Source organism: Halorubrum xinjiangense (genome assembly GCF_900102375.1).
GTDB lineage: Archaea > Halobacteriota > Halobacteria > Halobacteriales > Haloferacaceae > Halorubrum > Halorubrum xinjiangense.
The window spans coordinates 1-51,592 of the sequence record NZ_FNBO01000017.1; the positions used below are offsets into that span (position 1 = coordinate 1).

The 51,592-nt window shown below is 70.5% G+C and carries 48 protein-coding genes and 3 pseudogenes; 24 read left to right on the forward strand and 27 right to left on the reverse strand.

Annotated elements, in window-relative coordinates:
- Positions 1-91 precede the first annotated feature (91 nt).
- The gene (locus F3H13_RS14660; RefSeq protein WP_149799742.1) at positions 92-505 is read right to left on the reverse strand and encodes a helix-turn-helix domain-containing protein; all 414 of its coding nucleotides are present in this window, start codon (positions 503-505) and stop codon (positions 92-94) included.
- A gap of 334 nt (positions 506-839) precedes the next feature.
- On the opposite strand from F3H13_RS14660, the pseudogene F3H13_RS14670 reads away from it, so the two are divergent.
- Both F3H13_RS14670 and F3H13_RS16560 read left to right on the forward strand, forming a co-directional pair.
- Positions 840-3,053: pseudogene (locus tag F3H13_RS14670) on the forward strand (nucleotide sugar dehydrogenase); the annotation flags it as partial.
- 3 nt (positions 3,054-3,056) lie between these two features.
- Positions 3,057-3,551: pseudogene (locus F3H13_RS16560) on the forward strand (UDP binding domain-containing protein); the annotation flags it as partial.
- Between the two features lie 137 nt (positions 3,552-3,688).
- Here F3H13_RS16560 and F3H13_RS14675 read toward each other — a convergent pair.
- Entirely contained in the window at positions 3,689-4,780 is a 1,092-nt protein-coding gene (locus F3H13_RS14675) for a PspA/IM30 family protein (protein WP_149799744.1), read from the reverse strand.
- 311 nt (positions 4,781-5,091) lie between these two features.
- Between F3H13_RS14675 and F3H13_RS14680 the strand changes: the two genes are divergently transcribed.
- Positions 5,092-5,982: a hypothetical protein gene (locus F3H13_RS14680; protein WP_149799745.1), complete on the forward strand. Its 891-nt coding sequence runs from the start codon at positions 5,092-5,094 to the stop codon at positions 5,980-5,982.
- 63 nt (positions 5,983-6,045) lie between these two features.
- On the opposite strand, the gene F3H13_RS14685 is transcribed toward F3H13_RS14680, so the two are convergent.
- Positions 6,046-6,489 (reverse strand): VanZ family protein, encoded by a 444-nt coding sequence (locus tag F3H13_RS14685; RefSeq protein ID WP_149799746.1) that lies wholly within the window; start codon positions 6,487-6,489, stop codon positions 6,046-6,048.
- A 127-nt stretch (positions 6,490-6,616) separates the two neighbouring features.
- Here F3H13_RS14685 and F3H13_RS14690 point away from each other — a divergent pair, with 127 nt between their 5' ends.
- The 3 genes from F3H13_RS14690 to F3H13_RS14700 all read left to right on the forward strand — a co-directional run bounded on the left by F3H13_RS14690 (position 6,617) and on the right by F3H13_RS14700 (position 9,298).
- A complete protein-coding gene (locus F3H13_RS14690; RefSeq protein WP_149799747.1) occupies positions 6,617-7,717 on the forward strand; it encodes a DUF4330 domain-containing protein in 1,101 nt (366 codons plus the stop codon).
- A gap of 61 nt (positions 7,718-7,778) precedes the next feature.
- Positions 7,779-8,423 carry a hypothetical protein gene (locus F3H13_RS14695; protein WP_149799748.1) on the forward strand — a complete coding sequence of 215 codons (645 nt, stop codon included), beginning with the start codon at positions 7,779-7,781 and terminating at the stop codon, positions 8,421-8,423.
- A gap of 47 nt (positions 8,424-8,470) precedes the next feature.
- Positions 8,471-9,298: an undecaprenyl-diphosphate phosphatase gene (locus F3H13_RS14700; protein ID WP_149799749.1), complete on the forward strand. Its 828-nt coding sequence runs from the start codon at positions 8,471-8,473 to the stop codon at positions 9,296-9,298.
- Positions 9,299-9,366: 68 nt separating this feature from the next.
- Here the strand turns inward: F3H13_RS14700 and F3H13_RS14705 are convergent, their stop codons facing one another.
- Together F3H13_RS14705 and F3H13_RS16565 are read right to left on the reverse strand one after the other, a co-directional pair.
- Positions 9,367-10,101, reverse strand: a complete 735-nt coding sequence (locus tag F3H13_RS14705; protein ID WP_149799750.1) for a G protein-coupled receptor family protein — start codon at positions 10,099-10,101, stop codon at positions 9,367-9,369.
- Positions 10,094-11,689 carry a methyl-accepting chemotaxis protein gene (locus F3H13_RS16565; protein ID WP_149799751.1) on the reverse strand — a complete coding sequence of 532 codons (1,596 nt, stop codon included), beginning with the start codon at positions 11,687-11,689 and terminating at the stop codon, positions 10,094-10,096. Before F3H13_RS16565 ends, F3H13_RS14705 begins: the two co-directional genes overlap by 8 nt.
- A gap of 158 nt (positions 11,690-11,847) precedes the next feature.
- Between F3H13_RS16565 and F3H13_RS14715 the strand changes: the two genes are divergently transcribed.
- The gene (locus F3H13_RS14715) at positions 11,848-12,297 is read left to right on the forward strand and encodes an acyl-CoA thioesterase (protein WP_149799752.1); all 450 of its coding nucleotides are present in this window, start codon (positions 11,848-11,850) and stop codon (positions 12,295-12,297) included.
- A 70-nt stretch (positions 12,298-12,367) separates the two neighbouring features.
- Complete coding sequence (locus F3H13_RS14720; protein WP_149799753.1) at positions 12,368-12,547, forward strand: hypothetical protein; 180 nt, start codon at positions 12,368-12,370, stop codon at positions 12,545-12,547.
- A gap of 86 nt (positions 12,548-12,633) precedes the next feature.
- On the opposite strand, the gene F3H13_RS14725 is transcribed toward F3H13_RS14720, so the two are convergent.
- Together F3H13_RS14725 and F3H13_RS14730 are read right to left on the reverse strand one after the other, a co-directional pair.
- Positions 12,634-13,431, reverse strand: a complete 798-nt coding sequence (locus F3H13_RS14725) for an ABC transporter permease (RefSeq protein WP_149799754.1) — start codon at positions 13,429-13,431, stop codon at positions 12,634-12,636.
- The gene (locus F3H13_RS14730; protein WP_149799755.1) at positions 13,428-14,513 is read right to left on the reverse strand and encodes an ABC transporter ATP-binding protein; all 1,086 of its coding nucleotides are present in this window, start codon (positions 14,511-14,513) and stop codon (positions 13,428-13,430) included. Before F3H13_RS14730 ends, F3H13_RS14725 begins: the two co-directional genes overlap by 4 nt.
- Before the next feature lie 56 nt (positions 14,514-14,569).
- Between F3H13_RS14730 and F3H13_RS14735 the strand changes: the two genes are divergently transcribed.
- On the forward strand, positions 14,570-15,028 hold the full coding sequence (locus tag F3H13_RS14735) for a hypothetical protein (RefSeq protein WP_149799756.1): 459 nt from the start codon (positions 14,570-14,572) through the stop codon (positions 15,026-15,028).
- Positions 15,029-15,046: 18 nt separating this feature from the next.
- On the opposite strand, the gene F3H13_RS14740 is transcribed toward F3H13_RS14735, so the two are convergent.
- From F3H13_RS14740 to F3H13_RS14750, 3 genes are read right to left on the reverse strand one after another with little or no spacing between them, the layout of a single operon-like run.
- Complete coding sequence (locus tag F3H13_RS14740) at positions 15,047-15,991, reverse strand: ABC transporter substrate-binding protein (RefSeq protein ID WP_149799757.1); 945 nt, start codon at positions 15,989-15,991, stop codon at positions 15,047-15,049.
- A 24-nt stretch (positions 15,992-16,015) separates the two neighbouring features.
- Entirely contained in the window at positions 16,016-16,297 is a 282-nt protein-coding gene (locus F3H13_RS14745; protein ID WP_149799758.1) for a hypothetical protein, read from the reverse strand.
- On the reverse strand, positions 16,294-16,944 hold the full coding sequence (locus tag F3H13_RS14750; protein ID WP_149799759.1) for a class I SAM-dependent methyltransferase: 651 nt from the start codon (positions 16,942-16,944) through the stop codon (positions 16,294-16,296). Before F3H13_RS14750 ends, F3H13_RS14745 begins: the two co-directional genes overlap by 4 nt.
- A gap of 100 nt (positions 16,945-17,044) precedes the next feature.
- On the opposite strand from F3H13_RS14750, the gene F3H13_RS14755 reads away from it, so the two are divergent.
- Positions 17,045-17,407, forward strand: a complete 363-nt coding sequence (locus F3H13_RS14755) for a VOC family protein (RefSeq protein ID WP_149799760.1) — start codon at positions 17,045-17,047, stop codon at positions 17,405-17,407.
- A gap of 87 nt (positions 17,408-17,494) precedes the next feature.
- Here F3H13_RS14755 and F3H13_RS16315 read toward each other — a convergent pair whose 3' ends face one another.
- From F3H13_RS16315 to F3H13_RS14770, 4 genes are all read right to left on the reverse strand, one after another.
- Positions 17,495-17,671 carry a hypothetical protein gene (locus tag F3H13_RS16315; protein ID WP_188128085.1) on the reverse strand — a complete coding sequence of 59 codons (177 nt, stop codon included), beginning with the start codon at positions 17,669-17,671 and terminating at the stop codon, positions 17,495-17,497.
- 599 nt (positions 17,672-18,270) lie between these two features.
- Positions 18,271-19,323, reverse strand: a complete 1,053-nt coding sequence (locus F3H13_RS14760; RefSeq protein WP_149799761.1) for a zinc-dependent alcohol dehydrogenase family protein — start codon at positions 19,321-19,323, stop codon at positions 18,271-18,273.
- Between the two features lie 82 nt (positions 19,324-19,405).
- Positions 19,406-20,410: an alcohol dehydrogenase gene (locus tag F3H13_RS14765; protein WP_149799789.1), complete on the reverse strand. Its 1,005-nt coding sequence runs from the start codon at positions 20,408-20,410 to the stop codon at positions 19,406-19,408.
- Between the two features lie 76 nt (positions 20,411-20,486).
- The gene (locus F3H13_RS14770; RefSeq protein WP_149799762.1) at positions 20,487-21,431 is read right to left on the reverse strand and encodes a glycosyltransferase; all 945 of its coding nucleotides are present in this window, start codon (positions 21,429-21,431) and stop codon (positions 20,487-20,489) included.
- 327 nt (positions 21,432-21,758) lie between these two features.
- Here F3H13_RS14770 and F3H13_RS14775 point away from each other — a divergent pair, with 327 nt between their 5' ends.
- The 4 genes from F3H13_RS14775 (at position 21,759) to F3H13_RS14790 (ending at position 28,146) form a co-directional block, all read left to right on the forward strand.
- A complete protein-coding gene (locus F3H13_RS14775) occupies positions 21,759-24,191 on the forward strand; it encodes a type II/IV secretion system ATPase subunit (RefSeq protein WP_149799763.1) in 2,433 nt (810 codons plus the stop codon).
- Positions 24,188-26,257: a type II secretion system F family protein gene (locus F3H13_RS14780; protein WP_188128086.1), complete on the forward strand. Its 2,070-nt coding sequence runs from the start codon at positions 24,188-24,190 to the stop codon at positions 26,255-26,257. The genes F3H13_RS14775 and F3H13_RS14780 overlap by 4 nt, the downstream gene beginning before the upstream one ends.
- Positions 26,258-26,371: 114 nt before the next feature.
- On the forward strand, positions 26,372-27,076 hold the full coding sequence (locus F3H13_RS14785; RefSeq protein ID WP_149799764.1) for a hypothetical protein: 705 nt from the start codon (positions 26,372-26,374) through the stop codon (positions 27,074-27,076).
- A 374-nt stretch (positions 27,077-27,450) separates the two neighbouring features.
- Positions 27,451-28,146 carry a CRISPR-associated protein Cas4 gene (locus F3H13_RS14790; RefSeq protein ID WP_149799765.1) on the forward strand — a complete coding sequence of 232 codons (696 nt, stop codon included), beginning with the start codon at positions 27,451-27,453 and terminating at the stop codon, positions 28,144-28,146.
- Between the two features lie 49 nt (positions 28,147-28,195).
- Here F3H13_RS14790 and F3H13_RS14795 read toward each other — a convergent pair whose 3' ends face one another.
- Positions 28,196-28,684 (reverse strand): cupin domain-containing protein, encoded by a 489-nt coding sequence (locus tag F3H13_RS14795; protein ID WP_149799766.1) that lies wholly within the window; start codon positions 28,682-28,684, stop codon positions 28,196-28,198.
- A 325-nt stretch (positions 28,685-29,009) separates the two neighbouring features.
- Between F3H13_RS14795 and F3H13_RS14800 the strand changes: the two genes are divergently transcribed.
- Both F3H13_RS14800 and F3H13_RS14805 read left to right on the forward strand, forming a co-directional pair.
- Positions 29,010-30,587, forward strand: a complete 1,578-nt coding sequence (locus F3H13_RS14800; RefSeq protein ID WP_149799767.1) for an alpha-isopropylmalate synthase regulatory domain-containing protein — start codon at positions 29,010-29,012, stop codon at positions 30,585-30,587.
- Between the two features lie 62 nt (positions 30,588-30,649).
- Positions 30,650-30,961 carry a hypothetical protein gene (locus tag F3H13_RS14805; RefSeq protein WP_149799768.1) on the forward strand — a complete coding sequence of 104 codons (312 nt, stop codon included), beginning with the start codon at positions 30,650-30,652 and terminating at the stop codon, positions 30,959-30,961.
- Positions 30,962-31,013: 52 nt separating this feature from the next.
- On the opposite strand, the gene F3H13_RS14810 is transcribed toward F3H13_RS14805, so the two are convergent.
- Complete coding sequence (locus F3H13_RS14810; protein ID WP_149799769.1) at positions 31,014-32,459, reverse strand: MATE family efflux transporter; 1,446 nt, start codon at positions 32,457-32,459, stop codon at positions 31,014-31,016.
- Between the two features lie 143 nt (positions 32,460-32,602).
- Between F3H13_RS14810 and F3H13_RS14815 the strand changes: the two genes are divergently transcribed.
- From F3H13_RS14815 to F3H13_RS14825, 3 genes are all read left to right on the forward strand, one after another.
- Positions 32,603-33,010 (forward strand): gamma-glutamylcyclotransferase family protein, encoded by a 408-nt coding sequence (locus F3H13_RS14815; protein ID WP_149799770.1) that lies wholly within the window; start codon positions 32,603-32,605, stop codon positions 33,008-33,010.
- A 278-nt stretch (positions 33,011-33,288) separates the two neighbouring features.
- Positions 33,289-34,500, forward strand: a complete 1,212-nt coding sequence (ilvA, locus tag F3H13_RS14820) for a threonine ammonia-lyase (protein ID WP_149799771.1) — start codon at positions 33,289-33,291, stop codon at positions 34,498-34,500.
- Between the two features lie 238 nt (positions 34,501-34,738).
- The gene (locus F3H13_RS14825) at positions 34,739-35,458 is read left to right on the forward strand and encodes a DUF2270 domain-containing protein (RefSeq protein ID WP_149799772.1); all 720 of its coding nucleotides are present in this window, start codon (positions 34,739-34,741) and stop codon (positions 35,456-35,458) included.
- A 531-nt stretch (positions 35,459-35,989) separates the two neighbouring features.
- Here F3H13_RS14825 and F3H13_RS14830 read toward each other — a convergent pair.
- The 4 genes from F3H13_RS14830 to folP all read right to left on the reverse strand — a co-directional run bounded on the left by F3H13_RS14830 (position 35,990) and on the right by folP (position 42,231).
- A complete protein-coding gene (locus tag F3H13_RS14830; RefSeq protein ID WP_149799773.1) occupies positions 35,990-37,060 on the reverse strand; it encodes an NAD(P)/FAD-dependent oxidoreductase in 1,071 nt (356 codons plus the stop codon).
- Between the two features lie 117 nt (positions 37,061-37,177).
- Positions 37,178-37,921 carry a class I SAM-dependent methyltransferase gene (locus tag F3H13_RS14835; protein WP_149799774.1) on the reverse strand — a complete coding sequence of 248 codons (744 nt, stop codon included), beginning with the start codon at positions 37,919-37,921 and terminating at the stop codon, positions 37,178-37,180.
- A 100-nt stretch (positions 37,922-38,021) separates the two neighbouring features.
- Positions 38,022-39,533: a DHH family phosphoesterase gene (locus F3H13_RS14840; RefSeq protein ID WP_149799775.1), complete on the reverse strand. Its 1,512-nt coding sequence runs from the start codon at positions 39,531-39,533 to the stop codon at positions 38,022-38,024.
- 76 nt (positions 39,534-39,609) lie between these two features.
- Complete coding sequence (gene folP, locus F3H13_RS14845; RefSeq protein ID WP_149799776.1) at positions 39,610-42,231, reverse strand: dihydropteroate synthase; 2,622 nt, start codon at positions 42,229-42,231, stop codon at positions 39,610-39,612.
- 531 nt (positions 42,232-42,762) lie between these two features.
- On the opposite strand from folP, the gene F3H13_RS14850 reads away from it, so the two are divergent.
- The 4 genes from F3H13_RS14850 to F3H13_RS14865 all read left to right on the forward strand — a co-directional run bounded on the left by F3H13_RS14850 (position 42,763) and on the right by F3H13_RS14865 (position 45,974).
- A complete protein-coding gene (locus F3H13_RS14850; RefSeq protein ID WP_149799777.1) occupies positions 42,763-43,908 on the forward strand; it encodes an ABC transporter ATP-binding protein in 1,146 nt (381 codons plus the stop codon).
- Entirely contained in the window at positions 43,905-44,660 is a 756-nt protein-coding gene (locus tag F3H13_RS14855) for an ABC transporter permease (protein WP_149799778.1), read from the forward strand. Before F3H13_RS14850 ends, F3H13_RS14855 begins: the two co-directional genes overlap by 4 nt.
- 77 nt (positions 44,661-44,737) lie before the next feature.
- The gene (locus F3H13_RS14860; protein WP_149799779.1) at positions 44,738-44,881 is read left to right on the forward strand and encodes a DUF7560 family zinc ribbon protein; all 144 of its coding nucleotides are present in this window, start codon (positions 44,738-44,740) and stop codon (positions 44,879-44,881) included.
- 79 nt (positions 44,882-44,960) lie between these two features.
- Entirely contained in the window at positions 44,961-45,974 is a 1,014-nt protein-coding gene (locus tag F3H13_RS14865) for an aldo/keto reductase (protein WP_149799780.1), read from the forward strand.
- A gap of 48 nt (positions 45,975-46,022) precedes the next feature.
- On the opposite strand, the gene hisH is transcribed toward F3H13_RS14865, so the two are convergent.
- The 7 genes from hisH to F3H13_RS14900 form a co-directional block, all read right to left on the reverse strand.
- Positions 46,023-46,682 (reverse strand): imidazole glycerol phosphate synthase subunit HisH, encoded by a 660-nt coding sequence (gene hisH / locus F3H13_RS14870; protein ID WP_149799781.1) that lies wholly within the window; start codon positions 46,680-46,682, stop codon positions 46,023-46,025.
- Positions 46,683-46,771: 89 nt separating this feature from the next.
- The gene (phnE, locus tag F3H13_RS14875; protein WP_149799782.1) at positions 46,772-47,740 is read right to left on the reverse strand and encodes a phosphonate ABC transporter, permease protein PhnE; all 969 of its coding nucleotides are present in this window, start codon (positions 47,738-47,740) and stop codon (positions 46,772-46,774) included.
- The gene (gene phnC, locus F3H13_RS14880) at positions 47,737-48,564 is read right to left on the reverse strand and encodes a phosphonate ABC transporter ATP-binding protein (protein WP_149799783.1); all 828 of its coding nucleotides are present in this window, start codon (positions 48,562-48,564) and stop codon (positions 47,737-47,739) included. The genes phnE and phnC overlap by 4 nt, the downstream gene beginning before the upstream one ends.
- 27 nt (positions 48,565-48,591) lie before the next feature.
- Positions 48,592-49,647 carry a PhnD/SsuA/transferrin family substrate-binding protein gene (locus tag F3H13_RS14885; protein ID WP_149799784.1) on the reverse strand — a complete coding sequence of 352 codons (1,056 nt, stop codon included), beginning with the start codon at positions 49,645-49,647 and terminating at the stop codon, positions 48,592-48,594.
- 96 nt (positions 49,648-49,743) lie between these two features.
- Positions 49,744-50,376: a uracil-DNA glycosylase gene (locus tag F3H13_RS14890; RefSeq protein ID WP_149799785.1), complete on the reverse strand. Its 633-nt coding sequence runs from the start codon at positions 50,374-50,376 to the stop codon at positions 49,744-49,746.
- Between the two features lie 61 nt (positions 50,377-50,437).
- On the reverse strand, positions 50,438-51,025 hold the full coding sequence (locus F3H13_RS14895) for an endonuclease dU (RefSeq protein WP_149799786.1): 588 nt from the start codon (positions 51,023-51,025) through the stop codon (positions 50,438-50,440).
- Positions 51,026-51,208, reverse strand: coding sequence for a DUF5786 family protein (locus tag F3H13_RS14900; RefSeq protein WP_149799787.1), 183 nt, complete (start codon positions 51,206-51,208; stop codon positions 51,026-51,028).
- 97 nt (positions 51,209-51,305) lie between these two features.
- Between F3H13_RS14900 and F3H13_RS14905 the strand changes: the two are divergent.
- A pseudogene (locus tag F3H13_RS14905) lies at positions 51,306-51,592 on the forward strand (IS6 family transposase); the annotation flags it as partial.

Here is a 51,592-nt window from a genome sequence, read left to right on the forward strand (position 1 = left end):
ACCTCAAGAACGGGTCACGTCGTAAACCACAATATCCCAACCCAGCGGCACGGTGCCGTGGGAATCCTCGCGCTTCAGCGCGGGGAGGATGTCAATCATCCGATCCGTCCGCCTCGTTCTCTAGCGCTTCCAGCTCCGCATCGAGCTCCTCGTCAGTCCGCCCGTCACCGATCCGCTTCTCTGGTGTCTCGGGAGTCGCCTCCTCGTCACGGTGGTGGCCGAACATTCGATGGGTTTGATCGAGACTGGAGACGTAGCGCCGGACGTCTTCGCGATCGCTGAGGGCATAGTAGTAGCCGTCGTCGGTTTTGCCCACATAGCTGTCGTCGTACAAGCGTTTGAGCGTGGTTGTTGCGGTTCCCCGAGGGACTTCGAGGGCTTCTGTGATGTCTTTCGGAGAGTACCCCCACTCGGAGTGTTGATAAAGGAATTCAACGATGGCTGACTTCGTGGTCCCCGGTCGAAGGGCGAGTTCTGGATCGTGGTCTTCGAGGAGGATCGGCATAATGTAATCAAGTGTAGCCAGTTGTGTCACAAATCTGTTTCGGTCAGAGTACGCACGTCGGTACGACGAGACCGACGCCGGCCACTCGCTTACGAGCATCGCATCGGGGCAAAACGCACGGTGAACGCCTGATCACCGGGGCTCAGCATCCAGTCGGGGCGCAGCATCGGCCTCGACGGCTGGCGAATCGACGTCGACTACCCCGAGAAGCGCGACAAAGCCGAATGGAGCCTCGCCGGCGACGAGACCGCAGAATCCGACACCAGCATCGAGGACGACGCCGAGCCCGACCCGGTGCCAAACCCTAAAGCGCCCGTCCCCGAACTCCTACCTAATGCGTGTGAGTATCGTCGGCAGCGGCTACGTGGGAACGACCGTCGCGGCCTGCTTCGCCGACATGGGCCACGAGGTGGTGAACGTCGACATCGACGAAGAAATAGTCGCCGCGATCAACGACGGCCGCGCGCCGATCCACGAGCCCGGCCTCGATGAGCTTCTCGAAGAACACGGCGGCGACGCCCTCACGGCGACGACCGACTACGCCGCCGTCCGCGACACCGATCTCACGTTCCTCGCGCTCCCGACGCCCGCGAACGACGACGGGAGCATCGACACGTCAATCATCGAGGCGGGCGCCGAGACGCTCGGCGAGGCCCTCGAAACGAAAGACGGCGACCACGTCGTCGTGACGAAAAGCACCGTCGTCCCGACGACCACCGAGGAGACGCTCGCGCCGATCCTCGCCGAGGCCGCCGGCAAGACGCTCGGCGAGGACCTCCACGTCGCGATGAACCCCGAGTTCCTCCGCGAGGGAACGGCGGTCGAGGACTTTCAGTCACCCGATAAGGTCGTGTTCGGCACACAAGACGACGACGCGGTCGCGCTCGACGCCCTCCGCGGGGTATTCGAACCGCTCCTCGACGCGACCGAGGCCGCGGTCGTCGAGACGGGGATCGCCGAGGCGGAGATGATCAAGTACGCCAACAACGCGTTCCTCGCGAGCAAGGTCAGCCTCATCAACGACATCGGAAACATCTGTAAGCAGTTCGGCGTCGACGCTTACGAGGTGGCCGACGCGATCGGCCTCGACGACCGCATCGGCGAGCAGTTCCTCCGCTCCGGCTTGGGGTGGGGTGGGAGTTGTCTGACAGTCGATCAACGCGTTCTAGCGAAAGACGAGGCGGGTACGAGACATCTCACGCTCGGCGAGTTCTTCGACGAATACGTCTCCGACGGGACCGTCGACGATGTTTCGGTACTCAGTCGGTCAGAGCAGGGTGAATTCGCGTTCAAGTCCGTCGAGGTGGCGACGCGCCGCCGATACGACGGTCCGTTACACACGATCCGGACGAAGATGAACAAACGGGTGACCGTCACGCACGATCATCCGATGCTGACGCTCGAGGGGAACGATACCGCGGTCAAGCCGGCTGCGGAGCTCGAAGAGGGAGATTCCGTACCGGTGTTGGCCGATCTCCCGAGCGATCCCGTTTCGGAGTTTGACCTCATCGAGATCGTTGACGAGTCGCCGGACTTCGAAAACGATCGGGTGTATCTGAAGCCGTCGACGCCGTTGGAGGCGAACAAAGACGAGGTGTACGAGGTGCTTCGCGCGTATAACCGTCAGTTCGATTATCACAAGCTCTCCGATCTCGTCCGAGATAACTACCTGCCGCTCGACGCGTTCCTCACCTACGAGGAGGAGTTGCCGGTCGAAAGGGAGGAACTGTCCCTCTACACGACGCGGGGCGGTGGGCAGACGTACGTGCCAGCCATACTCCGCGCGGACGAGCGGTTCTGGCGGTTCATCGGGTACTATCTCAGCGAGGGTCACGTCAACGACGACACCTCTGGACACGGCTCGACTACCCGAAGACGGATTCAGTTGAGTTTCCATCCGAGCGAGGAGCCCGAGTACGTCGGCGATGTCGAGTCGTACTACGAGGATCTGGGAATTCGGTACCAGACTCGACAACAGGAGACCACGACGGAAATCTGCGTCTCCAGCCGGGTCTTCGCCGCGTTCCTCGAGTGGCTCGGCTGTGGTACCGGGTCCTACTCCGCGGCGATCCCCGACGACGCGTTCCAAGCGACGGCCGACGAACGCGTGGCGTTGCTTTCTGGACTGTTCCGTGGTGACGGGCATATCGAGTACACTAATCACTCGAACGCCGTTGTCTACGATTACGGCTCCGTCAGCGAGGAGCTGATCGACGGGATGACGCTGCTGCTCCACAGTCTCGGCATCGTCCCGAGCTACAAGACCTCGCAGTCGGCGAAGTCGACGCGACCGGCCCACTTCTTGCGCGTGAGTTCGAAACGGCAGATCGCGGCGCTGAAGGAGCTGTTCCTGCCCGAAGAGCAAGACCGGATCAACGACCGGCTTGACGCGTACGAGCGGGACATCGCGCCGACGGGGCACACGGCGGACGGCGGATTTACCTCAGTTCCGGTTCGCGATGTCACCGTCGAAGAGACGACGACTGATGTGTACTCGCTGGAGGTCGCCGAAGACCACACGTTCGTGACGACCGACGGACTGGTCGTTCACAACTGCTTCCCGAAGGACACGAATGCGATTATCGCCGCGGCGAAGGAGACCGACTACGACCCCGAGCTGCTCGAGGCCGCCGTGCGCGTGAACGACGGGCAGCCGGAACGGCTGCTCTCGCTGCTCGACGAGCACGTCGACGTGAGCGGCGAGCGCGTCGCCGTCCTCGGGCTTTCATTTAAACCGGGCACCGACGACGTCCGGAACTCCCGGGCCATCCCCGTCATCGAGGGGCTTCAGGCGCGCGGCGCGACCGTGGTCGCGTACGACCCGGTGGCGACGGAGAACATGCGCGCGCACTTCCCGGGCGTGGAGTACGCCGACGCGGCGGCGGCCGCGCTCGACGACGCGAGCGCGTGCGTCGTCTGTACCGACTGGGACGAGTTCGCCGCGCTCGACATGGAGTTCGACGCGATGGCGACGCCGGTCGTCGTCGACGGTCGCCGCGTCGTCGAGCGACGAGACGGACTCATCTACGAGGGGCTCACCTGGTAGTCACTCGGAGCGACGACGCCACAGTTCGCTCGCGACGACGCGACCGTCGCCGTCGCCGACATCCCTCGTTTCGGCGGCGATGAGTGCCGATCTCCGAGGGGGCGCGGCGCTCCGATCGGTCCCGCCCAGTACAGCGATCAAACCGTGGCGTCGTACCCGAAAGTGGTTTGATCGATGCGTCGTTGGACGTCGCTCCGGGCCGTAAACGAGATCGCCCCCGTCCGCTGGCAAGAGAGCGCCACGAGAATCGGGACGTCGGCCTGATCGATCGCCGTCGACTCGAAGCGGTCCCGGACAGGAGGGGTTGGCTCGGAGCCGTCAGTGTCGACAGCCTTCGGACCCGCCGCTTGACCGTGGAGATCCCCGACAGTGGCGATCTCCTTGTCGGAAAGGGCGTCAGTGGTGGCGGCCGACAACCGCGAGAATTCGGCAAGCGGTCCGGAGACGGCGAGGGCGTCAGCGTCAGACGAAACCTGGATCGGCTTCTCGAAGACGGGGAGATCGCCGTCGATCAGCTCAAGCGCCTCCTCGAACCCGTCGCGAGCCTGCCGGTACCGGATCTTAGCGACGGTCTGTTCTCCGTTTACGTGTGCTCGCACCGCCGTTTGGAAGCTGTTCTCGGCGGCTGTGAGACGGGTTTTAACCGTTTCGCGGCGTTCTTGTAGTTCCGTGATTTGTCGTTGAGCAGCCTGAATATCGGTCAGGGCCGCTTCGATTGCGTCGTGGCGGTCATCACCGGCCGGGAGTCGCTCGAGGACCGTCTGGTACCCGGTGCTCGCGGTCTCGTACTGCTCGGTCGCCTCGTCAAACGATCCATCGCTGCGGGCACTCGCGGCGGCTTCGACGACGTCCTCGCAGTTCTGAATAGCGTGATCGATGTCAGTCGGGTGAGTTGGGTCAGTGAGTTCCGGGTCCGGAACCGCCGCAACCGCTGTCTGGAGGGTATCGATGAATTCCCCGTCGGGGTCGTGTAGTTCATATGTGAACGAGTCGTCGACGGTTTCGAGTGTAATCTCCCGACGGCGCTCGCCCGGGAGATCGACGCGATCGGCTTCAATCGACGTAACGGACGTTAGCGGCACGGAGACCAGCGTGGCATCGATCAGCTTCGACACGATGATAAAGAGGTTATCGGAGGTGACGGCCAGCCACACGGTTTGCGTCAGTCCGCCGGTCGTTGTTTTAACGGCGGCACGGAACGTCTCGGCCTCGGTGATCGCATCGACCACATATCCTCGGATAGCGTCCGGAAGCTCGTTTTGTTGTGTACAGTACTGAGTCATCTAGATGACATGTTCGTTGGTGACGAACTTGGATGTACCGGCGGGATACCGCTACACACACTACCGGCAGGATGCCGTTAAACACGCACACAAAGACTACCCTTCGTGGGATTCGATATCGACGAGTATCCCGAGCGGACCCGCTACGCGACGTTCTCTCACGGTTGACGCCGTGGACGCACTCCTTGATCAGCTGTAGCGGGCACTAGTGTTAGCAGTTCAATAGTTTCATACGTCGCGCCTGCGGACCGCGGACCATGCTCCAGAGCTCGTATACCTTGTGGATCGGCGGAATCGTCGTTGGGATGCTCATATTCGCTCTCGCACTGCTCTGGCTGATAGGGATTGCCGGAGCGAGCGGCGAAGAGACCCCCGCTGAGCGCGCCCCACACGAGACGGATTACACCACCGACGCCACGTCGGTCGATGAACTTCGATCTGAGGCCGAAGCGTTCCGCGAAACGGCTGCCGATGCCAGAGCGGACAACGACTTCGACGAGGCGATCGACGCCTACGGCGCGGCAGTCGCCCGATATCAAGCGATTCTTGACGAGCTCGACACCGGAGCCGCGGAGTCACATGAAGAGATTGAACAGTCTATCGACGCGACGCGTGAAGAGCTAGAGACGGTTCGAACGCTCAACGATCACCGACAGGAGCTTCTGGAGACACTGAAAACGGCCGAGCAGAGCTTTCAGGTGGCTATCGTCGCCTACACTGAGGGGAGCCAAACGCTCGCTCGGATACGGTTCCGGCAGGCACGAGATTCGTTTGAGAGTGCACTCGACCTCGTTGAGGGGGCCAACGAGGAGCTGCTTTCCCCGCCCGTGGAGGTGAGTGTCGAACCGGATCGGACACTGCCATCGACGATGTTGGATGAGCTTCCAGCGGTCCCGGAGCCAGCGACGGCGTCGCTAGCCGACGCCGGAGTTGAGACTGTTACAGAGCTTGAGAGCAGCGAAGAACCGCCGTCGCCGCCTGCTGTCGTCGAAACGCTGGTGGCCGAAGAGGACCTCGACGATGAAGCGGCAACGACACTCACACTGCTTTCGTGGGTTGACGGCGCCGACACCCACGAGTTCGGTGCCACGACAGCCGTTTCGCAACGACATGAACAGGCCGTTTACGGGTTCACGCAGAGTTCGTAGTCGAGGCGAGGCACGGGGCACGAATCGTCGTCGAAGAATCTCGCACCGTCTGGACTGTGGGTGTTAGAGTGGCATCTCGACTTCTTCCACTCGTCGAACCCGATAGAACCGGACCCACCGCGTCAGCGCGCGCCAGCACACAGTGGCGACGGCGGCCCCGACAGCGTTCACGAGCAGGTCGCCGAAGTCGGCGGTGCGCGCGTCCAGCGTCGACTGGAGCAGTTCGATGCTCCCGCCGTAGCCGACGGCAAGCAGGAACACGACCACCAACACGGAGCGGTCGCGCCACGGCGAGTCCTGAAACGCGTATGCGAGCGTCACTGCGAGTCCGGCGTACGCCAGCGCGTGGAGCCACGTGCTGTAGGGGAGCACACCGAGGGGCCCGGTCCGGATCGCGCCGCTGCCGGGGGGTGTGAACACGGAGTAGTAGAGGATTGTCGACGCGACCGCGACCACGCCGCCGAGGCGGAGCCACCGCGGAACGAGCGGGAGTCGGAGCCGACTCATCGTACCAGTCACCTCCGACAGCGCGGGCAAAAGGCTACGGATCCGCTCCCCGAGCGCGGGGCGAACGAATACGCTTTTTACCCGCGCCCCGGTGGTCGTTGATAATGCCGCGCTCGGAGGGACCTCCATGGAACTGATCGACGACGAGGGACGACTGTTCGGTCAAGTCAACGTCATCGACGCGCTCGTCGTCCTGCTGATCGCCGCCGTCGTCGTTGCGGGCGCCGCGTTCGTCCTCACGGACGACCCGGAGCCGGCACCGGAAACGGACACCACCTACGCGACGCTCGATGTCGGCACCGTCTCACCATATATTGTCGACGCAATCGAAGAAGGCGACACCCACAGCCCGAACGACGCCTCGACGCTCCGGATCACGGACGTTCACCTGACGCCACAGGGCGCGAACACCCGTGTGGTACTCCGGGTCGCACTTGAGGGTGAACTCAACGACCAGGACAGCCTCATCTACGAGGGCGCCCCGCCGCGACTCGGCCGCACGCTCGGTATCGCCACCGACCGGTACCAGATCAACGGCCAGATCCGCGACGTGGGCGACAGCGACTCGCTCACGACCGAACAGCAGCGCGTGCTGCTCTCGAGTCGGGTCGACGCGGGCACCGCAGAAGACGTGACGCCCGGCGACGAGATCCGCCTGAGCGACCGCACCGTGGCCCGGGTCGAGAACGTCACGACGTACACGACCAACCGACCGACGCGCCGCCAACTCCTCGTCGAGGCGACGCTCACCGGCCACCGCCAGCAGGATCGACTCCGGTTCGGCGGCAGTCCGGTCAGACGGGGTCAGTCAGTCACGCTCTCGACAAGCGAGTACACGTTTAACGGCCGGATCGAGCAGGTCGGCGGCGACATCAGTCTGGGAGAGACCACGACCCGGACCGTCACCCTCCGGATGGAAGACGTCCGCGAGGACTTCGCGGACGCCATCGAGCCGGGCATGGTCGAACGCACCGGTGACACCACCGTCGCACGGGTCACCGGCGTGGAGACGGAGCCCTCGCTCATCATCGCGACGGGCGAGGACGGCAGCGTCAACGTCGTCGACCATCCGGTCAACCGCGAGGTGACGATCACCGCGGAACTCCAACTCCGGGAGACGTCGAGCGGGCTCGCGTTCAAGGGCGACCAGATCCGCCAGGGGTCGACCGTCACGCTCGATCTCGGCACGGCCACCGTGGAGGCGACGGCCGTCTCCGTGGAGCGGTGACCGCACCACCGGCTTGCCCCAGTCGCAACACACATGAGCGTCAACCCGAAGATCCACTCAGATGAGTGACGAGACGGAGGCGGGCGCGCCGCCTGAGGGCCTCCGGCGGGCAGCCCACCGCTCGCGTCTCGGAAAGCTGTGGCGCCGGACGGCCGCGGCCGTGCGCAGCTCGTACCTCTACCGGTGGCTCACCGCGGAGCCGGACCCGGAAGTGATCGTGATCGACCTCCGGGAGACGTGGACGGTCGGCCCGTTCATTCGCCTCCTCGACGCGATCCTCGACCGACTGCTTCCCGCGCTCGACGACTCCCGCCTCGCGGCCGCGGCCCGCACCGTCGTGCGGCGCACGCTGGCGGCGCCGGCGGTCGTCACCGGGGTGGCGCTCCTCGCAGCGGGCCTCGGCCTCGGACTGGTGAGCGTCGCGGCCGGAACGCTCGGGACGACTCGGCTCGGCGTCGCGGTCGCTCTCGCCGTCGCCGGCGTCGTCGCCACTCGCGAACGACGGAGCTGGGCGGAGCTGCGCGAGACGCGGCCGGTCGAACTCCTCGTCGCCGCGCTTGAACCCCCGGAGCCGCCGGATCGATCGGGATCGGACGGCGAATCGACCGACCCGGCGCCCGAAACGGTCTCATCGGACAGCACAGCCGACGCCGCAGCCCCTGAACAGGCGGCGGAGACTGACGAGCAGTCTCGCGCCGACCGGTAGCCCGCAACCGGGGCTTTTTAGCTTCCATCCGACTTCCGTTTCCGATAGTGACTACGACGGAGCTGCTCGTTGCGATACTCGCCGGAATCGTTCAGGGCGTCGTCGAGTGGCTCCCGGTGTCGAGTCAGGGGAATCTCTCGCTCGTGCTCACGCTCGTCGGCACCGACCCGGCGGTCGCCGTCCAGCTCGCCTTATTCCTCCAGCTGGGCACGACGCTGTCGGCCGCGACCTACTACCGCGCGGAGATCGCGACCGTCCTCAAGGCGCTGCCCGGCTGGCGCCCCGCGACGGCGTACGACGCCGACCACGCGATCGCGACGTACATCGTCGTAGCGTCGCTTTTCACCGGGCTCGTCGGAATCCCGCTGTACGTCCTCGCGGTCGACCTCGTGAGCGATCTGACGGGCGGCGTCTTCATCGCCGTCATCGGGGTCCTCCTCGTGATCACCGGCCTCCTCCAGCGGGCCTCGGACAGCGTCAGCATGGGTGGCCGGGAGACGCCCTCGCTCGTCGATTCGATCCTCGTCGGCAGCGCCCAGGGGTTCGCCATCCTCCCCGGGATCTCTCGGTCGGGAGTGACCGCGAGCACGCTGTTGTTCCGGAGCTACGACCCGCCGACAGCGTTTCGGCTCTCCTTTCTGCTGTCGATCCCCGCGAGCGTCGGCGCGGCCGCGCTCACCGTCGCGGGCGCGGGCGGCCTCCCCGGAATCGCGCCGGTGCCCGCGGCGGTCGCGCTCGGCGTGAGCGGCGTCGTCGGCTACCTGACGATCGACGCGCTCATGCGCGTCGTCGAGCGCGTCCCGTTCGCGACGGTGTGTTTCGCGCTCGGGGCGCTCGCGATCGTCGGCGGGGGCGGGATCGCGCTGCTCGTGTGAACTGAATCACGCGACGTTAACCCGTCTACGGAATCAATCGGCTGCGCAAAAGATCCGATTCCGCCGCCTCAGTCCGCGCTCGACACCGACACCGTCGCGGCCGTGCCCGGGTCACCACCCTCCTCGCCAACTCCGGCCTCGGCTTCGGCCGCGAGCGTCTCCACGTTCGCGAACACGAAGCCGGCGAACCCGACCCGGAGGAGGAGGTCGAGGTACTCTAAGGTCACCGTCGCGGTGAACTGATCGAACAGCCCGGCAATCTGGAGCATCGCCCACGCGATCAACACGCCGAAGGCGAACAGCGCGAGGTTCCGCGTCTTCTTGTAGAACAGTTCGCGCTCGGGCGGCTGCCGCGCCGCCGCGCTCGCCACCGGTCCGAAGAACAGCCCGAGCAGCGTCGCGTACCCGACGAGGATCCCGAGGGTGCCCGCCGTCGCGAGCGCGCCTTCGAACACCTCCGCGAAGTCGTAGCCGAGCCGCATCGCGACGGTGATCGCGACGACCCCCGCGACGTACCGCCGACTCGCGCCCGCGACGAACGCCGCGAACCCGAACAGGAACGGGTACGCCACGTAGTCGGTGAGCAGCTGGCCGCCCTCCAGCGTGCCGCTCGCGACCGAGAACGCCCCGATCCCGGCGCCCCAGAGTCCCACGCCGATTCCCGCGAACGCGACGACGGCGGCGAAGGGGTAGCAGTACCGACGGAGTTCGGGGGGCTTGCGCCGCGCCAGCGCGAGCAGCACCACCGCGGAGACCGCGTAGATCGCCGCCGAGGCGAACCGCACCGCCGACGGCTCAATCATCGGCGCTCACCTCCGCGTCGCCGGCGGCGCCCGCCGGGGGCTCCGTCCCCGTCGCGGTCGTCGCGGCCGCGACGTCGGCCGCGTCTCCGCGCGTCTCGAACTGGGCGAGCCGCTCGGTGAGCGACGCGGTGCGCTCGGCGAGCGCCGTCGCCGTCTCCGCAAGGTCGCCGACGGTCTCGGCCGTCTCGTCGGCGGTCTCCGCGAGCGACCGCGCGCGGTCGGCGGCGTCGGTGGCGGAGCCGTGGACGGCCTCGACGCGCGCCGCGACCGACTCGATCCCCTCGGCACCCTCGTCGGTCGCCCGCGCGATGTCGCCCATCGCGACGTCGACGTCCTCGACGGTGCCGGTGAGCTCCTCTATCGCGTCGCCCGCGGCCTCGACCGCCGCGGTCGTCTCGTCGAGCTCGGTCATCGTCCGGTCCATCTCGCCGGCGACCGCCGACACGTCCTCCGTCACCTCGCCGATCGTCGCCTCGATCTCCGTCGTCGAGGCGCGCGTCTCCTCGGCGAGCTCTTTCACCTCGTCGGCGACGACCGCGAACCCGTCGCCGTCGCCGCCCGCCCGCGACGCCTCGATCGAGGCGTTCAGCGCGAGGATGTTGGTCTGCTCGGCGATGTCCGCGATCACGTCGGTCGTCTCCGCGACGCCGTCCATCCGGTCGTCGAGCCCGGCCACGAGCTCGTCGAGCTCCGTCAGCAGGTCGCCGATCGCGGCGATCGCCTCGACCGCCTCGGTCGCCCGCCGCTCGCCCGCCGCGCCGAGCTCCGCCGCGGCGCTCGCGTCGCCCGCCACCTCGTCGGTGGTGGAGGCGATCTCCTCGACGGTCGCGGAGAAGTCGTCGGTGTCGGCGGCCGTCTCGCGCAGCCGGTCGGTCTGCTCGTCCAGCTCGTCGGCCAGCTCGCGCATCTCGTCGGCGACCTCCTCGTTCATCGCGGCGACCTGGTCGGCCTCCGACGCCATCTCCTCGCTCGTCGCCTCCACGTCGCCCGCGAACGACTGGATGTCCTCGACGGTCGCCGAGAGGCCGCCGGTCATCTCGTTGTACGCCGCCGTGATGCGCTCGATCGCGTCGACGTCGCTGTCCGCGTCGAGCCGTCGCGTGAGGTCGCCCTCGGCGGCATCTTCCATGGCGCCGCCGATCTCCTCGGCGCGCTCTAAGAGGGTGTCCGACAGCGCCTCGGCCTCCTCACGGGCTGACTCCGCCTCAGACTGCGCCCGCTCGGACTCCGCGACGGCGTCCCGGAGCGACCGCCGGGTCTCGTCGAAGGCGTCGAACAGCCGCCCGATCTCGTCGCCGCGATCGGAGCTCGCGCTCGCGTCGAACTCGCCGCGCCCGACCGCCTCGGCCGTCTCCGTCAGCCGCCGGAGTTCGACCGCGACGTTGCCGACCAACACGATGCCAAGGAGTCCGAGGTTCAGCGTGACGACGACGCCCACCGATGTCAGCGCCGCCGTCGCGGCCGCCGACGTTCCGACCGTCGCCACGTGCCCCGCAAAGAGGGCGACGAAGCCGAGCGTCACGCCAAGCGTCACGAGCACGGCCGCTCCGACCCGCCGCCCGTACCGCGCGGTGATCGCGTTCAACATCTGTTGTTCGACCGAAGCGAACTGCCCTATTTATGAGTGAAGGCCGAGTTACAGAGTCTGATAAATAGCGGGCGAGCCGGAGGGAACTGACACCGGGCTCCCCCGGGGGCGAGACGGTCGAGGGCGGTGTTTTTCCCGCAGCCGCGCCACCGACGAGTATGCCCAGCGTCAGCGACACGTACATCGAGAACCGCCAGCGCGTCCAGCCGACCCACACGAACAACTACGAGTCGGCCCACGGGGGCAACGTCGTCAAGTGGATGGACGAGATCGGCGCGATGTCCGCGATGCGCGCCGCCGGCGAGACCTGCGTCACGGCCAAGATCAACGGGCTCGACTTCAAGCGGCCGGTCCCGCAGGGCGACACCTGTGTCATCGAGTCGTACGTGTACGCGGTCGGGCGCACGAGCCTCCGGACACGGATCCGCGCGTACCGCGAGTCGCCGCGCACCGGCGAGCGCGACCTCACCACGGAATCGTACTTCGTGTTCGTCGCCGTCGACGCCGACGGGAGCCCGACGCCCGTCCCGGAACTGGAGGTCGCGGGCGAGCGCTGCCGCGAGCTCCGCGACGAGGCGCTGGCCGCAGAGCCGGACGAGGACCGGTAGGCGAAGCAGGGCCTCGCTCCGCGGGGCCGGAAGCGACACGCCCATGTGACCCTGGAGTCGTCGATCAGATATGCGGAGAGCCGTCGAAGTCCTCCTCGCGGGCGCCGCGGCGGCCGGCGTCGCGGTCGGGCTGTTGGTCACGGTCGGTGCGTCGACGGCGCTGATCCCGACCGGCGCGCTCGGCGCGGCGATCCCGGTCGCGCTGATCTACGTCGTGGTGACGGCGAACGGCAGCGACGGGTCCGGGTAGCTGCCCCTCGGCGGCGTCTCACCGGCTCCGTCACCCGCGTCCTGACGGCCCGTCGCGCGCGACGAGCCCCCGTGCGACCCGCGAGGTCAGTAGTCACCGAGCACGCCGAGCCGCCGCGCCCGCCCCGTCGCCAGCTGGAAGACGAGGTAGCCGCCGAACAGGTAGCCGACCGCGACCGCGACGAGCAGCGCCAAGTCGGCGAGCGGGAACTCCCACAGTCGGATCCCGTCGACCATCGCGCGCTGGAGCATGGCGCTGCCGTGCGCCAAGGGGAGCACGCGCGTCCACGGGAGGTCGAAGACGGGCGCCGAGATCAGCGCGACGAAGCCGAACTGGAGGAGGTTGAGCCAGTTGCCGATCCGCTTGTACAACACCGTCACCCCGCCGGCGGCGAAGCCGAGCCCGAGGACGGAGACGATCGACAGCCCCGCAACGGTGACCACCGTCACGGGCGCAAGGCTGAGCCGCGTCCCGGTCGCGAGGAGCATCACCGCGAGGATCACCGCGCTCGTGAGGAACGTCCGCACCACCTTCGCGACCCCCTTCAGCAGCGCGACAGGCGCGAAGCCGAACGGCGTGGTGATGTGGCGTTCTAAGGTCCCCCACTGTACCTCGCTGCCGATGTCGTTCGACACCGACGAGTACGCGCCCACCGACAGCGTCCAGAGGAAGTAGCCGACGACGATCCCCTCGATCGAGTCCGCCAGGGCCTGCCCCGCGAGCAGTTGCCCGCCGAGGAACAGCGCGGCGAAGAAGAACAGCGAGACGACGATTCCCCCGATCGCGTTGGCCGGGTACCGCACGAAGATAAGAAACTCGCGGTACAGCACCGCCCGCGCCAGGTGGTAGTACGTGGCCGGGCGGGGCTCCTCGTCGCCGCTCACGAGGACTCACCCCCGAACGCGGCACCGGCGTCGCCGACCGCACCGGGCGCCGTGCCGGTGCGTTCGAGGAACACCTCCTCGAGGTCGGGCTGGACCGTCCGAATGTCCGAAACGGTGACTCCGGCCGAACGGAGCGCGTCGGTCAGATCGTACAGCCGGTCGCCGCCCGCCGCGACCGTCACCGCGGGCGGGCGCGCGTCACGGTCGACGCCGACGACCTCGACCGCCTCGCGGAGGTCGGCGACCGTCTCCGCGTCGAGGTCGGGGCTCGCCACGCGGACGACGTCGCTCGCGGCCGCGCCGAGCAGCGCGTCGACGGTGTCGTCCGCGACGATCCGACCGTTCGATAACATGACGACGCGGTCACACACCGCCTCGATCGTCGTCATGTCGTGGCTGCTGACGACGATGGTGAGCCCCTCCTCGGCCGCGAGCCGGCGCAGCTCCGCCCGGAGCGTCCGCGCGCTCTCGACATCGAGCCCGAGCGTCGGCTCGTCTAAGAAGACCAGCTCGGCGCCGCCCGCCAGCACGCTCGCGAGCGACACCTTCTGTTTCATGCCCCGGGAGAGGTCGCGGACCGGCGTGTCCGCCTTGTCCGCGAGGTCGAGCCGGTCGAGCAGCCGGTCGTGGCGCGCCGCCACGGAGTCGGGGTCGACCCCGCTGATCGTCGCGAAGTAGCGCAGGTTCTCTCTGACCGTGAGCCGCCAGTAGTCGTTTCGCGCGCCCTCCAACATCGCGTCCACGTCGGCGTAGGCCGCCCGCCGGCCGTCGCGCACGTCGTTGCCGAACACCCGCACCGAGCCCGCGTCGGGGATGACGATGCCGAGCGCGCACTTTATCAGCGTCGTCTTGCCGGCGCCGTTCGGCCCGAGCAGGCCGACGACCGAGCCCCGCTCGACGGTGAGGCTCACGTCGTCGACGGCGACCACCGCGTCGTCGCCGTCGCCGAACCGCTTCGTGAGCCCCTCGACCGCGAGGGCCGGGGGGCCGGACCGGTCGGCGACCGACTCCTCGTCCCGTGCCGCGGCCGTCTCGTCGCGCTCGCGGGGACCGCCGCGCGCGCTCGTCGCGCTCCGTGCCATCGCTTCCCGGTACGCGCCGGCGGCGGATATATCCGCGCTCGCCGGCGACTCGAAACGTGGACCTCGACCGATTCGCCGCGGACGCCCCGGCGGACGACGCGCCCGGCGACGCCCGCGTCTGCGTCGTCGCGACCCAACCCGAGACCTTCGAGCGCTGCCGCGCCGGGTTCTACCCCGCGCCGCGCTCGTACGACCGCACTCGAGCGGCGTTCGGCTACATGGCTTTCTACCGCACCGCGCCGGTGTCCGCGATAACCCACTACGCGCGCGTCGTCGACCGGGCCGAGCAGACGCGCGGCGAGCCGGGCCCGATGGACGAGACCGACTGGGCGGCGCTCATCGACCCGTTCTCCGCAGAGCGCGTGGTCGTGGTCTTCGAGCTCGACGACCTCGTCCCGCTGGAGCGCCCCGTCGAGAACGACCTGAACGGCGTGCGCGGCGCGTGGTACTGTACGATCGACGAGCTCCGCGCCGCGGGGACGCTGTCGGGACTGCGCAAGCGGGCGGACGCCTGACGCGGCGGCCGGGAGCGCTCACCCGCCGTCGGCTCGGACGGACCGCGTCGTCGCGCGCTCGACCCGCGCGATCCGGTCGTGCGCGGCCGGGGGTGTCGCGGCGTGGTCGGGATGGAGACAGGCAAACAGCGCCTCCAGCGAGTCGACGAGCCGGTGGCTCGGCCGGTTGAACAGGCCGTTGCCGTCGACCGCGTAGGCGCGGTCGTCCGCGACCGCGCGCAGGTCGTCGAAGCCGGGCCGTTCCGCGAGGTCACCGACCGCGTCGGCGGCGCGGTCGCGGTCGAACCCGCAGGGGGCGACGACGAGCGCCTCGGGGTCGGCGTCGACGACGCCGTCCCACGCGACCGGCTCGGAGGGGCCGTCCGGCTGGAACGACGGGTCGCCGCCCGCGAGCTCGACCATGTCGCGCACCCAGTGGCCCGCCCGAATCGGCGGGTCGGTCCAGTCGAGGACGGCGGTCCGGGGCCGCCCCTCGTCGGCGACCGCCTGCTTAGCGCGCTCGCGGACGGCGTCGACGCGCTCGCGGAGATCGGCGCGGAGCGCGGTCGCGGCCGCCTCCTCGCCGACCGCCTCGCCGATCCGCACGACGTCGTCGAGGGCGTCCGCGAAGGAGTGCGGGTCACAGGCGAGCACGTCGGGCGCGGGGTCGAGCCGCGCGGCGGCCGCGCGGACCTCGCTCGCGTCGACCGCGCAGACGTCGCAGGTGGCCTGCGTGACGAGTAGGCCGGGCGCCAGGGCCGCGAGCCGCTCCTCGTCAAGGTCGTAGACCGCGCCGTCGACGTCGCGCATCTGCTCGTCGATGTCGGCGGCCGAGCGGTCCGCGTGGTCGACGACCGTGCTCGTCAGCGTCGGCAGGTCGCGGGCGGCCGGCGGGTGGTCGCAGCTGTGGGAGACGCCGACCGGTTCGACGCCGAGAGCGAACAGCGTTTCCGTGGCGGAGGGGAGCAGGGAGGCGACGCGCATAGGCGGAGATAGGCGCTCGGCGGCCTAAAGTGAGGGGTCCGACCCGGCGACGGCGTCCGCGGTCGCCGTCGCGTACGCGGCCGCGAGGTCGCCGTTCGGCAGCGCGTCGAGCGCGGCCGCGCAGCCCCACCGAACGCGGTCGCGGCGCTCGCCGGTCGGGAGCTTGTTCGTCGCCACCGTCTCGGCCGTGTCGAGGGCCGCCCGCGCGGTGGGCTCGTCGCCCTCGGCCGCCGCGTCGGCCGCCGCCGCGAGCAGCTGTTCGAGGCTCGCGCGCACGTCGTGGGGCACCTCGTCGGGGGCGGTCACGGCCGCGACGGGGAATCGTCGGCTCGGTCGCCCGTCAGCGTCGCGAACGCGAACTCGGTGCTGCTGCCCAGCGGGTCGCTCGCGGTCGTCGTCTCGACGTCGGCGAATCCCGCCGCGCGGAGCTGGTCGAGCGTGCGCTCGCGGCCGGGCGCGGAGAAGAACATCCGGCCGCCCATCCAGCCGCGCCGGACCGTCTCGAACCGGCCGCTCGGCAGCGTCAACAGGAGTCGACCGCCGGGGCGGAGGACGCGCGCGAACTCCTCGTAGACGGCGGGGTGGCGCTCGCGCTCGACGTGAAACACCGCATGGTATGCCGTTATCGCGTCGAAGCGATCGGCCGTGAACGGGAGCGCCGACATCTCGCCGTGGACGAGTCGCGCGTCCGGCACCGTCTCCGCCGCGAGGTCGAGCCCGCGCCGGGAGACGTCGAGCCCGACGCTGCCCGGCGGGAGGTTTGCGAGGGTCCGCGCGCCGTCGCCGCAGCCGGCGTCGAGGACGAGGGGGTCGCCGTCGCCGCCTCGTGGGTCGCCCGCCAGCGAGTCGAGCAGGTCGTCGATCAGCGCCGCGTCCGAGCCGTCGGGGTCGCGGCGGGCGGCGTACGTCTCGGCGACCTCGTCCCACGCGCGACGCACCGCGTTGCGGTCCATACGGTACGTACGAGCGCGACCGCCATGATTGCTCGGGGGAGCCGGTACCGCGCCGCGCCTGCGATCGGGAATTTATTACGGCGGGGCGCGACGCCGACGCATGGAGATACTCCACACCTGCCTGAACGTCGCGGACGCCGACCGGACCGCCGACTGGTACGTCGACGAACTCGGGTTCGAACGGTCGTGGGAGTTTACCATCGACGACACCCGCAACGTGTACGTCGCCGACGACAGCGGCGTCGAGTTCCAGCTGTCGGACACGGCCGGCGAGGAGCCGAGCGCGGACGGCGACCGCTACGACCACGTCGCCGTCGGCGTCGACGACGTGGACGCGGCGTTCGAGGCCCTCGACCACCACGGCGTCGTCGAGGCGCCGACCGACCACCCGGAGGCCGGCGCGCGGGTCGCCTTCGTGAAGGATCCCGACGGCCACGTCGTCGAACTGATCGAACCGCTCTGAGGCGGCTGCGAGGGCGGCGCCGTCGCTATGCGGCACGACGCGCGCGATAGAAAATCGGGGTTCGAGGCGGGGTCGTTCCCGACCGCGTCAGTCGTCGGCCGGGGCGCGCGGCTCCGCCGGGGGCTCGGACTCCTCCGTCTCGCGCGCCGGCTCGTCGACCGCGTCAACGTCGGGGATCTCGTCGGCTTGCTCGTCCGCCTCCTCGGACCGGTGACGCGCCTGAATCTCCGTCCACGTGCGCGCCTCGTCGTAATGATGGCACATGACAACAGGTAACAAGGACTTGAGCGTACTAAAGGTTACGCCGATACCGCCGAAATCGAACGTTTAAGCGGTTCTCCCATCGGTGCGTCCGAGTGCTTATAAACGGAAGCTGGCCCAGCGAAGTCTTCTGGATCCACGGCCGCTCACTTATAAATAGTCAAATCCGGATCGACAGAGAACACCACCAAAGCCCCAGCCGGGAGGCGGGCGTACGCTCGCGGTCGTTCGAAAGGCGCGAAGCGCCTTTCGTGATGACGAGACGCCTCCGGCGTCTCGAACCACGCTCCTCGCTCAGTCGCTACCGCTCCTTCGCTGCGGTGCTTCCGTCGTCATCAGAACGCTTCGCGTTCTGATTGGCTCACGAGAGCTCTGCTCTCGTGAACGCCTGCGCCCGCCTCCCGGCTGCCCCTTTGATTCCCGCCCCCCACAGCGACCGCACCTCTCGCCTCCCCAACCTCGCCGCTCACGCCCTCCGGGCGTTCGCGGCATCCCTCGCGCGTGCTGACTCGCGGCCGCCGGGGGCGGCCGCTCGCAGGCACGCGCCAATATTTAAAAATCGGTTTAGTGGAGTCAGCGCGGAGGGCGGGGCTCGCGGCCGATTACGCGTCCCCGTGCGGCTTCACCAGCACCTTGATCGCCTCGCGCTCGTCCATCATGCGGTACCCCTCGGCGACGTCGTCGAGGCCGACCGACTCGGTGAAGATGGGCGCGGGGTCGAGCGTCCCCTGAAGCACGTCGTCCATCAGTTCCTCGGCGTACGCGCGGACGGGGGCGACCCCGCCCGCGAGCGTCACGTTGTCGCCGAACATCCCGAACACGTCGAGCCCCTCGTCTTCGACGCCGTAGGGGACGCCGACGTAGCCGATCGTGCCGCCGGGCCGGACCGCGTCGATGGCGGTGTTCATCGCGCTCGCGGCACCGACGCACTCCATCACGTGGTTCGGCCCGCCGTAGGTGAGTTCCTGGATCCGCTCGACCGCGGCCTCGCCGCGCTCGGAGACGGTCTCCGTGGCGCCGAACTCCTCGGCGAGTTCGAGACGGTCCTCATGGTGGCCGACGGCGATGATTCGCTCGGCGCCGAGCCGGCGGGCCGCGAGCACGCCACAGAGCCCGACCGCGCCGTCGCCAATGACGGCCACGGTCGAGCCCTCCTCGACGCCCGCGCTGACGGCCGCGTGATGCCCGGTTCCCATCACGTCGGTGAGCGGGAGGAGCGAGCGGAGGGTGTCCTCGTCGTCGGCGTACCGGTCGGGGACGCGGACGAGGGTACCGTCGGCGTGGGTCGACCGGACGTACTCCCCCTGGCCGCCGCCGTTGTCGCCGCCCCACGAGTCGCCGTTCGCACAGGAGGTGTGGAGCCCCTTCCGACAGAACTCGCACTCGCCACAGGAGATCGCGAAGGGGGCGAGCACGCGGTCGCCGGGGGCGACACTCGTGACGTCGTCGCCGACCGCCTCGACGATCCCCATCGGCTCGTGGCCGACCGGCGAGCCCGCGTCGCGGTCGCTGTCGCCGCGGTAGAACCAGAGGTCCGAGCCGCAGACCGCGGTGTGGGTCACGCGGACGATCGCGTCGGTTGGTGCCTCGATCTCGGGCCGAGGTCGCTCTTCCACGTCGATCTCGCCGGGGCCGTTGAAGACGGCTGCGCGCATACCGCGGCTGCGAGCGGCTCGCACAAAAGCACGGCGGGTCCGGCGATCCGCGGGGACGGGAGCGACCGCTCCGAGGCGTCGTCTACGGCTCCAAGACGACCCGGAAGCGCGCCTCGTTGTCGGCCATCCGGTCGTACGCGTCGGTGACCTCGTCGAGCGCGAACGTCTCGACCTCGGGCGTGATGTCGCGGAGGGCGCTGAACTCCAGGGTATCCTGCGAGTCGCGAGCGTGACCCGACCCCCATCCCTCGACCGCGCCGCGGGCCCCGACCAGCTGCTGGGCGTCGACCGACACCGGCTCGCCGGGGATGCCGGCGATTATCACGGAGCCGTCGACCCCGAGCCCGCCCACGACGGACTCGATGGCGTCGCTCGCGGGCGCGGTCGTGAGGACGACGCTCGCGCCGCCGAGTTCCTGGAGCCGTTTGGCCGGGTCCGCCTCGGCGGCGTTCACGAAGTGGTCGGCCCCGAGATCCCTCGCGAGCGACTCCTTGTCGGGGCTTCGCGAGACGGCGACCGTCTCGTAGCCGGCGGCGTGGGCGTACTGGACCGCGAGGTGGCCGAGGCCGCCGACGCCGACGACCGCGACGAGGTCGCCGGCGCGCGCGTCGGAGTTGCGCAGTGCGTTGTAGGTGGTGATCCCGGCGCAGAGCAGCGGCGCGGCGTCGACCGCGTCGAGGTCGTCGGGGATCGCCGCCAGCGCCTCCGCGGGGACCGTCGTATACTCGGCGTACCCGCCGTCGAAGCTCAGGCCGGTGATCTCTGCGTTCTCGCACTGGAGGAACTGCCCGCGACGGCACGGCTCGCAGGTGAAGCAGTGCCCCCCGTGCCAGCCCGCGCCGACGCGCTCGCCCGCCTCCCACGCGTCGACGTCGTCGCCGACCGCGTCGACCGTCCCGGCGATCTCGTGGCCGGGGACGCGCGGGTAGCTCACGCCGGGGTACGACCCATCTACGACGAACTCGTCGCTGCGACAGATCCCGCACGCGTCGACGGCGACACGGACCTCGCCGGGGCTTGGCTCGGGGATCTCCCGTTCGACGAGTTCGAACTCGGCACCGGGCTCGGGTACGACCGCGGCTCGCATGGTGTCCGTCATCGGTGTACGGTCCGGGAGAGACGGGAAAGAACCTGACGCCGTCGGCAGGGAGGCGGGCGGACGGTCACTCCTCGCCCCGGTCGAGGACGGTCACGTCGTACAGCGACAGCCACCGGTAGCGGCGTCCGCCCCACTCGAACTCGACGCGGAAGAGCGCGTAACACAGCGGCGCGAGGACGAGCGCGTACCCCGGCACCGCGAGGAGAAACGTCCAGCGGCGAACGCCGAGCGCCGCGTACGCGGCCGCGGCGACCCCGGTCACCAGCGGGACGGTGAGGAACGGCGCGAGGAGCGTTCCGAGGAGGACGGCGAGCGACACCAGGATCCTGGACGCGATGCCGCCGGGGTCGAGGTACAGGCCCATCCGGGTCCACCGCACCCGTCGGGCCACCGTTCCGCGGAGCGTGCCGTCGACTGGCATCTCGCGGACGAGCGAGCGCGCCGTCTCGATCCCGTCGGCCCGCTCCGCCAGGAGGGCGTCGTCGCCCACGGTCCGCCGGAGGTCGCCGACGAACGCGTCGAGGTCGATATCGTCGCGCCGGAACGCAATCGTTCCGCCCCAGACGCCCGTGTCGAAGCGGACGCTCCGCGCGACGCCGATGACGCTTGAGGGCTCCAGCAGCTTGCCGAGGGGGCCCTCGCTGGCCAACACCGGCGCCGTCGAGAGCACGTGCCCGTCGGGAGTCCGCGCGAGTCGCCGCCGGACGGTGTCCAGCCACCCGTCGCCGTGCTCGAAGTCGGCGTCGGTACACACCAGCCGGTCGTGCGCAGCGCGCGCCAACCCCGCCGCCAGCGCGTTACACTTCGCCGAACAGTCCGTCGGCTCCCCGGCGACGACGACCGTCGCCGCGCGCTCCGCGGCCGCCTCGACGACGGGGTCCGTCCGGCGGTCGCAGACAACGAGGAACTCGTCCGCGGGCGTCGTCTGCGCCGCCAGCTCGTCGCAGGCGACGGTCCACTCCCGCGTCGGCAACACGACGCTCACCGGCGCCGCCGAGGGGCCAGCCATCGACGGATCGTCGGATGTCAGAATAATATACCTACCGGTAGGTCGCGTCACCGGTCGACTCCGTGTCGGCCTTTACCGGCCGCATAAGCTGACTCTCGCGGCGAAACGCCGCCGTTTATAAAATCTGAAACAAGTAAGATAGCGGAGAAGAAAACGCTTAACAGACTCACCGGGCGTCCCGCAGACGAGGACAATGACGACGAGGCGAGGCGGGCGGCGGCGGCCAAAGTTGTCAAGGAAGCGAGACGGGCAGCAGAGGCCGAAGTTGTCGAGGAAGCGAGGCAAGCAGCGGAAGCGGAGCGAGTCGACCCGGCGGGGGGCCGAGCCGTGAGCGACGGCGCGACCCTCCGGATCGTCGACGATCCCGACGACGACCCGGGCGGCGCGGTCCCCGCGCCGGTGCCGCCGGACGATCCCGAGGCGTGGTACGCGCCGGACGTCCGGGCGCAGTACGAGGCGGCGCCCGGCGTCGTCGCGACGATTCGCGAGCGCGACGGCGGCCGGTTCGGCTACGACGTCCGCGAGCCGCCGCTGTCGGCCGCCGACGAGCGGGCGCTCGACCGCGTCCGCGACCGCTTCTCCGCGGTGCGGCACCGCCGCCCCCTCACCCGGGTCGGGGTCGTCGAGCGCGCCGAGCGGGGGTTCGAGTCGAAGTACGCGCAGGCGATCGACCGGCTGGTGGACGCGAGCGCGGCCGCGCGCCGCCGTCTCGACTACCACGCGCTGCGGGAGTTCCGGCTGCTCGGCGAGCTCACCCCGGTCGCCTTAGACGATCGGATCGAGGTCGCGGACGTGGGCGACGACCGCGAACTGGTCGTCCACACCGAGACGTTCGCGCCGCTGGAGACCGGTATCGACGCCGACGCCGACTACGTTGAGCGGGTGGCCGCCGAGCGGCTCGCGCAGTATGCGGTCGAGTTCGCCGGCATCCCGGTCGAAGTGGTCGTCTACCGCGAGCGGCTGCTCGGCTCCGACGCGTTCGAGACGAAGTACGCCGTGTTAGAGCCGGACCTGCTGCCCGGCGACGAGGCGCTCATCGAGGAGTGCAAGTCGCGCATCTGGGAGACGACCGTGAGCGACGTGATCGAGGACCGCGAGTCGTTCGTCGCCGCCCGCGCCCGCCGGTTCCTCTCGCGCCGGCTCACCGCGCGCAACACCCGGGCGTGGCTCGACGCCGCGGTCCACCGGGCGCGGGCCGCGCTCGCGGACCGGGGGCTCGCCGCGCCGCCGGTCGACTCGCGGTTCGCCCGCGACCGGCTCGACGACCTCGCGTACTACGTGTTGCGCGACTTCGTCGGCGAGGGAATCCTGACGGTGCCGATCCGCGATCCGCACCTCGAGGACGTGGAGGCGAACCGCGTCGGCGAGCGCGTGAAGGTCGTCCCCCGCGCCTCGGTGCTTTCGGGGTCGACGGACGAGGCGGGCGAGGCGGGCGGGTTCGAGGCCGACGACGCCCCCGAGGCCGGCGCGCGGATCCCGACGAACCTCGCGTTCGAAGCGGAGACGACGTTCGTCGACGTCGTCACGGGGATCGCCGCCCGCGACGGCACGGAGCTGAACGCCTCGACGCCCTCCGCGAAAGTGAACCTCGAACTCGACGGCGTGCCACAGACGATACGGTGTGCGGTGGCGCTGCCCGTCATCTCGGAGGGCGGGCCGCACGTCTCGATACGCAAGCAGCGCGCCGACGCGCTCACGCCGGTCGACCTGATCGAGCGGGGGACACTGTCGGTCGACCTCGTCACGCTGCTGTGGCTGCTGTACGAGCACCGCGGCGTCGTCCTTTTCGCGGGGCCGACTGGCGTCGGAAAGACGACGCTTCTCAACGCCCACGCGCCGTTCATCCCCTTCGACGCCCGGCCGGTCTCCGTCGACGAGGGGTCTCGCGAGGTCCGGCTCCCCCACGAGACGGGCGTCTCGCTCACCACCCGCGACCACGAGGACGCCTACAAGTCGGTCGGCATGGCGGAGCTGATGACTGAAGCCAATTATCTTAACCCCGACGTGGAGGTGATAGCCGAGATCAACACGCCCGAGAGCTTCGAGACCTTCGCGGAGAGCTTGAACACGGGCCACGGCGTGATCGGCACGACGCACGCGGAGGACGTCGAGGCGCTCGCCAACCGCCTGCGCGAGCGCGACCTGCCCGCCCGCCTACTTCGCGAGGTCGACCTCGTGGTTTTCCCCCGGCAGGTCGACGGCGAGCGGTACGTCTCCCGGGCGATCGAGCCCCTCTCCGAGGCCGCGTACGACGGCCTCGACCCGGAGGCGAAACGGAGCCCGACCGGCGACCCGAAGCGCGGCGGCGCGGGCGTCGTCGAGGCCGGCGGCGAGTCCGTCCGGTACAACACGGTCGCCTGGCGCGACGGCGACGGGGCGTTCCGGTTCCCCGGCGCGCCGGGCGGTGACGCGAACGGGGGAGTCTCGAGGGCGAGCGCAGCGGGGGCCGGCGCGACCGGGTCGGGCGACTCTCCCGGCGACGGCCGCGCAGGCCCGCGGTTCCGCGTCTTCGATCGGATCGCGAACCGGACCGACCGCGACCGCGAGGCGGTCGCCGCCGAGTTCGAGTCGAAGCGCCGGTACGTGGAGTACCTCGTGCGCGACGGCGTCGACGACCCCGAGGATCTGTTCGAGTTCCTCGCCGACCTGCGCACCGACGAGGCGGCCACCGTCGAGCGCGCCGCCCGGACGATGGACCGCGACGGCGACGGAAGCGACGACCCTAGTCGGGCCGAGTCTGCGGACCGGAGGCGGCCGTGAGCCGACGCCGCGCGAGCGGGGCGGTGGAGGCGAGCGGGACGGTGGAGGCGAGCGCGGACGACGCTGGCGCGGACGGTGCGAGCGCGGTCGGGGCGGACGCAGACGACGCGAGCGCGGCCGACACCCTCGCGACGGGCAGTCGGCTGGCGGTCATCGACCGCGTCTGTTACGCGCTGTTCGCGCGCCACGCGAGTGATCGCAGGCACGACGCGGACCGGAAGCGGTACCGCGGGACGGCCCTCGATACGGGCTTCGAAACGTACCTGGCGCGGGCGTACGCCCTCTCGTGGGTCGTCGCGGTCGCCGCCTTCTTCCCTGCGCTGGTCGTCGCGACGGGGGCCGCCCCCGCGGTCGCGGCCGCGGTCGAGGCGCGGTTCGGCGCGGCGCTGCTCTCGTCGGGGTCGACGGCGGCGCCCGCGCCGACGCCGGACTCCGTCGGGCCGCTCCGGACGGACCGCGCCGCGCTGCTCGTCGCGGCGGCGGCCGCGCTCCTCGCGAAGCGCGCGACGGTTTCGACCGCCGGGGTCGGCCTCCGGTGGGTGGCCGCGACGCGGCGGACGGACATCGAGCGCACGCTTCCCGGGGCGGTGCGGTACCTCGAACTGCTCTCCTCGGGGAGCGACGAGCCGCGGGCGATGCTCCGGAAGGCGGCCGCCGGCGACGCGTACGGCGCCACCGCCACCTCGCTGCGGAAGGCGCTCAACGCCGCCCGGCTCGCCGGGAGCCTCGACGAGGGGCTCCGGCGGGTCGCCCGCGACACACCTTCGCGGGAGCTGCTCGCGCCGTTCCTCCTGAAGTTCCGGAAGCGGGCCGCGGCCGGCGACGAGGCGCTTTCCGAGTTCCTCGCCACCGAGCGCCGAATGCTCTCCCACCGGCAGGACCGCGCCCGGAAGCGCGCCAGACGGTTCCTCGAACTGCTCACGGAGCTGTTCGTCGCCGTGTTGGTGCTGCCGGCGCTGCTCGTCATCGGCGCGACCGCGCTGTCGGTCGTGATCCCCGAGCTGCTCCCGCCGGTCTCCACGCCGGTCGGGGTGGTGCCGACTCGCGCCGTGGTGCTGTACGGCGCCGTCGCGTTCCTCGTCGCGTTCGGGCTGGCGGCCGCGGTCGCGGTGGGCACGCTCCGGCCGCCGAGCCAGCGCGCGAGCTACGCGGCGCCCGCGAGCCCGCGGGCGATACTCGCAACGGCCGGGCACAACCCCGCCAGTACGGCGGTCGTCGCCGCGGGGCCGGCCGTCGCGCTCGCGGCCTGGCTCGCGGTCGCGGGCTACACGCTCGTCAACGTCGCCCTCGTCGGGTACGCCGCCTTCGCGGTGCCGGTCGGGCTGGTCGCCGCGCGGCGCACTCGGATCGACGACGCGAAGGACCGCGAGCTGGCCGACTTCGTCCACGCCGTCTCCGGCCACGTCGCGCAGGGGCGCCCGCTCGAAGCGGCGGTGGCGGCGGTCGCGCGCGACGACGACCTCGGCGTGCTCGACGACGACGTGGCCGACCTCGCGTTCGCGCTGCGGTCGACGACGGCGCCCGAGGGGACGGCCCAATCGGAGTCCGGCTCCGCCGAGGAGTCGCCCGCGGTCAACGTCCGCGGCGCCGCGATCGAGCAGTTCGTCGACCGCGTCGACACCCCCCTGGCGGCCCGGACGCTCGGGCTCGTCACTGGCGCGCTCGACGCGGGCGGCGACGCCGACGCGGTGTTCGAGACGCTCCGGATCGAGGTCGGGCGGCTGTACAGCGAGCAGCGCGCGCTCCGCTCGTCGATGCAGCCGTACATCGCGGTCGGCTGGGCCGCGGCGGTCCTCGTCGCCGGCGTCGTCGCGGTCGTGAACACGCAGGTGGTCGACGCCGCGCGGCTCGCCGAGATCGCCGCCGCCTCGGAGGCGGTGACGGAGCCGGAGGGGGTGTATCCGGAACTGGAACGCTTCCGGCTGTACGTCGTCACGCAGGCGACCATGCTGGCATCCGGCTGGTTCGCCGGGACCGCCGCGCGGGGGCGGTACGCGGCGCTGCTCCACTCCGGCGCGCTCGTGGCGTGCTGTTACCTGGTCTTTACCGTCGGTGGGTTGGTGTGAGGCCCGTCGGGGCGGAGCGCGCGACGCGCCGACGCCCGAGCGGGCGCCGCGCCACCAGAGCGGACGAGATGCCGACGCGAGGCTTTTCCACCCTGCCCGCGTAGTCAAAACCCCATGGACGAGAAGACCGCCGAACTCCGCGATCTGTTCGTCGAGGCCACCGGGTCGGAGAGCGTCACCGAGCGGCAGGCGGACGACCGCGGCACTCTCGTCGACCGCGACGACGAGGCAGTCGACGACGCGGTCCGCGAGCTCGTCGCCGCGATGCGCGAACGGTACGGCTTCTCGACGCCGCTCGGCGACGACGCCTACGCGCTGGTCGCCCGCGGCCGGTTCGACGACGCGGAGGACGCCGCGATCGCGGCGGCGATCCGGGACGGGCTCGGGGAGCGCGAGGACGCGGACGGCGACGCCGAAGTCGACGGCGACGCCGTGGTCGACCCCGAGGACGTCGACGCCGAGACGGTCCGCAAGGCGCGCCTCGACCTCCACCTCGTCCGCGAGTCGGACCGGGAGGTCGAGGCGCCCGACGAGAGCGGAGACCCACCGTTCAACTACGCCGACCTGAAGCGGCTCACCGCCGCCGGGAACTCCATCGTCGAGTGCGCCGAGCAGTTGGGCGCCGCGCCGGACGGTGTCGCTCGGTACGCCGCGGTCGCGCGCACCGACATCGCCTCCACGCGGGCGAACGACCGCTTCCGCGACGCGTTCCGCGACCTCCTCACTGACGCCGACATCGAGGGGTCGCTCGCGAGCGACGCCCGCGAGGACGGCCTCCGCGAGGCGACCGAGGATATCGAGACGGACGTCTCTTTATAAACAATTGGCTGTGGATCGTCGGTGAACACTTCCAAATCTCCGGCCGCTCTCTTATAAATAGCCAACTGCGATCCGGCGGTGAACACCTCCAAAGCCCCAGCCGGGAGGCGGGCGCACGCTCGCTGCGCTCCTCGTCACTCGCTTCGCTCGTTCCTGCGGTGCTTACGTCGCCTGCGCCCGCCTCCCGGCTGCCCCTTTGAGTCCCACCCCACCGCACAGCACCGCAGCCTCACGCCTCCCCAGCCTCGTCAGTCGCCCTCCGCGTTGCTCCGGGCGACTGACTCCCTCGCGCGTGCTGCTCGGCCGCAGAGCGGCCTCGCAGGCACGCGCCACCGCAGTTCTATTTATAAACGATGCCGCGGCCAGCCCGTCGCGTGACCCTCGTCCCATTCAGCGACCTGGCCCGCGCGGCGTACTGCCCCCGACAGCTCTACTACGTTCGGCGCGACGACGAGCGCAGCGTCCCGCCGAAGGCGCGCGAGCGCATCGACCTCGCGTTCCGGTACGACGAACTGGTCGACGCGCCGGATCGAGTGCTGCGGCGGCTACCCCTTCACCGGTCGCCGGCCGCCTACCGCCGGAATCTGGACCGCCTGCGCAAGCGCGAGGAGTACGGGAGCCTCGTCGATCCCGCGATCGAGCGTGGGTTCCTGTCAGGAAAGGACTGCCACGGCACCGTTCACAAGGTCTTGGAGCCGGCCGCAGGAACGGAAGAGTCGGACGAGGCTGCGCCGTCACCGCCGCCGATCCCGACGCTCGTCTCCTCGGGCGAGCCGCCGGCGAACGGCGTGTGGGAGCCGCAGGCGGTCCGCGCGGTCGGGCTCGCGAAGGCGCTGGCGTGGGAGCGCGAGCGGGAGATCGATCGGGCCTTAGTCGAGTATCCGGCGGTGGGCGTCGTCCGCGAGGTCCGACTGACGCTGCGGAAGAAGGCGGCGTACCGCGAGGCGCTCCGCGCGGCGCGGTCGATCGACGGCCCGCCGCCGCGCGTCGACGACGACCGCTGTGAGCCCTGCGACTACCGCGGAGAGTGCGGGACGCGGCGGCGGTCGATCCGGTCGCTGCTCGGCTGAACCGGGTGATACGGCGCGGGGCGGCCGTCACCGAGCGCTGCGAGGGACTCTACGGCGAGAACGACGTACCGCACTCGGTACAGGTGAAGCGGAACCGACCTTCGTCGGTGAGTTCCGTGTCTTGGACCCGTTCTTCGCCGCAGTCGCGGCAGTCGACGATCGATTCGATCTGGTCCCAGTCGTGGCGCGCGCCGGGCGCGCCGATCGCCCACGCGACCACCCCCTCGTCGGCGTCCGCGGGCACGAATCCGGACTGGAACTCGCCGGGCGCGAACCGGATCAGCTCGTCGGGGCCGACCGCGACCCGCTCGCGCTCGCGGCCGACCTCGAACGCCGCGGTGCCGGAGATGATATAGAATATTTCTTCCTGGTCGTCGTGGGTGTGGAGGCCGCCCGAGAACGCGTCGCCGGGCGCGAGCTCGAAGTAGTTCATCGCGACGTGGTCCGTTCCGAGCGCGCGCGAGACCGGCTTCCGGTGGTCGTGGACGTCCATGGGGTTCGTGACGACGTCGACGTCGTCGATCGCGACTCGCTCCATGGGGGTCGCTCTCAGGGGGAGCCCCTAACGCTGTCGGCGAGCCGCGCCGCGAGATCGTCGACGAGCCGCATCGAGGATTCCTCGGTGACTCCCCGGGCCGCGCCGACGATCGGTCGGTCATACCTGACGCGACCCGGCAGTTTATATGTGTGTGCGGCATCCGCACGGGTACGAATGACGCGAGACACTCGCGATCGTTCGGAGGATAGAGGAAGTCGCCTCGCGGCGGCTGGCCGCGAAATTCTCCGACGATAACGACTCCGGGGCACGACCGCCCCGCGGCGGCACCGACCCCGAGACCACCGCAGAGCCGACGGACCACCTTTTGACCCGAACACCGCTCACCGAACTCGACGAGGTACAGCTGTTAGACACCACCTTACGCGACGGCGAACAGATGCCGGGCGTCTCCTTATCCCCCGGCGAGAAGGTCGACGTCGCGCGCGAGCTCGACGCCGCCGGCGTCCACCTGGTCGAGGCCGGCTCGGCGTGTACCTCGGAAGGTGAGCGCGAGGCGATCCGCCGGGTCGCCGACGAGGGACTGGACGCGACCGTGACGAGCTTCGCCCGCGGCGTGAAGCAGGACGTCGACCACGCGCTCGACTGCGGCGTCGACGGGGTGAACCTCGTCGTCCCCGCCTCCGACAAGCACGTCGAGACGAAGGTGGGGTCGACCCGCGACGAGGTCGTCGAGACGACCGTCGAGCTCGTCGAGTACGCGAAGGATCACGGCCTGTGGGTGGAGGTGCTGGGCGAGGACGGCTCGCGGGCCGACCTCGACTACCTCGAACGCCTGCTCGGCTCCGGCCTCGACGCCGGCGCGGACCGGATCTGCTACTGCGACACGGTGGGCGCGGCCGACCCCGAGCGCACCGCGGCGGTCGTCTCGCGGCTCGCCGACCTCGGCCCGACGAGCCTCCACACCCACGACGATCTCGGCTTCGGGCTGGCGAACGTCCACGCGGGGCTGAAGGCGGGCGCCGACACCGTCCACGGCACCGTCCTCGGCGTCGGCGAGCGCGCCGGCAACGTCGCCCTCGAAGAGGTCGCGGTCGCGCTCGACCGCTCGTACGACGTCGACACCGTCGAGCTCTCCCGGCTCTACCGGCTCTGCCGGACCGTCTCGGAGGCGACGGGCGTCGCGCTCCCACCGAACAAGGCCGTCTGCGGCGCCAACGCCTTCGCCCACGAGTCCGGCATCCACACCGACGGCACGCTCAAGGACGGGACGATGTACGAGCCGTACCCGCCGGAGACGGTCGGCCGCGAGCGCCGGCTCGTCTTAGGCAAGCACGCGGGCCGCGCCGGGGTGAAGGCCGCGCTCGCCGAGCACGACGTGGCGGTCGACGACGACGAGCTGCGCGAGGTCGTCGCCCGCGTCAAAGAGCTCGGCGAGCGCGGGAAGCGCGTCACCGACGCCGACCTCCTCGCGGTCGCCGACGACGTCCGCGGGCGCGAGCGCGAGCGCCACGTCGAGCTCGTCGACCTCTCGGCGTCCTCCGGCGGCAACCTCCCGACCGCCTCGGTGCGGCTCCGGGTCGGCGACGAGGAGCGCGTCGCCTCCGGCACCGGCGCCGGCCCGGTCGATGCCGGGCTCGAGGCGGTCCGCGCGGCGCTCGCGGGCGACGGCGGCGACGAGCGGGGAGACGGAGAGGGGGCCGAAAGCGACGGCGTCGCCTTCGAGCTCGACTCCTACCACGTGGACGCCATCACGGGCGGCACGGACGCGGTCGTCACCGTCGAGGTCGACCTCTCGCGGGGCGACCGCTCAGTGAGCGTCTCGGCGTCCGACGCGGACATCACCCGCGCGAGCGTCGTCGGGATGGTCGACGGGCTCGACCGCCTGCTGGCCGCGGAGGCGGACGCGGCGGACGCCGAGCCGGGCGCCGTCGCCGACGACTGAGCGACGGGCGGGCGCGCCGGCGTCTGACGAGGTTTTTACCTGATGGCGTCCGACCTCGGGGTGTGAGCGTCGTCGTCGCGATCAAACCCTCGGCCCGCAAGCGGAACGCGAAGGTGGGACGGCTCGTCTTCGAAGACGGGACCCGCCACGCGTTCGAGAGCCGCGCGGCCGCCGAGCGGTGGGCGGACGATCTCTCGGCCGGCGACGGCCACGTCTGGGTCGCGAGCGCGCACCCCCGCGACGACGGCGACGCGGACTGTTACCTCGTCTCGCGGGCGACGAACGCGAAGCTGGAGGCCGCCTACGACAAGCGCCGCCGGCGGCTCAGGGGCGACCCGGGATCCGAACAGGAGTCGCTCGGCGGCGAGCCGTAAGCGGGCAGAAACGGCCGCGACGTCGGCGCTTCCGTCGCCGCGACGGCGTCGCCTACGAGGAGTTTTCGCCCGGCGCGGGGTCGGATTCGGCCCCCGGCTCCGCGTCGGACTCGGCGCCCGGCCCGGATCCCCGCGCGTCCATCATGTCCGCCGCGCGGCTCGCCCAGCCCGAGTAGCGGAAGCCGGCGGCGACGACGAGCGCCATCCAGGCGTAGGCGGCGAACACCCCGACGTACGCGCCTTCGGGACCGAACCCGGCGGTGCGACCGAGCAGCCACGAGAGTCCCAGGAAGAGGGCGAACATGCCTGAGACGCGCGCGACGAGAGGGATCCGGGTCTCGCTGGCGCCCTGTAGCGAGCCGGAGAGCGCGGAGAAGCAGGCGAGGGCGGCGCCGGCGATCCCGTACACCCGCGCGAAGTCGACCGCGGACGCGACCGTCGCCGCGTCGTCGGTGAAGATCGGAACGGCACGGGGGGCGGCGACGACGAGCCCGAGCCCGATCGCGCCGACCGTGAGCACGCCGAGGCTCGCGACCGCCCACCCGTTGAACCGCGCCGCCTCCGGATCGCCCTCGCCGAGCGCCTGCCCGACCAGGATCGACGCCGCGACGTTGTACCCGCGAGAGAGCGGACCGGTCACCTGCTGGTAGACGCGGCGGCCGATCTGGAAGCCGGCGTTGACCGTCTCGCCGAAGCCTAAGAGGAGCGCGTTGAACGGGAACTCCGCGATTTCGGAGCCGAACCCCTCCAAGACGCGGGGGGCGCTCACCACGAGGAGCTGCTTCGCGATCGTGAGGTCGCGCGGCCGCGCGAACTCCGCGTCGGTCCACGACCCCCAGACGGCGAAACAGAGCAGCCCGGCCGTGAGCACGTTAGCGCCCGCGGTCGCGAGGCCGACGCCGACGACCTCCAGCCGCGGGAGGCCGAACAGGCCCAGCCCGAGAACGACCGACCCGGCGATGTTGACGGAGTTGGCGGCGATGTTGACGTACATCGGTGTCCGGGTGTCTCCGGTCCCCTGAAGCGCGCGGGCGCCGACCAGAGCGACGTGGCGCGCGGGGGCGGTCGCGAACACGATCGCGAGGTACGTCGAGCCGAGGTCGACGACAGCGGGCGAGGTCTCCTCGCCGACGAGGCGGCCGAACACGTCGATCGCGAGCTCGCCGAAGAGGAAGCCGAAGAGGACGAACGGGACGCCCGCGAGCGCGCCGAGCAGAATCGCCTGCGTCACCGCCTCGTCGCGGTTCTCCGCGGCGCCGGCGCCGGTGTCCTGCGAGGAGAGCGCGATGGCGCCGCCGCCGAGGCCGAGCCCGATCCGCAGCGGGAACCGGGCGTACAGGTCCGCGAGCCCGATGGCGACGACCGCGGCCGGCGAGAACAGCGCGGTGACTAAGACGTCGGTCGTCCGCATCGCGGTGCGGAACGTCTGCTCGGCCATCACGGGCCACGCGAGCGAGAACACGCGCCGCCAGACGCGCCGCAGCCGCGGGAAGTCCATGCGTCGCCTTCGACGGACCCCCGCGGTATTGATATACCGGAGCCGGTCGGCGTCGCCGGAACCCGGCGTCGGAACGTGACGCCGCAGGGGTCCCCGTCGCGTCGCGCCCGAACGTTGAAGCCCGCGAGCGACCCACGGGCCCCATGGACGTCTTCGTGTACGGGACCCTGACCGAGCCCGACGCGGTCGCCGAGGTGGCGGACTCGTTCGTCTTCGTCGGGCCCGCGACGCTCGACGGCCTCCGCCTCGTCGAGGGGCGGTACCCGACGCTCGCGCCGGGCGGCGAGACCGCGGGACGGCTTCTCCGGACGGAGGCGGTCGACGCGCTCGACGCGTACGAGGACGTCGACGGCGGGTTGTACGTCCGCGAGCCCGTGCCGCTCGACGCTACGGCCGACTACCCGGAGACGGCCGCGGTGTACGTCGGCGACCCCGACCGCCTCGACGCGGACGCGACGTGGCCCGGGTCCGGCCCGTTCGCCGAGCGGGTGCGGTCGGTCCTCGACGAGCGCGGCGTGCGGGTGCGGCTCACCCACCGAGATCCCGTCTGACGGAGCGATGACGGCGCCGCAGTCGTGCGGTTTCACTTTCGCTCTGGTAGCCTCACCTTTTTGTATTCCCGTCGCTTCGTTTTACTCGCACGTCACACGCGTGCATTCCCCCCCCTTATCAACCGCGAGCCGCTGGGCCGTCGGTCCGGATCGCCGCGCAGTCGGTCCGGATCGCCATGCCGGACGACGCGGCGACCGCGGCGCCGCGGCCGCTCGCCGTCTTTCCTCGGTCGAGACCGACCGGAACCGATTAGCGGTCGGCGCGGCGACGAGGTGGCATGCTCAGTCTTGCCGACATCCGCGAGGCGCGCGAGCGGGTCTCGGGCGTCGCCCGGCACACGCCCCTGGAGCGGTCGCGCTCCTTTTCGGAGATGAGCGGCGCCGACCTCCACCTCAAGTTAGAGAACTTCCAGCGGACCGGCGCGTTCAAGATCCGCGGCGCGATGAACCGGATCCGGACGCTCTCGGACGCGGAGCGGGAGGCCGGCGTCGTCACCGCGAGCGCGGGCAACCACGCACAGGGCGTCGCGCTGGCGGCCAGCCGCGCAGGCGTCGACGCCACCGTCGTGATGCCGAAGTTCGCGCCCGTCTCGAAGGTGAAGGCCACCCGCGGGTACGGCGCGAGCGTCCGCCTGGAGGGCGTCGACTACGACGAGGCGCAAGCGTACGCGCACCAGCTGGAGCGCGAGGAGGGGCGCACCTACGTCCACGCGTTCGACGACCCGGTCGTGATGGCCGGGCAGGGGACGCTCGGCTTGGAGATCGTCGACGACTGTCCCGAGCTCGACACCGTCGTGGTCCCGATCGGCGGCGGCGGGCTGATCTCGGGGGTCGCGGTCGCGATCAAAGAACAGCTCCCCGACGCCCGCGTCGTCGGCGTTCAGGCGGAGGGCGCGGCCTCGGCCGCGAAGTCGCTCGAGGCGGGCGAGGTCACGGAGATCGACAGCGTCGACACGATCGCCGACGGGATCGCGACGCGGTCGGTCGGCGAGGGGACGCTCGACGTCATGGAGGAGTACGTCGACGAGGTCGTCACCGTCGACGACCGCGAGATCGCCTTAGCCCTCACGCTGCTCTTGGAGCGCGCGAAGACGCTCGTGGAGGGCGCGGGCGCGGTCGCGCTCGCCGCCGTCCTCTCGGACGCCTTCGAGTACGACGACGGCGAGACGGTCGTCGCCGCGCTCTGCGGCGGCAACATCGACCTCAACCGCCTCGGGACCGTGATCCGCCGGGGGCTCGTCCAGATGGGCCGGTACCTCAAGATCACGATCGACTTAAAAGACCGGCCCGGCGAATTAGAGCGCGTCTCCAGTATCGTCGCGCGCACCGGCGCGAACGTGTACGCGGTCCACCACGACCGCACCTCGCGGGACGTGGCCGTCAACGCCGCCGAACTCGAACTCGAATTAGAGACCGACGACGCCGAACACGCCGCCGACATCGTCGACGCGCTCGAAGCCGACGGGTACGAGGTCGAGATTCTGTCGTAACGGCGGCGAATCGACCGTTCGGCGACTGTGGCCGGCCGCTCGACGACCGGAACCAACCGTTCGGTGACCGGAACCAACTATTCGGTGACCGGAACCAACTATTCGGTGACCGGAACCAATTTTTTGATGATCAGAATCGACTATTTGATGGCCAAAAACGGTTTATTCCCCCATATACGTGAGTTTCAGGGAGCGTACCACCACGTCCGCTTTTACGGCGAGGACCCGTCTGTGCGCCATGAGCGATTCGAGTAGCGACGAGTTCGACCCGGCGGCGCCGGACGAACGGGAGATCGGCCGCGAGATGATCGACGACAGCACGGGGCTCGGTTCGATGATGGCCCACGCCTATCGCGGGGAGATCGACAGGGTGGGGACGTGGCGCCAGCGCCTCGACGAGACGACGACGTGGGCGGTGACGCTGATGGCGGCGATCCTGACGTGGGCGTTTTCGAGCGCCGGGAACCCGCACTACGTCCTGCTGGTCGGGATCGTCGTCGTCACCGTCTTTCTGGGTATCGAGGCGCGGCGGTACCGGGACTACGACGTGTTCCGCTCTCGCGTTCGAGTCATCCAGGAGAACCTGTTCGCGAACGCCCTCGACCCGTCTCAAGGCACCGAGAACCACGACTGGCGGGCGGAACTGAGCAGGGACTACCGCAGGCCGACGCTGAAGGTGTCGATGTACGAGGCGCTCGCGAATCGACTCCAGAGCGTGTACGCCGCGCTGCTCAGCGTCCTCTTAGTCGCGTGGGTGTTCCGAATCACGGCGTTCGCGCCGCGGCAAGAGTGGCTGACGACGGCCGGAATCGACCGCATTCCCGGGACTGCCGTGGTCGTCGCCGTGGCCGCGTTCTACGTCGCGCTGTTGGCCCTCACCTTCTGGCCCCACGAGCGCCACGCCAAGGGGGAGTTTAGGGAAGGGAACTCGGGCGACTGGAAGGAGACGGAAGAATGACCCGTCGAGACGCGCAGCGGCTATTTATAAATGAAACTGCGGTGGCGCGCCTGCGAGCGGCCGCCTTCGGCGGCCGCGAGCCAGCCCGCGAGGGAGTCAGTTGCCGGAGCGAAGCGGAGGCGACTGACGAGGCTGGGGAGGCGTGAGGTGCTGTGCGGTGCGGGGCGGTGCGGGACTCAAAGGGGCAGTCGCGAGAGCGGCGCAGGCGACGTAAGGACCGCAGAGAACGAGCGAAGCGAGTGACCGAGGACCGCAGCGAGCGTGCGCCGCTCTCGCGACTGGGGCTTTGGAGGTGTTCACCGTCGATCTACTGTCAGCCATTTATAACCAAGCGGCTGGGGCTTTGGAGGTGTCCGCAGACAATTCGTAGTCGGCTATTTATAAACGATCGGCTGGGATCTTGGAAGCGTTCGCCAAGGATCCACAGCCCATCAAGCATAAGTAAACGGTTGGTCCGCAGCCAATCAGTCGCCGACCGCTGAAGACGGAGCCGGACGATCGTTTATAAATATCGGCGTTGGCAAACGAGTCCTAGTCGTCCGCGGCCGCGGCGTCGACCTCGCCCTCGTACAGCTCGCCGGCGCGCTCGCGCTCGGAGAGGTACTCGTCGGCGTCGAGCGCGGCCTTCACGCCCATCCCGCTCGCGGTGGCCGCCTGCTGGTAGTGGAAGTCGACCACGTCGCCGGCACCGAAGAGCCCCTCCACGCCGGTGGCGGTCTGGTTCCCGCCGCGGCCGCCCTCGGTGATCAGGTAGCCGTCGTCGTCGGTCTCGATCCCCGTCCCTTCGAGGAAGTCCGTGTTCGGCGTGTGGCCGATGGCGTAGAAAACGGCGCCCACGTCGAACTCGTACTCGTCGACCTCGTCGGCGGTCGCCGGGTCGTCGAGCTTCTCCGTCGGGTGGCCGTCCGGGTGTTCGACGAGCGTCACGTGCTCGATCCCGTCCTCGGGGGTGCCGTGGATCTCGGTGAGCTCGGTGTTGAGGAGCAGTTCGATCTCGCCGTCGTCGACCTTCTCCATCGTGCGCTCGATCCACACGTCCTCGGCGCGGAACTCCTCGCGGCGGTGCGCGACGTACACCGTGTCCGCGAACTTCGTCAGGAAGTTCGCCTCCTCCATCGCGGCGTCGCCGCCGCCGACGACGAGCATGTCCTCGTCGCGGAAGAACGCGCCGTCGCAGGTCGCACACGTCGAGAGGCCGTACCCCATCAGCTCCTCTTCGCCCGGGACGCCCAGCGTCCGGGCGCTGGCGCCCGACGCGGCGATGACGGCGTCGGCGGTGTAGGCGTCGCCGTCCGAGAGCTCGACGCGGAAGTGGCCCGCGGGCGCCTTCGAGACGTCCTCGATGACGCCGTTGCGCGACTCGGCGCCGAACTTCTTCGCCTGCGCTTTCATGTCGTTGATCAGCTGCGGCCCGGAGATCCCCTCGGGGAAGCCGGGGTAGTTTTCCACGTCGGTCGTCAGCGTGAGCTGGCCGCCCGGCTCGTCGCCCTCGATGAGCAGGGGGTCGTTGTTCGAGCGAGCGGCGTAGATCGCCGCCGAGAGCCCGGAGATACCGGTGCCGGCGATGATCAGTCGACGGTGTTCGACGATGTCGTCGGTCATATCCATCAGTTGGCCGGCGCGTCGTATGTACGTTGCGACCGTTGCGCGATTCCCGCACAACCGTCCTCCCACGCTCCGACGACCGCCCTCCCACGCTCCGACGACCACCCTACCACCCTACCGCACCGCGACGAACACGCTCCGCTCGTCTCCGGGGCCGTACCCGTCCGCGACGTCGACGCCGTCGAACCCGGCCGCGGCGAGCGCGTCGGCGACCCGCTCGTCGGCGAACGGCGTCATCCGGCGGCGGTCGACGAAGGGATCGCCGTCGGGGGTGAACGTCACCGCGCGCCAGTCGAGGCGCCCGTCGTCGGTCGCGACGTGGTGCGCGACGCGGACGTACTCGATCGCGTCAGCGGCGTCGCGACCGACGTCGAGGCCCGGACGATTTCCCTCGGGCGGCAGCGGCGAGTTGTCGAAGACGAGGACGCCGCCCGGCCGCAGTCGGTCGCGGAGCGCGGCGAGCGCGGGGTCCAGGTCGCCCGGCGGGAGGTGATTCACGACCCCGCGGATCGCGACGGCCGCGTCGAACGGTTCCGAGTCGTCTAGGTCCGGGTCCGGAAGGCCGGTTCGGCGAAAGTCGACGTCACCGCTTCCGGCGTCCGAATCGAGGGCGGCGCACTTCTCGCGCGCGACGTTCAACATCCCCTCGTGGACATCGACCGCGGTGATGTCGACGCCGCGGGCCGCGAATCGGCGCGTGTGCTCGCCGGTCCCGCAGCCGACCTCCAGCAGGCGCTCGGGGTCGATCTTGCGGTCGGCGAGCGCGTCGGACACGAAGTCGACGTCGCGGTCGTAGTCCCACTCGGACTGGATCGCGTCGTACAGCCGCGGGCGCTCGTCGTAGAGGCTGTCGGACATGGCGGCGACGGGGAGGATATCGACAGCGATCGACGAGTGTCTTGCGCCGCAGCGGGACCGGTTCGCACGCCGCCATGGGACTAGTTCGCATGCCCCCGACTCAGTCGGTCGGGAACTCCGGCGGGAGCCCGGTCGGCTGCGCGGGGGCGTCTTCGAGCGCCTCGAAGAACCGCCCGGCGACGAACGCCTCGACGACCTCCGGCAGCGACTCCGACTCTGAGACCTCGCTCAGGATACCGAGCGGGACCTGCGCGCCGGCCATCGAGGCGTGGCCCCCGGCCGAGCCCACGGGGTCGAGCGCGTCGCGAAGCAGCTCGCCCGCGTCGAGGTCGGCGCCGCGGGCGCGGGCGGAGCCGTAGATAACGCCGTCCGTGTAGCCGTAGACGAACGTCACCGTCACGTCCTCTAAATCGAGGAGCCGCTCGGCCGCCTGCGCGAGCGCGTCGCGGTCGGATATCTCGCCGACGCAGGAGGCGGCCACCGACCCGCGGACGTCGCGGTTCTCGATAGCGGCCGCGAGCACGCGCAGCGTCTCGGGGCTCACGCTCGGGCTCTCGACGCGTTCGAGCGTCGACTCATCGGCGTGCGCGAGCAGCGCGGCCGCCGCCTCGAAGTCGTCGATTGCGGTCGCGCGCGTGAAGTCCTTCGTGTCGATACGGATGCCGTATAAGAGAGCCGTGGCGAGGTCCCGCTCCGGCGCGATCCCGTACCGCGAGAGGTACTCGGCGATTAGCGTGCTCGTCGCGCCGACCGCGGGGCGGACGTCGAGGAACGACCCCGCAACCGGCCCCCGCGGCGGGTGGTGGTCGATGACGACGTCGACCGGGTGCCCCTCGGGGAGGCTGTCGTTGATCCCCGCACGGGAGTGGTCGACCAAGGCGACGCCGCCGTACGCGTCGAGGTCGATCTCGTCGAACGACCGGAGCCCGATGTCGAGGAGGTTCACCAGCGCGCGGTTCTCCTGGTGGGCGATCTCGCCGCCGTAGCAGGCGTCCGCCTCGACGCCGATCGACGCCGCGATCCGCGCCAGCCCGAGCGCGCTCGCGATGGCGTCCGGGTCGGGGTTGTCGTGCGCGACGACCAGCAGCGGTCCCGAGAGCCCACGGAGCGTCGCGAGCAGCCGAGCCGGCTTCTCGCCGCGCCCAGCGTCAGCACCGGGGAACTCCCCGACGGCGTCGGAAGCATCCCGGGCGGCGCCGCGGTCGTCGTCGAGGCCGACCGCCTCGAAGACCCGACCCGCGACCGCCTCGGCGGGGTCGACCACGCGGTCGGCGACGGCCTCGACCGCCGCGCGCTGCTCGTCGGTCGGCGCCGCCCCGAGGTGGGCGACGATCATCGCGTCCGGGTACCGCTCCCGGGCCGCGCGCGCCGCGGCGACGTTGCGCGCGGCGTCGTCGCTCGCGACAAGCACGACCGCGGCGCTGTCGGGATAGCTCTCGGGGTCGGTCGGGTCGGCCTCGACGGTCGCGACGTTGCGGTCGCGCAGCGTCGACACCCAGCCGGTGTCGTCGGTGATCGCCACCAGGTCGTCGCGCCCGCCGCGCTCGTCGCGGGCGTGTTCGACGAGCGCGTTCCCGACCGCGCTACAGCCCAGCAGCAGGCGTCGGGTCATACCGGCGCGACGGGACCGCGAGGCAAAACGCTGCCGTCGGCGCGACGCGAGGCCGGGACCGGACGCGGGTTCCGGGTCACTCCGCGTCCTCGCCGCCGCGGAGCGCGCCGCCGCGAAGCGCGTCGTCGCGAAGCGATCCGTTCACCGCCGCGGCGACGTCGACCGCCGCACGGTTCTCGGCGACGTCGTGGACCCGGACGATGTCGGCGCCGCGGTCGGCGGCGAGCGCGGTGCCCGCGACCGTCGCGTGCTCGCGGTCGCCGGCGTCGCGCCCGACCGCGCCGAACACCGACTTGTGCGAGTGGCCGACGAGGACCGGGCAGCCGAGCGCCGCGAACTCCCCGCAGCGCGCGAGCAGCTCGAAGTCCTCCGCCGGCGACTTCCCGAAGCCGAGCCCGGGGTCGACGATGACGCGGTCGCGGTCGATGCCGGCCGTGTCGGCCAGCGCGAGGCGCTCGCGCAGCGCGTCGACCACCTCGCCGACCACGTCGTCGTACTCGGGGTCGGCGTCCGGGTCGACCGGCGCGTCGAGGCTGTGCATCACGATCACCGGGCAGTCGGCGTCGGCGACGACCGACCGCATCTCCGGGTCTTCCAGCCCCGTCACGTCGTTGATGACGTCCGCGCCCGCGTCGAGCGCAGCCTCGGCGACCGCCGGCTTCCGCGTGTCGACCGAGACCAGCACCTCCCCGGAGTCGACCGCGGGCACCGACTGGATCGCCTCGATCGTCGGGACGACGCGCTCAATCTCCGCCTCGGCCGGGACCGGGTCCGCGCCCGGCCGGGTCGACTCGCCGCCGACGTCAACGATATCGACCCCCGCGTCGACCATCCGCTCGACGCCCGCGACCGCGTCGTCGAGGTCAGCGTGGCGCCCGCCGTCGTGGAAGGAGTCCGGCGTGACGTTGAGCACACCCATCACCGCGGTACGGTCGGTCCACGGGTAGTCGGGGTCGGCGTCGTCGGTCGCGTCACCGCCTGTCTCGGCCTCGCCGGCCTCGTCGAGCTCGGCCGCCGCCGCGAGGTCGACCGCCACGCCCCCGAGTCCGCCAGCGTCGGCCGCCGCGAGCCGGTCGACGAGCGCGCGGAGTTCGGCGACCGTCCCCGCGACGGTGACGGGGACCTGCTCGCCGCCAGCCCCTCGGTCCTCGCCCGCGCCGAGGCCGCCGAGCGCCGCGTCGCCGCCGACCGCCCGGGCCTCGGCCGCGACGCGCTCGGCGCGGTCGCCGCGCAGCCGGAGCGTGAGAACGCGGTGGTCGACGCCGTCGCGGTGGGTCGCGACCCCCGTCGGCGGGACCCCGGCGGTGTCGAGCGCGTGGGCCGCGTCGTCGCCGCCGCGAACCCCGCGCTGGCGGACCGTTCGCGTCCGGGCCGCCCGGGCCTCGGCGACTGCGAACAGCGAGCCGACGAGCAGCACGCAGTCACCGTCGTCGGCGCGGTCGACGGCGTCGGCGAGCGCGTCCGCCACGTCGTCGCCCGCCGTCACGCGGTCGACGCCCGCGGCGCGCAGCGCCGCGGCGAGCACGTCGGGGTCCTCGGCGCGGTCGATCGCGGGCCGGCAGGTGACGGCGGTCGCCGCGTCCGGGAGCGCCGCGGCCGTCTCCGCGTGGTCTTTGTCGTGCATCGCGGCGTACACGAGGTGGAGGTCGTCGTAGTCGTACTCGTCGAGCGTCGCGGCGAGCGTGCGGGCGGCGGCGGGGTTGTGCGCGCCGTCCAGCACGGTCAGCGGCGCCGTGTCGATCACCTCGAACCGGCCGGGCCACGTCGCCCGCGCGAGGCCGTCGCGCACGGCGCGGTCCGGGAGGTCGGTCTCCAGCGCCGTCGCGGTTCGGTCCGCGAGCGCGACGGCGACCGCCGCGTTCGCTGCCTGGTGGCGGCCGACGAGCGGGATCCGGTAGGTCCCCTCACGCTCGCCGGCGAGGGTCACCTCGGCGTCGGTGGCGCTGACCCGGCCCTCGTAGGTCGCCGCGAAGGCGGGCGAGTCGTCGGTCTCGTCGGCCTCGTCGTCCGGTTCCCGCTCGTCTGCGTCGCCGTCGCCGGTCACCCGCGTCACCGGCGCGCCGGCCTCGCCCGCGACCTCGCGGGCCACGTCGAGCGCCTCGCCCTCGCAGGCGGTGACGAAGGGGGCGTCCGGGCGAGCGATCCGGGACTTGGTGCGGGCGATCTCCTCCACCGTGTCGCCGAGGACCGCGGTGTGTTCTAAGGAGACGTTCGTCACGGCGGTCGCGACGGGGTCGACCGCGCTCGTCGCGTCGTACTCGCCGCCGAGGCCGACCTCCAAGACCGCCACGTCGACCTCGCGCCGCGCGAACTCGCGGATCGCCATCGCCGTCACGACCTCGAAGAAGGTGAGCGGCTCGCCGGCGGCCGCCCGCTCTATCAGCCACGGGCGCACCTCGGCGACGAAGTCGGCGATCGCGGCCTCGGTCATCTGCCGGCCGTCGACGCGGACCCGCTCGGCGAGCGCGGAGAGGTGCGGAGAGGTGTACAGCCCCACCGATAACCCCGCCTCGCGGAGGACCGACTCGGTCAGCCGCGCCGCGCTCCCCTTGCCGTTCGAGCCGGCGATCTGGACGAACGGCACGTCCTCCTGCGGGTCGTCAAGGTGGGCTAACAGCGCCGCTACCCGTTCCGTGCCGGGCTTGACCGAGAAGCGGCGGAGGTCGAAGAGGAACGCCGCCGCCTCGTGGTAGTGCATGTCCCGTGGGTCGGGAGCGCGTCGCTTAGGCGTAACGGACCGGGACGAGGTGGTCGAGTGCGTGGAACGTCGATGGGACCCGGTCGGTGTCGAGAGCGCAACCGTCGGCGCTCGGGCCGCGGGGCCGGACCAGATCGGTCTCGGAACCACGACGACCGCCGAAGCCCCAGTCGGTCACTTATAAATAACTGAGAACAGATCCGCGGCGAACACCTCCAAAGCCCCAGCCGCGAGGCCGCCGTACGCTCGCTGCGCGCTTCACTCGGTCGCTCACTTCGTTCGCTCCCTCGTTCCAGTGCTTACGTCGCCTACGGCGGCCTCGCGACTGCCCCTTTGAGTCCCGCCCCGCACCGCACAGCACCCCACGCCTCCCCAGCCTCGTCGCTCGCGCTTAAAAGCGCTCGCGACTCCCTCGCGCGTGCGGTTCGCGCCGCATTGCGGCGCTCACCGGCACGCGCCGAACGGCGGTTGATCGGGGCGTGTCGCCGCCGAAGAGCAACCCTTACGCGCGCCGCGGCCGCATCCGATCGCATGGACGAGACAGCGACCGACGCCGCGGTCGACGCCCCCGCCGACGGGGCGACTCCGGGCGGCCCCGCGGCCGACCCCGTTGTCGTCGGGGAGGGGGTTCGCAAGTCGTACGGCGACGTCGACGCGCTCGACGGGGTCGACCTCGACGTCGCGGCCGGCGAGGTGTTCGGGCTCATCGGCCCCAACGGCGCCGGGAAGACGACGCTGGTGCGCGCGCTCACCGGCACCACCGAGGCCGAGGGCGACCTGCGCGTCTTCGGCGCGCCGCCGGGAGCCGTCGACCCGGCCCGGATCGGGCTGCTCCCGCAGTCGTTCGACCCGCCCGCGCGGCTCACGGCCCGCGAGCTGGTCGACTACTACGGCGGGCTCTACGACGCGGCCCGCGACACCGAGTCGGTCCTCGAGGACGTGGGGATGGCCGACGACGCGGACGCCTGGTACGAGACGCTCTCGGGCGGCCAAAAGCGCCGGACCTGCGTCGCGACCGCGGTCGTCAACGACCCCGACCTCCTCTTCCTCGACGAGCCGACGACCGGGATCGACCCCGCCGGCCGGCGGGCGATCCACCGGCTGATCGAGCGGCTCGCGGCCGGCGGCACGACCGTCTTCCTCACGAGCCACGCGATGGACGAGGTCGAGCGGCTCGCCGACCGGGTCGCGCTGCTCCGCGAGGGGCGGGTGGTCGCGAGCGGCGCGCCCGACCGACTGGTCGCCGAGCACGGCGGCGCCCCGCGGCTCGACGCGGCGACCGCGGAACCGACGACCGAGGGGGCCGTCGAGGCCGTCGCGGCCGGCGTCCGCGAGCGCCTCGGCGACGACCCGACCGTCGAGGCGACCGACGAGGGGCTCCGGGTGCGCGGCGTCCGGCCGGAAGCGATCGGCGCCGCGGTCGACGCGCTCGACGCCGCCGGCGTCGCCTTCGACTCGCTCTCGTGGTCGGAGCCGTCGCTGGAAGACGTCTACCTGCGGCTCACCGGCGAGGAGTACGCGCGGCGGGGGGACGGCGGACTGCCTGACGAGGCGGGCGGCAAGGGGCGTCGCGCAGCCGACGACGCGGCGCCGGATGGGGGCCGCGCAGCCGACGACGCGGCGCCGGACGGGGGCCGCGCAGCCGACGACGCGGCGCCGGACGGAGGCGACCGATGACCCGCCTCGGCCGGATCCGGACGGAGGCCGTCGCGGCCGCGCGGTCGTTCACCCGGCGTCGGACGGCGGTGTTCTTCACATTCTTCTTCCCGGTCATCCTTGTCGTCATCTTCGGCGCGCTGGTCCGGACCCAACCGACCGGGGGCGGCCTCTTCGCCGAGCCCGCGGGCTACTACATCCCGGGCTACCTCGCGGTCGTCGTCCTCTTTACGCCCCTCTCGCGCGTTGGCTCGGAGATCGCGCGCCACCGCGATGGTGGACGGTTCGAGAAGCTGGCGACGACCCCGCTCTCGCGGGCCGAGTGGCTGCTCGCGCACACGCTCGTCAACGTCGGGATCATCGGCGCCGCGAGCCTGCTCATCCTCGGGCTCGTGCTGGCGGTGACCGACGCGACGCTCATCGTCTCGCCCGCGTTGGCCGCCCTGCCCGTCTTCGTCGCGGTCGCGGTGGCGCTGTTCTGCGGGCTCGGCGCGGTCCTCGGCGCGCTCGCGGACTCGCAGGACGGCGTGATCGCCGCGAGCAACACGGTCGCGCTCCCCCTGCTGTTCCTCTCCGAGACGTTCGTCACGCCGTCGCTTTTACCCGAGTGGTTCCTGCCCGCGGTCGCCGCCTCGCCGCTGACGTACTTCGCGCGGGGGACCCGCGCCATCACCTTCGAGGGCGGCGCGTGGGCCGGCGACCTGCTGGTGTTGACCGCGCTCGCGGCCGGCTTCCTCGCGGTCGGTGCGTACGCGGTCCCGCGGACCGAGTGACGCCGCCGGCCGCCCCGCCCCGGAACCGTCCATTTATGTCCGCAGCCCGCGCATCCGTGAACTGAGAGGGAACGCCGTTGACCACCGTCCACTTCACCTGTCCGGACTGCGAGCAGACCATCGAGGTCAACGACGCGATGCGGGAGACGATACTCCAGACCGGCTGTCCGGTGTGTACCGCGGTCGCGGCGGAGGAGGACTTCGCCGCGACGTGCGAGTAGCCGTCGGAGAGAGTGACACGTTCGCACACCGCATCCGGTTGCTGAGGCTTTTTGCGTCGACCGCGACAACCGTTCGACGATGACGCCCGAACTCGACGAGATCGATCTCGGAACCGTGCCGCTCGGCCGAACCGGCCTGCGGACGAGCGAACTCCAGTTCGGCACGTGGCGGTTCGGCCGCGTGACGGAGGAAGGGAACCTGGAGATCGACGAGAAGCGGGCCCACGAGCTGCTCGACGCCTACGAGACCGCCGGCGGGCGGTACATCGACACCGCCGACGTGTACGGCGGCGGCGACTGCGAGCGCTGGATCGGCGACTGGCTCGCCGAGCGCGACCGTGAGCGCTACACGGTCGCCTCGAAGGTGTACTGGCAGATCCGCGACGGCGACCCGAACAGCCGCGGCACGAACCGCAAGAACGTCCGTCACCGCGTCGACGCCCTCTTAGACCGGCTCGACACCGATTACATCGACGTCCTCTACATCCACCGCTGGGACGACGAGACGCCCGCCCGCGAGCTGATGAAGACGCTGAACGGGCTCGTCGAGTCCGGGAAGGTCCACTACCTCGGCGCCTCCACGCTCCGCCCGAACGCCTGGAAGGTCGCCCGCGCAAACGAGATCGCGCGGGGCGAGGGGTGGGAGCCGTTCAAGGTCCTCCAGCCGCGCTACAACCTCGTCGACCGCGAGGTCGAGGGGGACTACCTCGAGTTCGCGCGGCAGCAGAACCTCGCCGTCTCTCCGTGGAGCCCGCTCGGCCAGGGCTTCCTGACCGGGAAGTACGACCGCGACGCCGACCTCCCCGACGACTCGAAGGCGGCCGAGTCGAGCCGGTTCCAGGAGGCGTACCTCACCGAGGAGAACTTCGACGTCCACGACGAGCTCGATCGGGTCGCCGACGAGGTCGACGCCTCGCCCGCGCAGACCGCGCTCGCGTGGCTCGCGCACCGCGACGGCGTCACCGCGCCCATCGTCGGCGCGCGCACCGTCGACCAGCTGCGCGAGAACCTCGCGGCCGCGACGATCGACCTCTCCGACGAGCAGGTCGACCGACTGACCGCGGCCAAGCCCGGACCCTACGACGACTTATAACGCGGCCGGCGCGGCCGACCGCGCAACGCTGGACGCGGCGGAGTCGGCCTACCGCTCCGCGCAGTACTCGACGAAGTTCCGCAGGATCTTCAGCCCCGTCTCGCCGCTCTTCTCGGGGTGAAACTGCGTGCCGAACACGTTGCCGGCCTCGTTGGCGACGACCGCCGGGAAGTCGACGCCGTAGTCCGCGGTGGCGACGACCGCGTCGGGGTCGTCCGGCGCGGCGTAGTAGGAGTGGACGAAGTAGGCGTACTCCCCGTCTATCCCCTCGACGATCGGGTGGTCGCGCGTCACCTCCAGCTCGTTCCAGCCCATGTGGGGCACCTTCCGGTCTACCTCGAACCGGACGTTGGTTCCGGGGACTAAATCGAGGCCGGTCACCTCGCCTTCGCCCTCGTGGTCCGCCTCCTCGCTCGTCGTCAGGAGCATCTGCATCCCGAGGCAGATCCCGAAGAGGGGGTGTCCCGCCGCGGCGTGGTCGGTCAGCGCCTCGCGCAGCGGGCCGGCGTTCTCCATCCCCTCGCGGAACGCGCCGACGCCAGGGAGGACGACGCCGTCGGCCTCGGCGAACGCCTCAGGGTCGTCGGTGATCTCGACGGCCGCGCCCGCGCGCTCCAACCCGCGGGTCGCGGACCGGAGGTTCCCGAGCCCGTAGTCGACGACGACGACGTCCGCCAGCGTCTCCGCGGGCGGTTCGAAGGTGCTCATACCTCCCCTCGGAGGGGAACGGAAAAGTCGGTTTCCCTTGGAACAGCCGAGGACGGTCGGTCGGCGAACCGGAACGGGGAGCGGTCAGCTCACTTCAGCGCCGCCTCGGCCATCCGCTGCGGGAAGCCGAGAAGCAGCGCCACGATCCCCTGCGCCTCGTCGCCCTCGCGGAGCGCCGACCGGATCCGCTGGGAGACGATCTCCACGGAAATGATCAACACGAGGATGACGAGGATCGTCGCCATCATGTTCGTGAACCGGAAGAGCCCCTGCTGGACGGAGAGCACGTTGCCGAGCCCGCCGCCGCCGATGATGCCGAGCGAGACGGCGATCCGGACGTTGATCTCGAAGATGTACAGCGTCCACGCGATAAACGGCGTCGTCACCTGCGAGAGCATCCCGAAGGTGATGAGCTGGGGCTTGTTCGCCCCCGTCGTCTCCATCGCCTCGATCGGCCCGTCCTCGATCTCCTCGAGCTCGTCCGTGAACAGGCGACCGAGGTTGCCGACGGTGTCGGTGGCGATCGCGAGCGTCGCGGTCACCGGGCCGATCCCGCCGAGCGGGATGTAGATAAGCCCCCACACGAGCGCCGGGATGGCGCGGATAGAGGACATGAGTCCGCGGAAGATGAAGTTGAACGGGAACGGGGTGACGCGCCCGGAGCCGAGCACGCCGAAAAGCAGCGCGAGCGGGAATCCCATCACGGTGCCGGCAAAGCCCATCGCGAGGGTGATGCCGGCCTCGCCGAGGAGCGGCGTCTCGCCGCCGAAGCCGCCCCAGATCAGGTTCCGCTCGTCGATGAACGCCCAGTAGTCGAGGAACCCGCTCGGCTCGATGAACGGGAACGCCGGCGTGAAGAACGGGAAGAAGTCGCGCAGCGCGTTGAGGAAGTTCGGGAGGTAGTTCGGGATGTTCGCCGCGAAGAAGCCGACGGAGATGAGCGCGTAGTAGAACAGGCCGGCGAGGGCGCCGAGCCCGACGAGGAACACCAGCGCGCGGACCCGCCGCGCGAGGACGATCTCCTCGTATCGGTCGCGGACGCTGTCGCCGTAGCTCATTGGCCCATCCCCCCGCCCGTGGCTCGCTTCGTCGACGCGTCATCGGACCCGCCCGACGAGCCGGGACCGTCGTCGGCCTCGCCGTCGGGCGCAAACATGCCTTCGGTGTCGATGTCGCCGTAGATGTCGTCGATCACGTCCATGTCGAACTCGTCGCGATAGCCGTCGAACACCTTCTTGCCGTCGCGGAGCCCGATGAACCGCTCGCCGAACTTCCGGGCGAGGTTCACCTGATGGAGGCTGATGACGGCGGTCAGGCCGCGGTCGGCGGCGGCCGTCCGGAGGTAGCCCATCACCTGCTGTGAGGAGCCGGGGTCGAGGCTCGCGACCGGCTCGTCGGCGAGGAGGATCGTCGGGTCCTGGACCAGCGCCCGGGCGATCCCGACGCGCTGCTGTTGCCCGCCGGACATCTGCTGGGCGTTCTGTTGGGCCTCGTCTAAGAGCCCGACCGTGTCGAGCGCGTCGAGCGCCTGGAGCTTGTCCTCCTCGCTCTGTCGCTGGAAGAGCGAGTCCAGAAACGTGTTCCGGTTGAGCGAGCCGGTGAGCGCGTTCGAGTAGGCGTTCATCTGCGCGATGATGTTGTGCTGCTGGAAGATCATCGCGATGTCTGGGCGGGGCTCGTCGACGGGCGTGTCGCCGATCCGGATCTCGCCTTCGGTGGGGGTTTCGAGCCCGTTCATACATCGGAGGAGCGTCGATTTCCCCGAACCGGAGACGCCGAGCACGATGACGAACTCTCCTTCCGGGACCTCGAAGGAGACGTCGTCGAGCGCGACGGTCTCGCCGAACCGTTTCGTTAGTCCCTCGACTGTGATGCTGCTCATTAGGGCGAAATACTGTTTTCGGAGGGTTTACGAAAGGTCTTCGAACTCGAGACCGAGCTGGTCGAGCACGGTACGGATCATCTCGTAGTCGTCGATCGACCCGTCCTGAACGCCGGTGAACCACAGCGGCTCGCCGTCGTAATCGTCGCCGTGCGAGAGGTCGTCCTCCCCGACGTTCAAGATCGCCTCCTCGATCTCGCCTTTCACGGAGTTATCCCAGTTGGAGCGCGTCACGAGCGGGGCGCGCGGGATCGGGTCGGAGACCGCGAGCAGCTGTAGCTCGGTGCCCGACTCCTCGATCTCGTCGCCGGCGCCAGAGTACTCGGCGGAGATGTCGACGAAGTCCTGCGACATCTCCTCGAACTGCTCCTGGGGCACGTACGGGGCGGAGGAGAACGCGCCGGTCGTCGCGGCCATCACGTCGTCGCGCTGGACCATCTGCTCGCGCGCCGTCGTGTGGTCCGAGTACTCGGCGTCGAAGTCGGCCGCGTCGCCGTCCGGGGCGTTACCGATGTCGAGCCCGGCGTCCTGAAGTACCGTGAGCGGGACGAGCGTGCCAGACACCGAGAGGATGTCGCCCATGTAGATGAGCTCGCCCCCGAGGTCCGAGAGCGACTCGATGCCGGTGTCGGGCGTCGTCGTGATCGTCGAGAAGTACTGGGCCGCGCCGTACGCGATCCGGATCCCGACGATGTCGAGGATGTCCTCACCGGCGATGACCGCGGACGGCGAGATGTCGGCAATCTCGCCCTGATCGTTGCGGATGGCCTGGAGCGTCGCCGTGTAGCTCTCGGCGCGGCTCGGCTCGATCTCGACCTCGACCTCGGACTCGAGGTACTCGAACATCGGCTGGTACTGCTCCTCGATGGCGACGTCGGCCTCGGCCGGGTTCAACACGAACTGCGCCGTGGGCACGTCGTCGGTCTCGCCGGCCGTGCCGCCGTCGGATCCGTCGGATCCGTCACTTCCGTCGCCGCCGTCGCTTCCGTCGCCGCCGGAACAGCCGGCGAGCGCGACCACGCCGCCCGCACCCGCTGTCTTGACAAACGTACGCCGGTCCGCCGACCACCTGTTGTCGGACATACAGGCGGTACTTTCGCTCGCGCGACTAATCGTTTTCTATGTTTTCTATATAGATACTGAACGGCCGTCGCGTCCGGGCGGCGTCCGACCGCCGGATCAGAACTCCCCCAGCCGGGACTGGCCGTCGCCGCCGCTCCCCTCCCGGTCGCCGACGCCGCTCAGTTCGGCCGCCCGCGCGATCGTCTCGAAGAAGCCGTCGCGCTGGCTCCGGTCGTACAGCGTCGCCGCCGGGTGGACTGATAAGAGTACGCGCCGCGACTCGCCGGCGAGCCGCGCGTCGACCACGCCGCCCGACTCCCCCGTGATCGCCACCGACCGGTCGAGGAGGTGCTCGCTCGGTACCTTCCCGAGGGTCACGATCAGCTCGGGGGCGAGCCGCTCGATCTCGCTTTCGAGATGGCCGCGGCAGTTCGCCAGCTCATCGGTCGTCGGGTCCCGGTTGTCGGGCGGCCGGCACCGCACGCAGTTCGTGATCCGCACGTCGGCGCGGGCGAGCCCCGCGTCCCGCAGCGCCTCGTCGAGCACGTCGCCCGACCGCCCCACGAACGGCTCGCCCTCCTCGTCCTCGGTGGCGCCCGGCCCCTCGCCGACGAACAGCAGGTCCGCGTCCGTCGGGCCGACCCCGTCGACGATCCGGCTCCGCGACTCGACCAGCGCCGGGCACCGCTCGCAGGACGGTACGCGGAGGTCCTCATCGAGCGCGGCGCCGTCGCCGCCGTCTTCGCTCATACCGATGGCTCCGGGCGCGGTCGTCTAAGTTGCGTCGGTCGAGCGGCCGCGCCCCCGAGGCTCACTCTCCCGTCACCGCCTCGCGGTGCGCGCTCGCGGCGAGCGCCGCGATCCGGAGCGGCTCGCAGCGCCGGACGCCGTCGCGGGTGAGTCCCCTGACGGCCGCGGCAGCGCGCTCGGGGTCGATACCGACGGCGCGGACGAACCGGGGCTCGTCGGCGTCCGGTTCGTCGTCGGCCGCGTCCGAGGGGTCGACCGGAACGCGAGGCGGGAGCGACCGGTACGTCGCGAGCCGGTCGGCGAGGGCGTCGCCGTCGAACGCCTCCCGCAGCGCCGGTTCGAGCCCGGGGCTCGCCTCGTAGCTCACGGCGTAGACGGGCCGGTCGAGCGCATCGCGGAGTCGGTCGAGATCGAGGAGGTTGAACCACGCGGGCGCGACGCCCGCGCAGGCGACGTGGCGGACGTCCTCGCGGTCGAGCGCGCGCCAGCAGTCGAGGACCGCGTCGGTCGCGTCCGTCCCGCCGACGGTACACCGCGCGAACGCGAAGCCGTCCGGCGTGCCGTCGGCGCGGACGACGACGCCGGCCGCGTGGCTCGCGGTGCGGGCGTCAGAGAAGGCGACGCCGAGCGTGCGGCTCGGCGGACGCACCTACGCGTCCTCGGCTTTGATCTCCTGGAGCCGGTCGAGAAGCTCGTCGTTCGAGGCGCCGGGCTCGTAGTCGACGGATCCCTCGTGGGTCTCCTCGGCAGCCCGGACGCCGTCGTCGTCGTCGAAGTCCGCGTCCAGGTCCTGATTCTCCTGTTCGGACTCGTCGTAGCTACCGAAGCCCATATGTGTGTAAAGCTAACAGGGGGCGACTGATAAATCTACGGCCGCCAGCGGCCGCGGTGTTAAGTTAAGAATGAGGCGGGACGAGGATTCAGTGCCTATGCCGAAAACCGCCCGCCTCACCGAGTCTACCGAGTGGATCGACTTGGGGTTTGTGGAGCGAGAACGGACACCCCGCGAGATCATTGAAAAGGGTATTCGCCACCATCTCGCTGGACTATCACTTTCGAATACAGTTATTCTTCTTGAGGAGTTGGGTGTCGATCGAAGTCGTGTTGCTGTTCACAATTGGGTACAGAAAGCCGATCTACAGCCAGCTGACGGTGAGAGCCCGGATCGCGTTGCGGTCGATCAGAAAGCGATCCGGATCAACGACGAGCAGTACTG

What these genes read in the sequence shown, in the direction of transcription:
- F3H13_RS14850 (WP_149799777.1), top strand. Translation starts at nt 42,763, where the DNA reads ATGGACGAGACAGCGACCGACGCCGCGGTCGACGCCCCCGCCGACGGG.
- F3H13_RS14840 (WP_149799775.1), bottom strand. Translation starts at nt 39,533, where the DNA reads ATGACCCGACGCCTGCTGCTGGGCTGTAGCGCGGTCGGGAACGCGCTC.
- F3H13_RS14685 (WP_149799746.1), bottom strand. Translation starts at nt 6,489, where the DNA reads ATGAGTCGGCTCCGACTCCCGCTCGTTCCGCGGTGGCTCCGCCTCGGC.
- F3H13_RS14815 (WP_149799770.1), top strand. Translation starts at nt 32,603, where the DNA reads ATGGACGTCTTCGTGTACGGGACCCTGACCGAGCCCGACGCGGTCGCC.
- F3H13_RS14785 (WP_149799764.1), top strand. Translation starts at nt 26,372, where the DNA reads ATGGACGAGAAGACCGCCGAACTCCGCGATCTGTTCGTCGAGGCCACC.
- F3H13_RS14690 (WP_149799747.1), top strand. Translation starts at nt 6,617, where the DNA reads ATGGAACTGATCGACGACGAGGGACGACTGTTCGGTCAAGTCAACGTC.
- F3H13_RS14730 (WP_149799755.1), bottom strand. Translation starts at nt 14,513, where the DNA reads ATGGCACGGAGCGCGACGAGCGCGCGCGGCGGTCCCCGCGAGCGCGAC.
- F3H13_RS14760 (WP_149799761.1), bottom strand. Translation starts at nt 19,323, where the DNA reads ATGCGCGCAGCCGTCTTCAACGGCCCCGGCGAGATCGACGTGGAAGAG.
- F3H13_RS14765 (WP_149799789.1), bottom strand. Translation starts at nt 20,410, where the DNA reads ATGCGAGCCGCGGTCGTACCCGAGCCCGGTGCCGAGTTCGAACTCGTC.
- F3H13_RS14900 (WP_149799787.1), bottom strand. Translation starts at nt 51,208, where the DNA reads ATGGGCTTCGGTAGCTACGACGAGTCCGAACAGGAGAATCAGGACCTG.
- hisH (WP_149799781.1), bottom strand. Translation starts at nt 46,682, where the DNA reads ATGAGCACCTTCGAACCGCCCGCGGAGACGCTGGCGGACGTCGTCGTC.
- F3H13_RS14855 (WP_149799778.1), top strand. Translation starts at nt 43,905, where the DNA reads ATGACCCGCCTCGGCCGGATCCGGACGGAGGCCGTCGCGGCCGCGCGG.
- F3H13_RS14680 (WP_149799745.1), top strand. Translation starts at nt 5,092, where the DNA reads ATGCTCCAGAGCTCGTATACCTTGTGGATCGGCGGAATCGTCGTTGGG.
- F3H13_RS14660 (WP_149799742.1), bottom strand. Translation starts at nt 505, where the DNA reads ATGCCGATCCTCCTCGAAGACCACGATCCAGAACTCGCCCTTCGACCG.
- F3H13_RS14825 (WP_149799772.1), top strand. Translation starts at nt 34,739, where the DNA reads ATGAGCGATTCGAGTAGCGACGAGTTCGACCCGGCGGCGCCGGACGAA.
- F3H13_RS14830 (WP_149799773.1), bottom strand. Translation starts at nt 37,060, where the DNA reads ATGACCGACGACATCGTCGAACACCGTCGACTGATCATCGCCGGCACC.
- F3H13_RS14740 (WP_149799757.1), bottom strand. Translation starts at nt 15,991, where the DNA reads ATGCGCGTCGCCTCCCTGCTCCCCTCCGCCACGGAAACGCTGTTCGCT.
- phnC (WP_149799783.1), bottom strand. Translation starts at nt 48,564, where the DNA reads ATGAGCAGCATCACAGTCGAGGGACTAACGAAACGGTTCGGCGAGACC.
- F3H13_RS14795 (WP_149799766.1), bottom strand. Translation starts at nt 28,684, where the DNA reads ATGGAGCGAGTCGCGATCGACGACGTCGACGTCGTCACGAACCCCATG.
- F3H13_RS16565 (WP_149799751.1), bottom strand. Translation starts at nt 11,689, where the DNA reads ATGTTGAACGCGATCACCGCGCGGTACGGGCGGCGGGTCGGAGCGGCC.
- F3H13_RS14885 (WP_149799784.1), bottom strand. Translation starts at nt 49,647, where the DNA reads ATGTCCGACAACAGGTGGTCGGCGGACCGGCGTACGTTTGTCAAGACA.
- ilvA (WP_149799771.1), top strand. Translation starts at nt 33,289, where the DNA reads ATGCTCAGTCTTGCCGACATCCGCGAGGCGCGCGAGCGGGTCTCGGGC.
- F3H13_RS14705 (WP_149799750.1), bottom strand. Translation starts at nt 10,101, where the DNA reads ATGATTGAGCCGTCGGCGGTGCGGTTCGCCTCGGCGGCGATCTACGCG.
- F3H13_RS14865 (WP_149799780.1), top strand. Translation starts at nt 44,961, where the DNA reads ATGACGCCCGAACTCGACGAGATCGATCTCGGAACCGTGCCGCTCGGC.
- F3H13_RS14755 (WP_149799760.1), top strand. Translation starts at nt 17,045, where the DNA reads ATGGAGATACTCCACACCTGCCTGAACGTCGCGGACGCCGACCGGACC.
- F3H13_RS14715 (WP_149799752.1), top strand. Translation starts at nt 11,848, where the DNA reads ATGCCCAGCGTCAGCGACACGTACATCGAGAACCGCCAGCGCGTCCAG.
- F3H13_RS14695 (WP_149799748.1), top strand. Translation starts at nt 7,779, where the DNA reads ATGAGTGACGAGACGGAGGCGGGCGCGCCGCCTGAGGGCCTCCGGCGG.
- folP (WP_149799776.1), bottom strand. Translation starts at nt 42,231, where the DNA reads ATGCACTACCACGAGGCGGCGGCGTTCCTCTTCGACCTCCGCCGCTTC.
- F3H13_RS14750 (WP_149799759.1), bottom strand. Translation starts at nt 16,944, where the DNA reads ATGGACCGCAACGCGGTGCGTCGCGCGTGGGACGAGGTCGCCGAGACG.
- F3H13_RS14770 (WP_149799762.1), bottom strand. Translation starts at nt 21,431, where the DNA reads ATGGCTGGCCCCTCGGCGGCGCCGGTGAGCGTCGTGTTGCCGACGCGG.
- F3H13_RS14835 (WP_149799774.1), bottom strand. Translation starts at nt 37,921, where the DNA reads ATGTCCGACAGCCTCTACGACGAGCGCCCGCGGCTGTACGACGCGATC.
- F3H13_RS14720 (WP_149799753.1), top strand. Translation starts at nt 12,368, where the DNA reads ATGCGGAGAGCCGTCGAAGTCCTCCTCGCGGGCGCCGCGGCGGCCGGC.
- F3H13_RS16315 (WP_188128085.1), bottom strand. Translation starts at nt 17,671, where the DNA reads ATGTGCCATCATTACGACGAGGCGCGCACGTGGACGGAGATTCAGGCG.
- phnE (WP_149799782.1), bottom strand. Translation starts at nt 47,740, where the DNA reads ATGAGCTACGGCGACAGCGTCCGCGACCGATACGAGGAGATCGTCCTC.
- F3H13_RS14890 (WP_149799785.1), bottom strand. Translation starts at nt 50,376, where the DNA reads ATGAGCGAAGACGGCGGCGACGGCGCCGCGCTCGATGAGGACCTCCGC.
- F3H13_RS14810 (WP_149799769.1), bottom strand. Translation starts at nt 32,459, where the DNA reads ATGGACTTCCCGCGGCTGCGGCGCGTCTGGCGGCGCGTGTTCTCGCTC.